50 protein-coding genes and 1 tRNA gene (2 of these 51 cut by a window edge) are annotated in these 57,215 nt (G+C 61.8%); 14 read left to right on the top strand and 37 right to left on the bottom strand.

Annotated elements, in window-relative coordinates; genetic code table 11:
* Together QD228_RS06865 and QD228_RS06870 are read right to left on the bottom strand one after the other, a co-directional pair.
* Positions 1-594 carry the 5' portion of a GGDEF domain-containing protein gene (locus tag QD228_RS06865; protein ID WP_127735216.1) on the bottom strand. 510 nt of this gene lie to the left of the window's left edge, so the window shows 594 of its 1,104 coding nt (coding positions 1-594); its start codon is at positions 592-594; the stop codon falls past the left edge of the window.
* A 320-nt stretch (positions 595-914) separates the two neighbouring features.
* Positions 915-1,190 carry a hypothetical protein gene (locus tag QD228_RS06870; protein ID WP_084208554.1) on the bottom strand — a complete coding sequence of 92 codons (276 nt, stop codon included), beginning with the start codon at positions 1,188-1,190 and terminating at the stop codon, positions 915-917.
* A gap of 211 nt (positions 1,191-1,401) precedes the next feature.
* Between QD228_RS06870 and QD228_RS06875 the strand changes: the two genes are divergently transcribed.
* Positions 1,402-1,478: transfer RNA gene (locus QD228_RS06875), tRNA-Pro, on the top strand.
* A 13-nt stretch (positions 1,479-1,491) separates the two neighbouring features.
* On the opposite strand, the gene QD228_RS06880 is transcribed toward QD228_RS06875, so the two are convergent.
* Positions 1,492-1,635 carry a hypothetical protein gene (locus QD228_RS06880; RefSeq protein WP_279874876.1) on the bottom strand — a complete coding sequence of 48 codons (144 nt, stop codon included), beginning with the start codon at positions 1,633-1,635 and terminating at the stop codon, positions 1,492-1,494.
* 264 nt (positions 1,636-1,899) lie between these two features.
* Here QD228_RS06880 and QD228_RS06885 point away from each other — a divergent pair, with 264 nt between their 5' ends.
* Both QD228_RS06885 and QD228_RS06890 read left to right on the top strand, forming a co-directional pair.
* Complete coding sequence (locus QD228_RS06885) at positions 1,900-2,421, top strand: DUF1090 family protein (protein ID WP_279874877.1); 522 nt, start codon at positions 1,900-1,902, stop codon at positions 2,419-2,421.
* A 348-nt stretch (positions 2,422-2,769) separates the two neighbouring features.
* The gene (locus tag QD228_RS06890; RefSeq protein WP_084208556.1) at positions 2,770-3,105 is read left to right on the top strand and encodes a hypothetical protein; all 336 of its coding nucleotides are present in this window, start codon (positions 2,770-2,772) and stop codon (positions 3,103-3,105) included.
* A 101-nt stretch (positions 3,106-3,206) separates the two neighbouring features.
* Here the strand turns inward: QD228_RS06890 and QD228_RS06895 are convergent, their stop codons facing one another.
* From QD228_RS06895 to arfB, 4 genes are all read right to left on the bottom strand, one after another.
* Positions 3,207-3,515 carry a hypothetical protein gene (locus QD228_RS06895; RefSeq protein WP_077375940.1) on the bottom strand — a complete coding sequence of 103 codons (309 nt, stop codon included), beginning with the start codon at positions 3,513-3,515 and terminating at the stop codon, positions 3,207-3,209.
* An 83-nt stretch (positions 3,516-3,598) separates the two neighbouring features.
* Positions 3,599-3,901, bottom strand: a complete 303-nt coding sequence (locus tag QD228_RS06900) for a winged helix-turn-helix domain-containing protein (RefSeq protein ID WP_077375943.1) — start codon at positions 3,899-3,901, stop codon at positions 3,599-3,601.
* Between the two features lie 73 nt (positions 3,902-3,974).
* Entirely contained in the window at positions 3,975-4,682 is a 708-nt protein-coding gene (locus QD228_RS06905; protein WP_279874878.1) for an SIMPL domain-containing protein, read from the bottom strand.
* Between the two features lie 105 nt (positions 4,683-4,787).
* Positions 4,788-5,201 (bottom strand): alternative ribosome rescue aminoacyl-tRNA hydrolase ArfB, encoded by a 414-nt coding sequence (gene arfB / locus QD228_RS06910; protein ID WP_077375950.1) that lies wholly within the window; start codon positions 5,199-5,201, stop codon positions 4,788-4,790.
* A 426-nt stretch (positions 5,202-5,627) separates the two neighbouring features.
* Here arfB and QD228_RS06915 point away from each other — a divergent pair, with 426 nt between their 5' ends.
* A complete protein-coding gene (locus QD228_RS06915) occupies positions 5,628-6,548 on the top strand; it encodes a LysR family transcriptional regulator (protein ID WP_084208561.1) in 921 nt (306 codons plus the stop codon).
* Positions 6,549-6,597: 49 nt separating this feature from the next.
* Here the strand turns inward: QD228_RS06915 and QD228_RS06920 are convergent, their stop codons facing one another.
* From QD228_RS06920 to QD228_RS06970, 11 genes are all read right to left on the bottom strand, one after another.
* On the bottom strand, positions 6,598-7,665 hold the full coding sequence (locus QD228_RS06920; RefSeq protein WP_279874880.1) for an NAD-binding protein: 1,068 nt from the start codon (positions 7,663-7,665) through the stop codon (positions 6,598-6,600).
* A gap of 119 nt (positions 7,666-7,784) precedes the next feature.
* Complete coding sequence (locus tag QD228_RS06925; RefSeq protein ID WP_279874881.1) at positions 7,785-8,945, bottom strand: M20 family metallopeptidase; 1,161 nt, start codon at positions 8,943-8,945, stop codon at positions 7,785-7,787.
* 84 nt (positions 8,946-9,029) lie between these two features.
* On the bottom strand, positions 9,030-10,325 hold the full coding sequence (locus QD228_RS06930; protein ID WP_279874882.1) for a DUF3100 domain-containing protein: 1,296 nt from the start codon (positions 10,323-10,325) through the stop codon (positions 9,030-9,032).
* Positions 10,326-10,673: 348 nt separating this feature from the next.
* Entirely contained in the window at positions 10,674-11,864 is a 1,191-nt protein-coding gene (locus QD228_RS06935) for an AGE family epimerase/isomerase (protein WP_084209693.1), read from the bottom strand.
* Positions 11,865-11,971: 107 nt separating this feature from the next.
* The gene (locus tag QD228_RS06940) at positions 11,972-13,315 is read right to left on the bottom strand and encodes a trehalase family glycosidase (RefSeq protein ID WP_176494009.1); all 1,344 of its coding nucleotides are present in this window, start codon (positions 13,313-13,315) and stop codon (positions 11,972-11,974) included.
* Positions 13,316-13,425: 110 nt separating this feature from the next.
* Positions 13,426-14,451 (bottom strand): ABC transporter ATP-binding protein, encoded by a 1,026-nt coding sequence (locus QD228_RS06945; protein ID WP_279874883.1) that lies wholly within the window; start codon positions 14,449-14,451, stop codon positions 13,426-13,428.
* A gap of 87 nt (positions 14,452-14,538) precedes the next feature.
* On the bottom strand, positions 14,539-15,438 hold the full coding sequence (locus QD228_RS06950; protein ID WP_279874884.1) for a carbohydrate ABC transporter permease: 900 nt from the start codon (positions 15,436-15,438) through the stop codon (positions 14,539-14,541).
* Positions 15,438-16,286: a sugar ABC transporter permease gene (locus tag QD228_RS06955; RefSeq protein WP_077375970.1), complete on the bottom strand. Its 849-nt coding sequence runs from the start codon at positions 16,284-16,286 to the stop codon at positions 15,438-15,440. The genes QD228_RS06950 and QD228_RS06955 overlap by 1 nt, the downstream gene beginning before the upstream one ends.
* Positions 16,287-16,482: 196 nt before the next feature.
* Positions 16,483-17,751: an ABC transporter substrate-binding protein gene (locus tag QD228_RS06960; RefSeq protein ID WP_279874885.1), complete on the bottom strand. Its 1,269-nt coding sequence runs from the start codon at positions 17,749-17,751 to the stop codon at positions 16,483-16,485.
* A gap of 55 nt (positions 17,752-17,806) precedes the next feature.
* The gene (locus QD228_RS06965) at positions 17,807-18,808 is read right to left on the bottom strand and encodes a substrate-binding domain-containing protein (protein ID WP_279874886.1); all 1,002 of its coding nucleotides are present in this window, start codon (positions 18,806-18,808) and stop codon (positions 17,807-17,809) included.
* A gap of 388 nt (positions 18,809-19,196) precedes the next feature.
* The gene (locus QD228_RS06970; RefSeq protein ID WP_279874887.1) at positions 19,197-20,669 is read right to left on the bottom strand and encodes a sugar porter family MFS transporter; all 1,473 of its coding nucleotides are present in this window, start codon (positions 20,667-20,669) and stop codon (positions 19,197-19,199) included.
* 233 nt (positions 20,670-20,902) lie between these two features.
* Between QD228_RS06970 and QD228_RS06975 the strand changes: the two genes are divergently transcribed.
* From QD228_RS06975 to sulP, 3 genes are all read left to right on the top strand, one after another.
* Complete coding sequence (locus QD228_RS06975; RefSeq protein WP_279874888.1) at positions 20,903-21,781, top strand: MBL fold metallo-hydrolase; 879 nt, start codon at positions 20,903-20,905, stop codon at positions 21,779-21,781.
* A gap of 79 nt (positions 21,782-21,860) precedes the next feature.
* Positions 21,861-23,174: an FAD/NAD(P)-binding oxidoreductase gene (locus QD228_RS06980; RefSeq protein ID WP_279874889.1), complete on the top strand. Its 1,314-nt coding sequence runs from the start codon at positions 21,861-21,863 to the stop codon at positions 23,172-23,174.
* On the top strand, positions 23,167-24,996 hold the full coding sequence (gene sulP / locus QD228_RS06985; protein WP_279874890.1) for a sulfate permease: 1,830 nt from the start codon (positions 23,167-23,169) through the stop codon (positions 24,994-24,996). The genes QD228_RS06980 and sulP overlap by 8 nt, the downstream gene beginning before the upstream one ends.
* 154 nt (positions 24,997-25,150) lie before the next feature.
* Here the strand turns inward: sulP and QD228_RS06990 are convergent, their stop codons facing one another.
* From QD228_RS06990 to speB, 4 genes are all read right to left on the bottom strand, one after another.
* The gene (locus QD228_RS06990; protein ID WP_279874891.1) at positions 25,151-26,617 is read right to left on the bottom strand and encodes an aldehyde dehydrogenase family protein; all 1,467 of its coding nucleotides are present in this window, start codon (positions 26,615-26,617) and stop codon (positions 25,151-25,153) included.
* An 84-nt stretch (positions 26,618-26,701) separates the two neighbouring features.
* Positions 26,702-28,354 carry a 5-guanidino-2-oxopentanoate decarboxylase gene (locus QD228_RS06995; RefSeq protein WP_279874892.1) on the bottom strand — a complete coding sequence of 551 codons (1,653 nt, stop codon included), beginning with the start codon at positions 28,352-28,354 and terminating at the stop codon, positions 26,702-26,704.
* A gap of 131 nt (positions 28,355-28,485) precedes the next feature.
* Positions 28,486-29,802: a YjiH family protein gene (locus QD228_RS07000; RefSeq protein ID WP_084209696.1), complete on the bottom strand. Its 1,317-nt coding sequence runs from the start codon at positions 29,800-29,802 to the stop codon at positions 28,486-28,488.
* Positions 29,803-30,110: 308 nt separating this feature from the next.
* Positions 30,111-31,061 carry an agmatinase gene (gene speB, locus QD228_RS07005; protein WP_077376000.1) on the bottom strand — a complete coding sequence of 317 codons (951 nt, stop codon included), beginning with the start codon at positions 31,059-31,061 and terminating at the stop codon, positions 30,111-30,113.
* A gap of 448 nt (positions 31,062-31,509) precedes the next feature.
* On the opposite strand from speB, the gene QD228_RS07010 reads away from it, so the two are divergent.
* The 4 genes from QD228_RS07010 to QD228_RS07025 are packed head-to-tail and all read left to right on the top strand — an operon-like array spanning position 31,510 to position 36,388.
* On the top strand, positions 31,510-33,159 hold the full coding sequence (locus QD228_RS07010; RefSeq protein WP_279874893.1) for a sigma 54-interacting transcriptional regulator: 1,650 nt from the start codon (positions 31,510-31,512) through the stop codon (positions 33,157-33,159).
* Between the two features lie 37 nt (positions 33,160-33,196).
* Entirely contained in the window at positions 33,197-34,045 is an 849-nt protein-coding gene (locus tag QD228_RS07015) for a hypothetical protein (RefSeq protein WP_279874894.1), read from the top strand.
* A gap of 37 nt (positions 34,046-34,082) precedes the next feature.
* On the top strand, positions 34,083-35,342 hold the full coding sequence (locus QD228_RS07020) for a hypothetical protein (protein WP_279874895.1): 1,260 nt from the start codon (positions 34,083-34,085) through the stop codon (positions 35,340-35,342).
* Positions 35,342-36,388, top strand: a complete 1,047-nt coding sequence (locus QD228_RS07025) for a hypothetical protein (RefSeq protein ID WP_279874896.1) — start codon at positions 35,342-35,344, stop codon at positions 36,386-36,388. Before QD228_RS07020 ends, QD228_RS07025 begins: the two co-directional genes overlap by 1 nt.
* A 21-nt stretch (positions 36,389-36,409) precedes the next feature.
* Here QD228_RS07025 and QD228_RS07030 read toward each other — a convergent pair whose 3' ends face one another.
* Positions 36,410-37,501 carry a hypothetical protein gene (locus QD228_RS07030; RefSeq protein ID WP_279874897.1) on the bottom strand — a complete coding sequence of 364 codons (1,092 nt, stop codon included), beginning with the start codon at positions 37,499-37,501 and terminating at the stop codon, positions 36,410-36,412.
* A gap of 157 nt (positions 37,502-37,658) precedes the next feature.
* Here QD228_RS07030 and QD228_RS07035 point away from each other — a divergent pair, with 157 nt between their 5' ends.
* The gene (locus QD228_RS07035; protein WP_279874898.1) at positions 37,659-38,156 is read left to right on the top strand and encodes an OsmC family protein; all 498 of its coding nucleotides are present in this window, start codon (positions 37,659-37,661) and stop codon (positions 38,154-38,156) included.
* A 192-nt stretch (positions 38,157-38,348) separates the two neighbouring features.
* Here QD228_RS07035 and QD228_RS07040 read toward each other — a convergent pair whose 3' ends face one another.
* The 5 genes from QD228_RS07040 to QD228_RS07060 all read right to left on the bottom strand — a co-directional run bounded on the left by QD228_RS07040 (position 38,349) and on the right by QD228_RS07060 (position 44,002).
* Positions 38,349-39,017 (bottom strand): RraA family protein, encoded by a 669-nt coding sequence (locus tag QD228_RS07040; protein ID WP_279874899.1) that lies wholly within the window; start codon positions 39,015-39,017, stop codon positions 38,349-38,351.
* A 22-nt stretch (positions 39,018-39,039) separates the two neighbouring features.
* Positions 39,040-40,344 (bottom strand): TRAP transporter large permease subunit, encoded by a 1,305-nt coding sequence (locus QD228_RS07045; RefSeq protein WP_077376018.1) that lies wholly within the window; start codon positions 40,342-40,344, stop codon positions 39,040-39,042.
* Between the two features lie 3 nt (positions 40,345-40,347).
* Complete coding sequence (locus QD228_RS07050) at positions 40,348-40,899, bottom strand: TRAP transporter small permease (RefSeq protein ID WP_279874900.1); 552 nt, start codon at positions 40,897-40,899, stop codon at positions 40,348-40,350.
* 10 nt (positions 40,900-40,909) lie between these two features.
* Positions 40,910-41,899: a TRAP transporter substrate-binding protein DctP gene (gene dctP / locus QD228_RS07055; protein ID WP_279874901.1), complete on the bottom strand. Its 990-nt coding sequence runs from the start codon at positions 41,897-41,899 to the stop codon at positions 40,910-40,912.
* A gap of 675 nt (positions 41,900-42,574) precedes the next feature.
* Positions 42,575-44,002: a sodium:solute symporter family protein gene (locus tag QD228_RS07060; RefSeq protein WP_279874902.1), complete on the bottom strand. Its 1,428-nt coding sequence runs from the start codon at positions 44,000-44,002 to the stop codon at positions 42,575-42,577.
* 187 nt (positions 44,003-44,189) lie between these two features.
* Here QD228_RS07060 and QD228_RS07065 point away from each other — a divergent pair, with 187 nt between their 5' ends.
* Entirely contained in the window at positions 44,190-45,194 is a 1,005-nt protein-coding gene (locus QD228_RS07065) for a LysR family transcriptional regulator (RefSeq protein WP_279874903.1), read from the top strand.
* Between the two features lie 149 nt (positions 45,195-45,343).
* Here QD228_RS07065 and QD228_RS07070 read toward each other — a convergent pair whose 3' ends face one another.
* The 9 genes from QD228_RS07070 to QD228_RS07110 form a co-directional block, all read right to left on the bottom strand.
* Positions 45,344-46,876, bottom strand: a complete 1,533-nt coding sequence (locus tag QD228_RS07070; RefSeq protein WP_279874905.1) for an aldehyde dehydrogenase — start codon at positions 46,874-46,876, stop codon at positions 45,344-45,346.
* Complete coding sequence (locus tag QD228_RS07075) at positions 46,873-48,216, bottom strand: Zn-dependent hydrolase (protein ID WP_279874907.1); 1,344 nt, start codon at positions 48,214-48,216, stop codon at positions 46,873-46,875. Before QD228_RS07075 ends, QD228_RS07070 begins: the two co-directional genes overlap by 4 nt.
* 1 nt (position 48,217) lies before the next feature.
* Positions 48,218-49,954, bottom strand: a complete 1,737-nt coding sequence (locus QD228_RS07080; protein ID WP_279874909.1) for a thiamine pyrophosphate-binding protein — start codon at positions 49,952-49,954, stop codon at positions 48,218-48,220.
* A gap of 108 nt (positions 49,955-50,062) precedes the next feature.
* Positions 50,063-50,842: an aldolase/citrate lyase family protein gene (locus QD228_RS07085; RefSeq protein ID WP_279874911.1), complete on the bottom strand. Its 780-nt coding sequence runs from the start codon at positions 50,840-50,842 to the stop codon at positions 50,063-50,065.
* 3 nt (positions 50,843-50,845) lie between these two features.
* The gene (locus tag QD228_RS07090; RefSeq protein ID WP_279874913.1) at positions 50,846-52,135 is read right to left on the bottom strand and encodes a TRAP transporter large permease; all 1,290 of its coding nucleotides are present in this window, start codon (positions 52,133-52,135) and stop codon (positions 50,846-50,848) included.
* On the bottom strand, positions 52,132-52,725 hold the full coding sequence (locus tag QD228_RS07095; RefSeq protein WP_279874915.1) for a TRAP transporter small permease: 594 nt from the start codon (positions 52,723-52,725) through the stop codon (positions 52,132-52,134). Before QD228_RS07095 ends, QD228_RS07090 begins: the two co-directional genes overlap by 4 nt.
* Before the next feature lie 2 nt (positions 52,726-52,727).
* Entirely contained in the window at positions 52,728-53,720 is a 993-nt protein-coding gene (locus QD228_RS07100) for a DctP family TRAP transporter solute-binding subunit (protein WP_191237075.1), read from the bottom strand.
* A 364-nt stretch (positions 53,721-54,084) separates the two neighbouring features.
* Positions 54,085-55,392, bottom strand: a complete 1,308-nt coding sequence (locus QD228_RS07105) for an aminotransferase class I/II-fold pyridoxal phosphate-dependent enzyme (RefSeq protein ID WP_279875074.1) — start codon at positions 55,390-55,392, stop codon at positions 54,085-54,087.
* A 190-nt stretch (positions 55,393-55,582) separates the two neighbouring features.
* Positions 55,583-56,587: a helix-turn-helix transcriptional regulator gene (locus QD228_RS07110; protein ID WP_279874916.1), complete on the bottom strand. Its 1,005-nt coding sequence runs from the start codon at positions 56,585-56,587 to the stop codon at positions 55,583-55,585.
* A 135-nt stretch (positions 56,588-56,722) separates the two neighbouring features.
* On the opposite strand from QD228_RS07110, the gene QD228_RS07115 reads away from it, so the two are divergent.
* Positions 56,723-57,215, top strand: partial view of a TonB-dependent siderophore receptor gene (locus tag QD228_RS07115; RefSeq protein WP_279874917.1) — the 5' portion only. Its footprint extends 1,679 nt past the window's final position; 493 of the gene's 2,172 nt are visible here — the first part of the coding sequence; its start codon is at positions 56,723-56,725; the stop codon falls past the right edge of the window.

Raw genomic sequence — 57,215 nt, forward strand, 5'->3', positions numbered from 1 at the left:
AGCCAGATCACGCTCCTCTCGAATGCGCTTGGCGTAACCGGCGATCACGAGGCTCAGCAGTCCGAACGCCAGGGTATAGCTGACCCCCATGTCCAGGCTGCGCATCGCGGTACTCGCGTAGGAGGAGACCAGTTGCGGGTTGGCCATCTCCCCCCACAGCAGAATCCAGGGCATCAGCATCAGGCCGCTGATGATGACGCCACGACGCAGACGGTCCGGCGGGAGAACCCCCAGCACGTAAGCGGCGGCCATGAGATAGAACAGCAGCGTCGGGCCCGAGGCGCCGTGATTGAAGACCCAGTTGCCCGGCAGCATCACGAAGGTCACCAGGGTGCAGAACAGCCAGGACATGCGGCTGAACTCCCCGTGGAAACGTGAGCGATACCACATCACCATGACCATCAGACTGATGACGGCAAGCGCCACGCTGTACGCGGGGACCGTCAGCTCCATCAGATAGTTGAAGACAGCGGAAAACAGGCCGATCAGGACGGCGGATACCAGAAACCCGTGGTGCAGAATCTGTCGTGCGGAGCCATTCTCGCCAACCAACCAGCGCCAGCTGGTGCCTACCATTTTTGCAAGACGAGTCATGGTACCTCGACGGTCATTGGGCCAGTCGGATGCTTCAGGCATCGGCTGATGATGAAGGCTCATGTGACGTTGGTCGTTGTTCAGTGTCAGCCTACTCGAGGAAAGCCGTTTCCGGTTTCACTGTGCCCCAACGTTTCTCGCCTGTGCGGGCGGGCGTGACTCACCATCGCCTCAGGGACCGCCTGTCCTCGATGACAGGCGGCAGGGCAGCAGTGGTCCGGCGACAGGCTCGGATTTCATGAGATAGTCCTCATGCTGTTTGGACGATACTGCCAATGGCTGGCCGATGCATCTTTTCTCGTGTGGCTGCCTGTCCGAGGCTATTTCCACGGCGTGTAGCGATAGCTGTCCGGGTCCGAGGGGTCAGGCTTGTCCGACTCGGTGAGTGCCACGAGGGTGTTGCCGTCATCATCTTCTTCCACTTTCGTGACGGTGACGGGGAAGTTGGGTGACAGGGCGTCCAGTGCAGGCCAGTCCCCTTTCTGTATCGTGTTGCCCGTTTGCGGCGTGCTACTGGCACTGACCTTGATCGGGTCGCCGCTGACGGTTTGCCCGTTCTTCAGGTGCGTCGTGAGAGTGAAATGAACGTTCGCCATGTCATCCTTCCTATCAAGTGGTACTGATGGGGTCATGACTAGAACATGGTTCGTCCCATGGGAGAATTCAATCTTTTCCGGAGCGCCACGGGTCGCGAGTCACGCACTTGCGCGACGAATGACAAGAAATGTTCATATCGGGCTTTTCTTTTTGAGATCAATGCGGTACATTACGTCTCGTCTTGAGGGGGAAGCCTTTCAAGGACGAAGTCGGGACGTGGCGCAGCTTGGTAGCGCGCTGCAATGGGGTTGCAGAGGTCGCAGGTTCGAATCCTGTCGTCCCGACCAGAATTGAAGGGGTTCAGAAGACTTTCAATCGCTTGAAAGCCTCTGAATTCCGAACGATGATCCCTATATGATCCCAGTTCATTCGGTCATCGTTGCAAAGAAGCCAGCTCATTGAGCTGGCTTCTTTGCGTTCTTTCAGAGCGCTGGCAGCGCTCATGGTCTGTTGTCCTTTCTCGAGCGCTATCCTTCTGCTCTCGTCCTCTCGTCCTCTCGTCCTCTCGTCCTCTCGTCCTGCCGTTCTACTTTATTGTCATGATTTCGTCCTTGCTCACTTGCTGACGATCTTTCGCTCGACCCTCTGGTGGTTCAAGGGGCTATCGGTTCGCGGGCATGGATGCCGGTCTCCAGGTTCTTTGGTCTCCAGGTTCTTTGGTTTCCAGGTTCTGTGGTTTCCAGGTTCTGTGGTTTCCAGGTGCAATGGATGGCTGTCAGTGAACTCGTGACAGTGCTTCTCGCTTGTCTTCTATTAGCGATTACGGTACTGGTGGGTCGAGACCCCCCCACCCAGGAAAAGATCATGTCCAGAGACGCTACCCTCGGCCGAGCTATCGCATTGCCATTGATTGCCATGGGGCTGAGTGCCTTGGCATCTTCCGTGTCCGCGGCCTCTCCAGAACTCGTGAGTGGTTGTCAGGACAAGGCAGATTCGATCAAGCAGGAGCTCGAGGATGCCAATGCGCAGGGAAATGCCCATAAGGTGGAAGGCTTGAAGAAAGCGCTCGCGGCTGTGGAAAATGGCTGTGATGAATCCACCTTGCACAAGGAAAGAGAGCAGAAGATCCGCGAAAGGGAGGAGGAGGTCGGGGAGCGTCGACAGGAGCTGGAAGACGCCTTGTCGGATGGTGACAAGGACAAGATAGAGAAGAAAGAGAAGAAATTGACGGAAGCCCAGAAAGCGCTGAGCGAGGCGAGAGGTGAATTGGCTGGCGATGGAAGTCTTTGATCGTTTTCGTAAGAGAGACATGAGAGAGACATGAGCCGGTTTGACGTCCTCGTCCGCCAGTGTCCCGACCAGAGTCCAGATAGAGGCCAGCCGAGAGTTCGGTTGGCCTCTTCTCTTGTCGCGGGATGAAAGGACATGAGCATCTGATACGGTGAGCGAGAGTGGTCAGGGCTTGCATCCGGTCGTGTTATATCATTTCAACATATTGATATTGCTGAGTTATTGCGCTTATTGATCAAGATCAAGAAAGGCTCGATCTGCGAGGCCGGGTCATGTTCGCATGGCTTTCTTGATGCTGTGAGTATTAGATTTCTAGTATATACTGGCTTGCCTTCAAGGGAGGTGAGAATGAAAACGGTTAACATTTACATGGAGAGTCGGTTCAACCCGGAGCGTTCCATCCTCAAGGAAAGTCTGGGGGATGGCTACGTGGCAAGGACCTGTGCGGCGCAAGCCCCCAACTTCCTGTTCGAGGTGCATCAGGGACAGGACTTCGTGCTGGGGATAGAGGTCGCGGGGGCACGCAGTGCCGAATTCCTGTCGATCATCACGGAGGATTACGTCTATCAGCATCCCAGCATCGAGCCGAAGACGCTGGCGGAGTATCTCAAGAGTCGTGCGCAGCACCCGATCCGACGCAGGAAGCGTCAGGTCGAGGTATCCCCAGTGGCGTACTCTGGCTGAGAGTGCGTGCCTCAGACGTGCACATGGGAATTGCGGTACAGGCAGGATGACTCGATGCCGGGGCAGCGGTATCGAGGCGGGGCTGACACAGCCGTTCCGGCTCAGGCAGAGCGCCTGCGCCAATGTCTTGCAGCCTGCACCAGTGACGCGCAGATCACGCATGACACCAGCGGCAGGGCCACGTCCAGGCTGGAGTCCCAGTTCCAGTGGTACAGCAGGCCATGATCCCAGGCGACTGCCTTGGGGCCGCCCCCCTTGTACTCGTGCTGGGCGATTTCCCGGCCCAGAAAGATGGCGACCGCAATGGCGCCAGACGACCACAGCGTGAAGACTGGCCAGAGCATCAGCTGGATGATCACGGCGATGACCGCGTGCTCGAGCGCGCTTGTCCAGATGTCCGCCGTCAACATGTCTCAACTCCCTCCAGAATGACTCTGCCATATCGTGCAGACGCCCAGCGTCAGCAGTGCATCGAATCGCGCGTGGCGATCAATCACGCGTAGCCCAGCACTCGTTGCAGTCGTGCGGCGTTGTCGGCGACCCATTGGGCATTGATTGGCCCCCAGTCCCGAATCACGTAATGACCGATGTTGTGACGTTGACCTTCCGCATGCTGGAATTCACAGACAATCTCGAGTTCGGCAAGTGCCGAGATGGTGTCCTGGGCGGTGCGCCTCGGCATGCCGGTGGCCTCGATGATGTCCGGCACGCTGGCGATCTCGTGGGCGATGAGATGCGCCACGAACAGGCGACGATAGAAGCTGGTCTGGGTCTTGCTGAGAACGGTGTCGGACATGCAGGCTCCGCTGTCGAGGAAATCATGAAAGGCGATAAGGAGCGGCGGGGGCGATTGCCCGCCCGCCGGGAGGTCAGTGACTGAGCGTGTAGTCGATGGTGGTGACGACCCTGACCTGCTTGATATCGGGGGTATAGCTGTCGAGGTCCGAGATCGAGAAGTAGCCCTGGCTTGCATGCTTGATATGCCCCACCTGGCTGCCGGAATCCTCGGCGAACTGTTGCGCGGCACGTCGTGCATCCGCGGTGGCAGCCGCGATCATCTCCGGCTTGAGAGCGGCAAGCCCCGTGAACAGGAATTCGGTGCGATAGGCATAGTCCGCCGACTGCAGAATGCCGTCACGCACCAGCTCGCCGGTACGGGAGGCGCTCTGCTTGACGAGGTCCACCTCGGGCGAGCGCACCAGTACCGTGGCCTCGGCGCGGTAGCGCTCGTCAGGGCGCTGGGCGTTGTAGCTATTGGCATGCAGGTCGGTTACCTGCGGTGACGTCACGCTGATCTGCTCGGACGGGAAGCCGCGAGCGGTGAGAAAGTCCCGAATCTTGCGTTCATCATCAGCCAGCGCCTCGTGCAGGTCGGACAGGTGGTTGGCATTGACGCTGAAATGCAGTGGCCAGAGAGCCAGGTCTGCCTTGACGTCGCGCTCCGCCAGGCCCTTGACCGTCACCACCCGGTTGGACGCCTCCCAGACCTGTGCCGCTTCCTTGAGATAGCTGCCACTCCAGACCATCCCCACGGCCAGCAGGCCGCCCAATACCAGTGAGCTTGCGAGAGTGCGCATGTCACATCTTCCTTGAGAGGTGAAAGGCCCGTTGCCGAGCCTGTCTGATCAAGCCTCGAGCCTGCCGATCAGCGCTGAATGTGTCGATCCGCCGTGGGCGCCGGATCAGTCCTGGACCTTGCCGCGCATCGCCTTGATCTTGCCCTTGCGAGTCTTGCTGTCGACCCGCCGCCGTTTGGCGCCCTTGCTGGGGCGAGTGGCGCGGCGTGCCTTCTGTACCTTGACGGCATCAAGGATCAGCGCCTTGAGGCGTGCCAGAGCATCTTCCTTGTTGAGTTCAAGGGTGCGATGGCTCTGGGCCTTGATGATGATGATGCCGTCCTTGCTGATGCGTTGATCCGACAACTGCATCAAGCGTTCCTTGTAGAACGAGGGCAGGGTGGAGCGTTGCACGTCAAATCGCAGGTGGACGGCTGACGCCACCTTGTTGACGTTCTGGCCGCCATTGCCCTGAGCACGAATCTGGGTGAGGTCGATTTCCCAATCCGCCAGTGTCACCGAACTGGAGATGGTCAACATGGCATATCTCCTTGTCGTGGGGAGCCGCATCGAATCTGTCGCGGTCGTGGGGTCATGTTACCGCAATCAACGTCGGGCTTCAGAATCGCCCGAGAGTCGACCGGCAGAGTCAGTCAAGAGGGGAATATCCTCGTCTGGCACAATCTGGTTGCGAAGATATCACGGCAGGCGACACTCACTCCGCCTTCTCGGGCATCTATCTGGTACGCTGTTGCGTAGTGAGGCAGGAGTCGCTGACCGCAGGGCGGCTGATAGCCGGCCTCTGCATCCACGTGAGTCCTTCTCGTGTCAAGCGCTCTTCTCGAACTTGCTTTCCAGTCCCCGCGACGCCAAGGCATCGGGTCGTGGCCCTCGGGACGTTCCTCCGTAGGTCATGGACATGCGGGATGTCTGGCCTCAGTTCAACCTCTTGCGCAGCGTTCACTCATGGATATTCCGCATCAACGCCTCGTCTATTTTCAGGTCACCATTGAAGCGGGGTCGATCCGGCAGGCCGCCGCTCGTCTGGATATCGCGCCGTCAGCGGTCAGTCGCCAGATCGGATTGCTGGAAGAGGCGATGGCCGCCACGCTCATCGAGCGAACCCGTGATGGCGTACAGCCGACACGAGTGGGCGAGATGCTGCTGGACTACATTCAGCAGCGCGAACAGCTGGATCAAAGCTTCGGTGAGCGTCTGGATGCCTACCAGCGGCTGGAAACCGGCGAGATTCGCCTGATCATCGGCGAAGGCTTCGTGGGCGATCTCGTCAACATCCCCCTGCGCGCCTTCCGGGCCCAGTACCCTGGGATCACCCTCAAGGTCAATACCGGCAGCATGCAGAGCATCATCGACCGTGTGGTCGAGGATGAGGCGGATATCGGCCTGATGTACCACGAACGCGTGCACCCTCAATTGCGCTTCTGGCATTCAAGCCCACAACCGCTGGTGGCGATGATGTCCCCGGAGCATCCGCTGGCGGCGGTGAACCATGCGCTGACCCTGGAAGAGGTGGCAGCGCATCCCATGGCGTTGTGGGGCCCCACCCATGGAGTGCGTCAGCTGATGGATGACGGTTTTCGTGACGCGGGCGTACGTCCCCACATGGTGATGCAGACCAATTCCATGGAAGTGCTCAAGCAGGCCGCACGCTCGGAGCTGTGCATCACGCTGCTGCCGGCCTTCGCGGCTGCGCGCGAGCTGGAGGAGGGCGTATTGATCGCTCGTGATGTGGAATGCAGTGCCTTTCGCCAGGCACGCGCCCACATCATCACGCGGATCGGACGGCGCATGCCACGGGCCAGTCTGCAACTTCTGCGCCACCTGGAGCGCTGGATCACGGCCTTCAGTGGCCCCCGTCAGGAGTAGGCCTGTCGGGGGTGAAGACAAGACGCGTCAGCCCGCGATGGGGGTGGGCTCAGGCTTTCTCGGCAGGCGGCCGGGAGCCATCCGTCACCCTGCCCGGCGCCGAGGCATCGCGTCCTGATGAGCGAGGCGCCCCGGCGTCGGTCGGCGCGCTCGGGGCATCGGCGGCAGGTGATGAGGTGTGTCGTAGTTGAGCGGGAATATCGCTGAGCCAGCGATCACACAGATGATGGATGTCATCCTCATCCGCCGGGCACAGTTCGGGGGGTTGCCAGCGATCGAAGACCGCCTTCATCAACCCGGAAGGCAGCTTGAGAGTGGTCACGTAGCTGCGCGCCAGGCGCAGGTCGCGGCGCAGGGCACCGGTGGAGATACCGGAATCATAATCTCCCGGCAGCACCCAGCGCGGGAAATTCACCTCGCTGACGGCGCTGCGGCCGGCCCCCAGATTGATGGCATCGATGCAGGCGTGAGGCCGCACCCCGGCGCGATAGGCCATCGCGATCGCCTCTGCCGTGGTGATGAGATGGGCGGCGTGGAGATAGTCATTGGCCAGCACGGCCGCATGCCCACAGCCGGCATCCCCGACGTGCAGGTGCCGGGTAGCGATGGCCTCGAGCAGGGGCGTCATGCGTTGTACGGTGGCGTCATCACCGCCGACCAGCAGCGTGAGATGGCCTTCGCTCTCATCGCGAGGGTCGCGACTGGAAGCCGCTTCCAGCCAGTGATGGCCAGCCAGCCGGGTCTGCACGGCCAGCTCACGGCTGATGTTTACATCGCCCTGGCAGAGATCGACGATGACACTGCCCGGCGGTGCCAGTCGCAGCAGGCCTTCCTTGCCGGTCAGTACCTTCTGCACCTGTTGGGAGGTTGCCAGCGCCAGCAGGTAGACCTCGCTGGTGAATCGCTCACGCGGCCGTGAATGCGTATCGAACCACCGCTCGGCCTCGCTCTGCTCATGAGGCGCGTGGCAGCGTTGCTCCACCGTGGCGGTCGCAGCGGCCGCCGTCTCGGCCGTCACCTGGTCTGCCACTTCGCCCGCCACCTCAAACCCTGCCCTTGAGAGCGCCGTCCGGCTCCGTGCGCCAATGGCTTCCCTGCCGATCACGCTGATTTTCATGTCGCTCCTTCCTCACCAGAGTCATGACACTGTGTAGATTGCGATGGTCCTTGATCAAGTTCAACGCCGCGCCTGGCGACGTCATCCGCATCGCGCTTGCCGCCAAGGGCATGTGGCCATCAATCGCGCGTCAGCAACTCGCGCACCAGTGACGTCCAATAGCTGACCCCGATGGGGGTGGCAGCGTCGTTGAAGTCGTAGTTGGGGTTGTGCAGTGAGGCGCTGTCCTCGCCGTTGCCCAGCCAGATATAGGCGCCGGGGCACTCCTGCAGCAGATAGGCGAAGTCTTCCGAGGCCATGGAGGGTGGCAGATCGCGATGGACCTTCTGGATGCCGGGCAGATGCGCCAGGACATTGGCACAGCGTTCGGCGTGTCCCGGAGTATTGAGGGTCGCCGGGTAGCGTGGCTGATAATCGAACTCGACCTTGAGGCCATGGAAGGTCGCCATGGCATCGACGGCATCATGGAAGCGCTGCTGCAGGTGCGCCCGCAGTTCCGGGTCGAAACAGCGCAGCGTGCCACGCAGCTCGACCACTTCCGGCATCACGTTGAAGGCATCGCCGGCATGGAACTGGGTGATGCTGAGAATCGCGGTCTTGTGGGCCGGCGTCTCGCGGCTGATCAGCCCCTGAAGCTGGGTCACCAGCTGGCAGGCCGCCAGGATGGTGTCCTTGCCCAGATGCGGCATGGCCGCATGACAGCCATGACCGCTCAAGGTCAGGGTGAAGACATCGAAGGCCGCCATCACCGCCTCGTCATGCACGGCGGCTTCGCCCAGCGCCAGTCCCGGCCAGTTGTGCAGGCCGTAGATGGCCTCCATCGGGAACTGCTCGAACAGGCCATCCTCGACCATGCGGCGTCCGCCGCCTTCGTTTTCCTCGGCGGGCTGGAACACGAACACCACGCGCCCGGCGAAGTCAGGATCACGCGCGAGCATGCAGGCCGCGCCCAGTAGCATGGTGGTATGGCCATCGTGGCCACAGGCATGCATCTTGCCGGGTGTGTGCGAGCAATGTGAGACGGCGTTGGCCTCGGTGACATCCAGCGCGTCCATGTCGGCACGCAGACCGATGGTACGTCCCGGCCCCAGATTGCCATCCAGCACCGCCACCACGCCGGTCTCGGCAAGTCCGGTGGTGACCTCGAGACCCGCCGCACGCAGGATCTCGGCGACACGCGCCGAGGTGCGGTGCTCCTCGAAGGCCGTCTCGGGATGTTGATGAAACTCATGGCGCCAGCTGCGCAGCAGTGCCTCGTCGATGTTCTCGGGTAGTTGCATGCTGAATTCCTGTGGAAACCGGCACCCTGGAGTGCCGGCTTGAATGTGTTGAGAAGGGTTGAGCAACGTGCGAAGCCCGTGTGATCAGAGCAGTGCCTGCGCCACGACCGCCGAGCCGATATAGGTGCCTGTGAAGACCAGCAGCGAGATGATCACCAGCTTCCAGCCTGCCTGGCGGAACATGCTGAACTCGCGCTTGCTCAGCGCCAGACCCGCGTAGCCGAGTACCGGCGTGACGATGGCGAGGAAGTTGACGAAGCTCAGCTGCTCGGTGATCCAGCCGCTGCCCGGGAACCATGGCAGTGTCATCAGGATGCTGACCAGCGACACCCAGGCGATGGCCGGCAGATAGAAGGGCATCAGGCGAGCGACGCCAAGGCCGAGCATGGTCATCACGTAGAGGATCAGCATGCCGGGGGCGGCGTCGATCAGGCTGGCACCGTTGATGGTGTTGACCACCCAGCCGACCACACAGACCGCCGCGACCACCAGCGCCGTCTTGCCCAGCTGGTTCTCCGGGCGATCTTCGGCCAGCGCCTCGGAGGCAAGCGTGGCTTCCTCGTCATTCATGACGCCATTGTCGCCGGCTCGCTTGCGGCTGAAGAAGGTGAACAGGCGCTCGGCGACCGGCAGGGCGATGAACAGGGAGACGTAGAGGCCGGTGGCATAGGTCAGCAGGTTGCTGGCGCCGGCAAAGGCCAGCAGCTCCTCGCCCATCTCCGGCAGGGCACCGGCGATGGCGCCGGAACATGCCGCCACCATGCTGCCGCTGCCGACACCACACGCCATGGCCAGCGCACGCGGGTCGAAGATGTCCAGCGAGGTCAGGTAGCCCGCCATCAACGCGAACCACAGGGTGCCGAACATGGTACCCACGACATAGACGCCCATCACGCCGACACCTTCCGGGCCCTTGAGGCCGTATTTGTCGGAGATGATCGCGATATTGGGTTCCCGCGCGATGGAGTAGGTCGCGCCGATCGCCTCACGGCCCATCTTGAGCACCACGACCGCGATCGGCATCGCGATCAGCATGGTGCCCAGATTGCCCAGCTCCTGCAGGATCAGCGCCGGACCTGCCGAGATCAGTTGCTCGATGGCCGGGCCGATGGTGGAGCCGAAGCGGGCGATGAACGGCATGATCGACAGCAGGATGACCGGTCCTGCCGCCGCGCTGATCACCGGCGGGATGACGCGTTTCGTGCCGCTGAACAGGTGCGGATTGCACAGCACGGCCGCAATGAAGGCATAGAACAGGGGCAACAGCAGCAGGGTGCCGGGGCCGAGGGGGAACTTGAGGATACCGATCAGTTCGGCGCCGAGAGATAGCACCACGACCAGCAGATGCAACCGCCAGTCCAGGAGTTGAGCGAGGGGCATGTGGGACTCCGCTTGTTATTGTAGTGACTGCTTGTGTAGTAACTTCTTTTGTAAGAACTGCTTGAATAGCAACGACTTGTGAGGCGCCTTCCTGTCCAGTGCGCGCTTGTGTCGTGACGACGTCTCAGACACGGGCACCGCCTCGGGGAGACCCCGAGCCTGTCGCCCTCTGGTGGAGCGATCAGCGGGTTTCAGTATTGTCACGAGCGGCGCGCTAAAGAAACATGATAGGTGTACGAATAAATAGAGCATGCTGGCGGACGGCGATGGGCAGAGAAGGCTCTCCTCATACGAGGACACCCCGCACAGGGCGGGGTGTCGGGTGGTGCAGTCGCAGTGCGACAGGGCTCAGTCGTCCGTGATCACGCGCAACAGCTCATGGCAGGCACCGAGGCTGTGATAGTCACACTTGGCGCCGGGCGAGCTCTTGAGGTCATCGAAACGCTGGTTGTCGGCATTCAGCAGGCGATACCAGGCGCCGTAGCGATGGTCGATGAAGTGCTGCCAGGCGTAGCCCCACAGGCGTTCATACCACTCGGCGTAGTGCGACTCGCCGGTGGCCTCGTTCAGCAGCGCTGCGGCCACCAGGCTCTCGGCCTGCACCCAGAAGTACTTCTCGTCGTCGCAGATGGTGCCATCCGGCGCGAAGCCGTAGTAGAGCCCACCACGTTCGCCGTCCCAGGCCAGATCCATCGCCGTATCGAACAGACGCTTCGCGGTCGGCAGCAGCCAGTCGTCATCGCGGTGACGCTTGAGCATCAGCAGCAGCTTGGCCCATTCGGTCAGGTGGCCCGGCTGGAAGCCCCAAGGACGATAGAGGTTCTTGGGGTCGTCGCGGTTGTAGTCCCAGTCGACGTTCCAGTCGCGATCGTAATGCTCCCAGATCAGGCCATCGGCCTTGGCGGCCTGACGCTGGCAGATGTTGCGGGCCAGGGTCATGGCCCGCTCCAGATAGCGTTCGTCATCCGTGGCTTCAAAGGCGGCCAGCATGGCTTCACAGGCGTGCATGTTGGCGTTCTGGCCACGGTAGTCGGATAGCGTCTGCCAATCGGCGCTGGCTTCATCGGCGTACAGACCGTGATGCTCCGACCAGAAATGCTGCTCCATCAGGGCGTGGGTCTCGTCCAGCCAGCCGCGGGCCTCCTCGATACCGGCGCGCCAGGCCGTCGCGTAGGCCAGCATCACGAACGCCAGTCCGTAGCACTGGTTGGTATGATCCGCCTCGCCTTGCTCGCTCAGCGACCACAGGTAACCACCGGTCTGCGGATCGAGATGCACCTCGCGCAGATAATCGATGCCATGACGGGTCGCGGCCAGACACGCCTGGTCACCGGTGCGCAGATATTCCATCGCGAAGTTGAAGATCATCCGCGTGCTGCTGACCAGATGACGCGCTGCGGGTGCATACACGCTGCCGTCATCACGATACGCCTGGAAGTAGCCGCCGCGTTCCTGATCCACCGCGCGCGGCAGATAGAAGTCCATGATCGAGCGGATATGCGTGTCCAGAAAGCCGCGGCTGGCGAACGTTGCCGGCATGGGCGGCACTGCCTGCCGTGTCAGCGGTGCCTTTTGCGGCGCCTGCGCCAGTGGAGAGGCTTGTTGAGGCTGTTGCTGAGAAGTTTGTGGAGAGGCGTGCTGAGTCATCAGGAAACCTCCACGACGCCGGACGCCGCCTTGCTGGCAGTGAAGCTCTCCAGCGGGTTGAGCCAGTAGAGGTCCATCGCTGCCGTCCAGGAGAAGTCGCGACCGCCACAGCCTTCGCCGGTCACCGAATTGAAGTATTCATAGTAGCCTGCCGCCGCGATGCACTGCTGGCTGGCCTGCTTGATCCGGTCGGCCTCGCGGGACATGCCATATTCCTCACAGCCGATGGCCAGCATCCAGTTGATGTGCAGCCAGCTCGGCCCGCGCCAGTAGCGCTTGGGTTCGAAGCGGGTGCTGGCCGGGTGGGTGGAGGCGACACCGAAGGGCGCCTGTTCCAGCCAGTCCTCGAGCAGGCCGCCCATGCGCTGCGCCTGGGCACCGCTGGCGACCCCGGCGAACAGCGGCAGGATACCGGCGGTGGTGACGTGCTCCAGCAGCACGTTGGCGCGCGCATCGCGGCTCAGGAAGCAGCCCAGCTCATCGCTCCACAGCGCCTGCACGCCTTCCTCGGTGCGCGCCAGCGACTGCTTGAGGCTGTAAAGCGCCTCGCCGTGGGTGTTGACCAGGCCTAGCCCGCCGGCATCCTCTTCGCACAGCGCGATCAGGTCGCGCGTGCCACGGTGCAGGATGGAGATCAGGCTGATGTCCTCGACGCGGTACGGGCAGTCGCGATACAGCACCTCGGCGTCGTGCTCGTTCTGCTGGAAGAACTTCACCAGATAGATGTAACGGTCATATTCGTACTTGTGCGGGCGCTCGGACGGATCGACCAGCCCCGTATCGCGACGCACGTATTCGGCATCGACCGGCGGCACGCCAGCCAGCGGGCCATCCCACTGGGGGCTGTTGTCCATGCCGGACTCCCAGGGGTGATAGCTGCACACGCGGCCGGTATGTTCCGGATCACGGTCGCGGTAGAACCACAGGTGATAGCGGATGACGCCGGGCAGGGTGGCGGCCAGTTTCTCCTCGGCAAGCCGGCGGTCACGGCCTTCCTCGAACAGCAGCTTCATGACGCTGGCCAGCACCGGCGGCTGGGAGATGGCGCTGGTCGCCGGGCTGCGCTTGACGCCCCAGACTTCCGGCCCCGGGAAGTAGGTTTCCGCGTCACCGTGGAAGACGATGTGCGGCACCATGCCGTTGTCCCACTGGCCTTCCAGCAGACGCTCGATCTCACGCCAGGCACGTGCCTCGTCACCGGCCGCCAGCCAGCCCAGCGCGGTGATGGCGGCGTCCCAGTTCCACTGGAAGGGGTAGAGGCCACGCGTGGGGACGGTGTAGCCGCCCAGGTCGTTGAGCTTGAGAACGTCGTGAGCGCTGAGCGCGTCGAGCTTGGCATTCATGTAAGTCGGCTCCGTTCGGGATGACAGGTTCGAAATCAAAGGTTCTGGATCAAAGGTTCTGGATCAAAGGTTCGCAATCAAAGGCTCGGGTCGAAAGGGATCAACACGCCTCACGCCGACATCAGCTGGCCGCTGTGGTCATAGAAGCGCATCTTCTCGGCCAGCGGCCGGATGTGGATGTCACTGCCATTGGCGATCTCCAGGTCACTCGGTACGTTGACGCGCAGCATCTCGTCCCCGAAGCGAGCAGTCAGCTGCTTGTGGGAGCCCAGCAGCTCCGTGACCAGCACACGGACCGGGGCGAAGTCCTCGGTGGGCTCGAAACGCACCTCGAAGTCCTCGGGGCGGATACCGCACCTGTGGATCTGGCTGGCGGCCGGAGCGGTTTGGTGCCAGCGCGCATCCGGGGCGATGAAGTTCATCGGTGGATTGCCGATGAAACTGCCGACGAATTCGGTCGCCGGATAGTGGTAGATCTCGGAGGGCGGCGCGTACTGCTCGATCTGGCCCCCCTTCATGACCGCGATGCGGTCGGCCAGGCTCATGGCCTCGACCTGATCATGGGTCACGTAGATGGTGGTGGTGTCGGAGGCGGCGAGGATGGTCTTGAGCTCGGCGCGCATCTCCAGGCGCAGCAGCGCATCCAGATTCGAGAGCGGCTCATCCATCAGCAGCACTTCCGGTTCCATCGCCAGGGCACGCGCGACCGCGACCCGCTGACGCTGACCGCCGGAGAGCTGGCCGGAGTAGTGATCCAGACGGTCCTCGATGTGCATCAGCTCGGCGGTTTCCTTCACCTTGCGCTGGATGTGCGCCTCGCTGTCCTTGCGCACGCGCAGGCCGAAGGCGATGTTCTCCGCCACCGTCATGTGCGGGAAGACGGCGTAGTTCTGGAACACCATCGCGATGCGGCGATCCCGCGGTGCCAGGGAGGTGATCTCACGCTCGCCGATGCGGATCGAGCCGCTGCTCTCGTACTCCAGCCCCGCGATGATGCGCAGCAGGGTGGACTTGCCGCAGCCGGACGGGCCGAGCAGCACGGTGAATTCCTTGTCACGGATCTCGAGATCGATGGACTTGAGGATTTCCTGCTTGCCGAACTGCTTGCGTACGGCACTGATCTGGATGGCTGACATGGTCGGACTCCTTGTAATCGTGAGCGACGGCGCTGGATGGACAGGTGACCACCGTCGTCATGCATTGGCCGGTTGAAGGGCCGTACGCTAGCGGTTGGAAATGCCCCACATGCTGAACAGGTACTTGCGGATCGCGAACAGGAACAGCAGCGCCGGGACGACCAGGATCAGGCCGCCGGCGTATTTGATCTCGGCGGGCGACTCGGAAAGGCTCTGGACCAGAAAGGCCGTCAGGGTGCGGTTCTCGACGGTGAGAATCGCCGAGGCGAACACCTCGTTCCACGAGATCACGAAGGCGAATACCGCAGAGGCGGTGATGCCCGGCGCGGCCAGCGGCAGCACCACGCGGCGGAAGGCCTGCCAGCGGTTGCACCCCATCAGCCAGGCGGCTTCCTCGAGTTCCACCGGAATGCCCATGAACAGGCTCGAGGTGATCAGCACCGCGAAGGGCAGTGCCAGGGTGGCGTGGACCATCGCCAGCCCCAGGATGGAGTCATCGATGCCCACCTGGATGAAGATGACGGCCAGCGGCAGCGCCAGCAGCGGCATCGGGAAGGCCCGCGACAGGATGATGATCAGACGAAAGGCGTTCATGCCCGGGAACACGAAGCGGGCCAGCGCATACCCGGCGGGAGCGCCGAGCACGATGGCGATCACCATCGTGAAGGCGGCGGCCAGCAGCGAGTTGCCCAGCGCACTGATCACGCCCTGGTAGTGCCAGAAGAAGTCGAGGGTCTCGAAGCTCAACGCCGGGGTCAGGGTCTTGGGCCAGCCGCTGATCTGTTCCGGGGTGCTGACACTGTTGAGCATCAGCAGGGCGATGGGCACCAGCACCCACAGCACCAGAATCGCGACACCGGCACGGAACAGCCATTTCCAGGCCATGTCATGACGGCGTGGCTTGTGTGCGCTCTGCGCCTGCGCCTGGGAATCGGAACGAGAAGACACGGGAGCCGGCATGATGGCCTCGGATGTCGTGGATTTCATCAGCGTGCCTCCTTCGGAACGTTCAGGAACTTGAGGTAACAGCCGGTGATGACCACCGAGATCAGCATGATCAACACCGCGTAGGCGGAGGCGGCGCCGGTCTGCTGATAGAGGAACTGCCAGTCGAAGGTCTCGCTCATCAGTACCGGCATGTCGCTGCCGCCCAGCATCATCACCACCGCGAAGACTTCCAGTGCCAGCAGGGTGCGCAGGATCAGTGCCGACTGGATGCTCGGGCGCAGCATCGGCAGGGTGATCTTCCACAGGCGCTGCCAGTAGCTGGCGCCGAACACCTGACCAGCCTCGTCATATTCCTTGGGGATCAGCCCCATGCCCGACACCAGGATCACCAGCACGATGGCGGTGCCGCGCCAGATTTCCGCGACCACCACCGCCAGGAACAGCGCGAAGGCGTTCTGATAGTTGAGCCACGAGGTTGGCGCATCGATCACGCTGACCGCGCTCAAGAAGCTGTTGAGAAACCCGAACTGTTCCAGAATCGCCAGCCAGATGATGCCGGCGGCCAGATCGGAGATGCCCAGCGGAATGGTCCAGATGTAGAGGATGCTGTCACGCCCCTTGTTCATCTTTGTGACCATCAACGCCATGCCGATGGCCAGCACCAGCTGGACCGGCACCACGACACCGGTGAGCAGCAGGGTGTTCTTGAGCGAGGGCCAGAAATTGAAGTCCTGATAGATGCGCGTGAAGTTGGCGAGGCTCACGCCGCCGTCAGGCTGGGTGAAGGCCTGGGCGAAGATCTCCAGAAAGGGGTAGAGGAAGAAGGCGCCCATGAACAGCAGGCTGGGGGCGATCAGGTAATAAGGTAGCCAGCGATCGTGCTTCATCTTTGCTCACCTTTGACGTTGTTGTGATGGCGTGTCGGAAGGGTTTCGTGGCACCGGGTCGGCATGACAGGGGTTGGCGTACCGTCATGGCGACCCGTCGAGGGGTGCCGTTGCTGCTGCTTGTGTTGCGAGTGATGCAAGTGATGCGAGTGATGCGTTCTGTCGGTGCTGTCGAGCGACGGCACGAGTGAGCGAATTACTTGACCGGGCAGGGGCCGTCGCTGGGCGTGTCCGGCAGCCAGCAGCTGGCCCCTGCGGTGTCGATCAGCGTCTGCAGGCGCGGCGCGAGAATATCCAGCGTCTCCTCGATGTCGGCGTCGCGCAGCACGATCTGCACGAAGGCATCGCGGTAGATCTTGTTGAACAGGCCCGCCTGTTGCCCCAGGCCGCTGGGCAGCAGGGACAGCACGGCATCCTCGGCGGAAGACTGTGTCGCCACCGCCTTGCCGGACATGCGAATGCTGGCGGGCAGATCATCGGGCAACTCAGCGGTGACCACGGGGAAGAAGTTGGTGGCGCGCAGGGTGCGAATCTGGGCCTCGGGCGTCATCAGATAGCGGATCAGCTTGCGACTGGCTGCGGGGTCGGAGGCATTGGCCGGCATCGCCAGCCCTGCCACCACCGGCATGTAGCCGCGACCGCTGGGGCCTGCCGGCGCCGGGAAGGCCACGAAGTCATCGGGACGCTTGTTGAAGGCATCCTTGAGGCGCGCGGTGTGATCGAACGCCACCCATACCTCACCATTGAGCAGCGGTTCCTGCATGAAGCCGTAGGCGGTGGAGCGCGGATTGGTCACCGCCCAGATCTCGCGGAACTTCTGCCACATGGCCACGGCATCGGCGCTACGGAACTCGCGCACCACCGAGTGGGTGAAGGACGGGTAGAGATAGCCTTCCAGGAAGCGGTGGATCAGTCCCTTGCGACCGGCCGGGAAGCCCAGCTTGGGGCTGCCGGTGGCCTCCTGCATGTTGCGGCCCCAGGCCAGCAGCTCGTCATAGCTCAGCGCGTTCAGGTCGGCGCCTTCGGGCAGGTAGGGCAGCGCCTTGCGATTGGCCGCCATGATGTAGGTGGCCTGCATCCAGGGGATGTAGCGCTGCTGGTCGCCGCCCAGCTTGCCCAGCGTCAGGTATTGCTCGCTGATGCCCTTGTCCTTGAGCGTGCTTGCCAGCGTATCCAGTGGCGCGAGAATGCCGGGCGTCAGCGAGCCCAGCTCGCCATGCAGGCCGCCGAGCAGGTCCAGCGCGCCTTCGGGACTCGACTTCTCCGCCTCCAGTCGTGACAGGAAGGTACCGGTTTCCTGCGGCATGTAATCGATGGACTCGGCGTAGGGGGCCAGGGCGATCTCGCGCATCTGCTGGGCTTCTTCCAGCGGCCTTGCCTGGGTGCTGAAGAAGGTGAGGTCAGCGAGGGCGGAGGTGCTGCCCAACAGTGCCATCACGGCGAGGGCGGTCGGCATCTTGCGCATGGGTGTCTCCCGGGGCGGGTAGTGGGATGAAGAGGCAGCGTTCACGGGCGGCGCGTCAGCCAGTGGTATCGCGCAGCAGAAGCTCGTAATCGAAACAGCGGTGGCGTGGCACACCCTCTCGCGGGGCCAGTACCAGCTCGATCAGCGCTTGGCTGACGGTCTCGAAGGAGATGTCCAGCGTGCTCAGGCTGGGCTGCTGGTACATCAGCGGTGGCAGGTTGTCCGCCCCGATGATGGCGATATCCCGGCCGGGCGTACGCCCGCTCTCGCTGACGGCTTCCATCACCCCGTAGGCGAAGATGTCGCTGGCACACACGAAGGCGGTGGGGGCATCGGCACTCGCCAGCACCTCTCTGGCGACCTGATAGGCGCTGGCGTAACCGTGGGGGCAATGGCGCGAGCTGGGGGCGAGGCTGGCCTCGCGCATGGCCTGCAGATAGCCGGTCTCACGCTCCACCGCGGTATAGAGATCGCTGAAGAAGTTGAGGAACAGGATGTTGCGATGTCCCTGCTGGATCAGATGGCGAGTGGCGCGCAGGAAACCATCAGCGGCATTGATGTCGACCCAGTCGTGCTCGTCGGCGCGGCCGGTGCGACCGTGGGTGACGAAGGGGACACCGCTGTCGAGCAGGAAATCGACGCGCGGGTCCTGGATGCAGGTACGCGCCACCACGAAGGAGTCAACCTTGCCGCCATCGATGAAACGCTTGTAGGTCTCCAGCTCGTCGCGGTCTTCCGGCACCGTGGTGACGATGAGGTCGTGCTCCGGTGCGGCATCGTGCAGTGCCTGCCCCAGCGCCACCAGCAGGCGGGTGTTGAACTGGTCACGAAAGTCGCCCTGGGCGCCGTTCATGATGTAGCCCACCGAGGAGGTGCGGCCGGTCTTCAGGCGGCGTGCGCTCTGGTTGGGTTGATAGCCCACGTCGTTGGCGAAGGCCTGGACTCGTTCACGCGTCGCTACGCTGACATCCTCGAACCCCCCCAGGGCGCGAGAGACGGTGGTCACCGAGAGCCCCAGTTCAGTGGCGAGATATTTCAGCGTGATCTTCGGTGGCATGGTGCAGGTCTCTGGCAAGGTGTCTGGCAAGGCGTCAGGTCGTGAAATCGCTGGAAAGCATCTTCCGAAACGTTTCGGATGGATCATTTCACTAAATTTGGCGCCCCCGCAATGCTTTCGATACCAAAGGATATGTCAGTAATGATTCGTAATTTTCAGACGTTGCGCCTGCCTGTTGCGTTGGCGCTGATGACACGCTGATTGAACGTTTCACGACATCGTGAACCGGGCAGTGAAGAGGGCACTCAAGGGGGCTGAAGAGGGTACTGAAGAAGGTACTGAAGAGGGAGCTGAAGAGCGCAATCAAGACGGCAGCAACGAGAACGCCCCGCAGAGCGGGGCGTCGTGGGGATGGCATGTGTCAGCCGAAAGGCGGGCCGTCGCGGGGTCAGCGTCTCTGGGGTTCGAGCGCTGCGGCCTGTTCGCGTCGGGTGGGACGAACCAGGCGGCCCTGTAGTTCCTCAAGCGAGACACCCTTGGTCTCGGGCATGAAGAACAGCACGAAGATCAGCTGCAGCAGCATCATGAAGGCGAAGAAGGCGAACACCGGCCCACCGCTGAACTGGCTGAGGATGGTGGGCATCAGCAACGCGATCAGCGCCGCGAAGATCCAGTGTACGGAGCTGCCGAAGGACTGCCCCATGGCACGGACCTTGTTGGGGAAGATCTCGGAGATGAACACCCAGATCACCGTGCCCTGACTCATGGCATGCGCCGCGATGAACACGCCCAGCAGGATCGGCACGCCATAGCCGCCCATGGCGGAGAAGTCCTCGAGATGGAAGGCCCAGGCGATCAGGCACAGCGACAGCAGATAGCCGGCCGAGCCGATCAGGATCAGGGTACGGCGGCCCAGCTTGTCGATCAGTGACATCCCCAGCATGGTGAAGACCAGATTGATGACCCCGATTCCGGCCGTCGAGAGCAGGGCGGCGCTCGATTCCAGCTGCGCCTCGGCCAGAATGCGCGGCGCGTAGTAGATGATGAAGTTGATGCCGGAGAGCTGATTGAAGGCCGCGATCAGGAAGGCGAACAGGATCGGCAGGCGGTAGCGCCAGGCGAACAGACGGGTGTGCTGCTTGGCACTTTCCTCGCTCTCGGTGCCACGGATGATGGCGATTTCCTCGGCGATGTCGGCCTTGGGGTTGATCAGTCGGATGATCTCGGCGGCGGCCGCCTCGTCATTGCGCTTGAGGATCAACCAGCGCGGGCTGCGCGGTACCTTGCAGATCATCAGCAGGTAGAGCGCGGCCGGCACGGCTTCCACCCCCAGCATCCAGCGCCAGTTCTCGCCGTCCATGAAGCCGATGAAGTAGTTGGAGACGAAGGCGATCACGATCCCGAATACCACGTTGAACTGGTAGAGCCCGACCAGCGCGCCCCGGCGCTCGCGGGGGGCGATCTCGGAGATATAGATGGGTGCTGCCACGGAGGACGCGCCAACACCGAGCCCCCCCAGCAGGCGGAAGAACGAGAACACATAAGGGTCGGTGGCCAGCGCCGAACCCAGCGCCGAGACCAGATAGAGGATCCCGATCCCGATCAGGGTCGCGCGGCGGCCGAAGTGATCTGTCGGCCAGTTGCCGAAGATGGCACCGATGACCGTGCCCCACAGTGCCATCGACATGATGACCAGGCCGTGCATGAGGTCGCTGAGACCCCACTGGCTCTGCAGAGAGGTGTCCGCACCTGAGATGACAGCGGTATCGAAGCCGAACAGGAAGCCGGCGAGAGCGACCGTGATCGACCATTGAAGAATGCGTGGCATGGCGTAGCTCATCCAATGAGGCGTGAAGGAAAGACAGCGATTCGCGGAGGTTAATCGTTCAAGAGTGTATAGGTGAATCGTGTCACCTGACAATAATAGCCTAACGTGAGCGATATCGTTTATCCGCTATACCTTAGGGTGAGAGGCGCGCCTGGCGATATCCGAGGCACCGTCACGTGCCTTTTTTGATGGCTGATATCAATAGGTTAACAATTAGGTGCTACCGTTATTCCAAATGGTTGTATCGTTATTCTATTTTTGCGTTCGCGCTCGGACAGGCGTAGGCTGAGGTCCATTCACCCTTGATTGACTCAGGAGGCCGAAGGATGACAACCCCGACACTGCAGCCCCATGTCGAGAGCTTCTTCGACGAAGACAGCAATACCTTCACGCATCTGGTGCGTGACCCGCACTCCCGGCGTTGCGCGATCATCGATCCGGTACTGGATTTCGATTACCCCGCAGCCCGCACCACCACGCAGTCGGCGGATGCCCTGCTGGCTCACATCGCGGACGAGTCGCTGGAGGTGGAATGGATTCTCGAGACCCACGTCCATGCCGACCACCTGTCGGCCGCCGCCTATCTGAAAGACACGCTGGGCTGTCAGTTGGCGATCGGGGCACGCATCCGTGAGGTGCAGGACATCTTTGCGGACATCTTCGCGGCCGAGGCGGGTTTTGCGCGTGACGGACGCCAGTTCGACCGCTTGCTGGAAGAGGGCGACAGCCTGGCGATCGGCGGGCTTGAATGCCGCGTGCTGCATACGCCGGGCCATACGCCTGCCTGCGTGAGCTATGTGATCGGTGACGCCGTCTTCGTTGGCGATACGCTGTTCATGCCCGATTACGGCACCGCGCGCTGTGACTTCCCCGGCGGTGATGCGCGCACCCTGTACCGCTCGATCCACAAGGTACTGGCGCTGCCTGACAGCACCCGCCTGTATCTGTGTCACGACTATTCCGCCGAAGGGCGCGAGGGCTTCTGCTGTGAGACCACGGTCGGGGAGCAGCGCCTGCACAATATCCACGTGCACACCGGGGTCGATGAAGCGGCCTTCGTCGACATGCGCACAAAGCGTGATGCCGGGCTTGGCATGCCGCGCCTGATGCTGCCGGCGGTGCAGGTCAACATGCGGGCCGGCCAGCTGCCGCCTGAGGACGCCAATGATCAGGCCTATCTCAAGATTCCGCTCAATCGTTTCTGACCCTCGTCGTCTGCACAGGTAAATAAATGACGTAGACTTCTTACGTGTCTATGCCCATTTTCTTTTCAAGGAGTCACGGATGAACAATCCCGCCAGCGATTCAGCCTCATCACCGTCACCAGCAACCAGGGGCGAGACGACCGTCACGGTGCCCCCCAATGCCCACAAGGTGGTGGTTCTGGGAGGAGGGGCCGGCGGGATTGCCGTGGCAGCCAGCCTGCTCAAGCGTCAGGCCGGCATGGATATCGCCATCGTCGAGCCATCGGAGCAGCACAGCTATCAGCCGGGCTGGACGATGGTCGGCGGCGGGATCTTCACCCCGGAGTCCACTCGCCGGCCGATGTCCACGGTGATGCCCAGGGGCGTGCACTGGTATCGCGAGTCCGTGGTGGGCATCGACGCGGATGCGCATGAGGTCACGCTGGGGGATGGGCGCAAGCTTCGCTATGAGCGTCTGGTGGTGGCCATCGGGCTTGAGCTGGACTGGGCGGCCATCGAAGGCCTCGAAGAGACCCTGGGCAAGAATGGCGTCACCTCCAATTACCGCTATGATCTCGCGCCTTACACCTGGCAGCTGGTGCAGTCCCTGCGCAGCGGTCGTGCGCTGTTCACCCAGCCACCGATGCCGATCAAGTGTGCCGGCGCCCCCCAGAAGGCGATGTATCTGTCCTGCGATCACTGGCAGCGTGAAGATGTGCTCGGTCAGCTGGAGGTCACCTTCCACAACGCCGGGGGCGTGATGTTCGGCGTGCCGGCCTATGTGCCTGCGCTGGAAGAGGCCGTGAAGGGCTATGGCATCGAGGTGCAGTTCCATCAGCGTCTGATCGCCGTGGATGGGGAAGCGCAGACGGCGCGCTTCGAGGTGGCGGCGGCCGAGGAAGGCGGCGAGCCGCAGATCGTCGAGCAGTCCTTCGACATGCTGCATGTGGTACCGCCCCAGAAGGCGCCGGCCTTGATCAAGGACTCGGGGCTTGCCAACGCCGCTGGCTGGCTGGAGCTTGAACCCGAGACCCTGCAGCACATCACCCATCCCGACATCTTCGGTCTGGGAGATATCAGCGGCACCTCTAACGCCAAGACCGCCGCGGCCGTGCGCAAGCAGGCGCCGGTGGTGGTGGAGAATCTGCTCGCGACCCTGGCCGGCGACTCGCTGGCGGCGGGCTATCGTGGCTATGGCTCCTGCCCGCTGACGGTGGAGAACGGACGCATCGTGCTGGCGGAATTCGGCTACGGCGGTGAGCTGCAGCCGACCTTCCCCAAGTGGCTCAATGACGGTACCCGTCCGACGCGCCTGGCCTGGCAGCTCAAGGCACGTGGCCTGCCGTTCATCTATTGGAACCTGATGCTCAAGGGCCATGAGTGGCTGGCGCGTCCGGCGTCACGCGATGTCTGAGCCGCCCGAGCTGACCCACGCCCGCTCGCGCGGTGCGCTGGCCCGCTGGCTGCCGCTGGCGGGTTGGCTTGCCCAGTATGATCGCCAGAGTCTCGGGCGAGATCTGCTGGCGGCGGTGATCGTCAGTGTCATGCTGGTGCCGCAGGCACTCGCCTATGCGCTGCTGGCGGGGCTGCCGGCGCAGGTCGGCCTGTATGCCAGCATGTTGCCGCTGGTGCTGTATGCGCTGTTCGGCACCAGCAGCACGCTGGCCGTCGGGCCGGTGGCGATCATCTCGTTGATGACGGCGTCTGCCATCGCAGGCATGAGCGGTGCCGATGGTGCCGCGCTCTCGACGCCCGAGATGCTCGCCGCTGGGCTGCTGCTGGCGCTCATCTCCGGTGCCATGCTGGTGGCGATGGGGCTGTTGCGGTTGGGGGCGCTGGTGAATTTCATCAGCCACCCGGTGATCTCCGGCTTCATGACGGCCTCCGGTGTCCTGATCATCGCCAGCCAGCTCGGGCCCATGAGCGGCCTGCGCCTGAGTGGCGGCAATCTGCTCGAGATGGGGGAGTCGTGGCTGTCATTGCCGCAAGGGGCCGGCGTGCATTGGCCGACACTGGCCCTCGGGCTGGGCTGCTGGGCCGCACTGACGCTGGCGCGTCGTCATCTCAAGCAGGGCCTGATGGCCCTCGGGATGAGTGAGAGCGCGGCGGGCATGCTGTGCAAGACCACGCCGATCCTCGCCGTCATCCTGTCCAGTCTGCTGGCCTGGGGCCTGCAGCTTGGCGAGCAGGGCATGGCACTGGTCGGCAGCGTGCCCGGCGGCTTGCCCACCCTGAGCCTGCCAAGCCTTGTCAGCAATGACTGGTCGGGACTGCTGGTGTCGGCACTGTTGATCAGCGTGGTCGGCTTTGTCGAGTCGCTGGCATTGGCCCAGACCCTCGCCGCGCGTCGGCGTCAGCGCATCGACCCCGACAAGGAGCTGATCGCGCTGGGGCTCTCCAACATGGGCGCAGGCGTCAGCGGCGGCATGCCCATCTCGGGCGGGCTGTCGCGCTCGGTGGTCAACTTCGATGCCGGGGCCGCCACGCCACTGGCGGGGGCCTTCACGGCCATCGGCATTCTGCTCGCCAGTCTGTGGTTGACGGACTGGCTGGCGTGGCTGCCACGCGCGACGCTGGCGGCCATCATCATCGTCGCCACCAGCAGTCTGATCGACCTCGCGGCGATCAGGCGCACCTTCCGCTACTCGAAGGGCGATGGGGCGGCCCTGATGATCACGCTGATCATCACCCTCGTGCAGGGGGTGGAGAGCGGCATCATCGTCGGCATCCTCGTGTCACTGGGGCTCTATCTCAAGCGCACCAGCCAGCCGCACAGTGCGCTGGTCGGACGCGTGCCGGGCAGTGAGCACTTTCGCAATGTCGAGCGACATGAGGTCGAGACCGACCCGGAGCTGGCGATACTGCGCATCGATGAGAGCCTGTATTTCGCCAATGCGCGCTATCTGGAAGACACCGTGCTGGCGCTGGTGGCACAGCAGCCGTCGCTCAGGCATCTGGTGCTGGCCTGCCAGGCGGTCAACCTGATCGATGCCTCTGCGCTGGAAAGCCTGGAGGTCATCAATGAACGCCTGACGGCAGCCGGGGTGTCGCTGCATCTGAGCGAAGTGAAGGGCCCGGTGATGGACCGCCTCAAGCGCTCTGAACTGCCGACCAATCTCGGCGGCGAGATCTATCTGAGCACCTTCGATGCCTGGCAGGCGCTGAGCATCCACGGCAGCCATTGTGGCCAGTGCTGCGCACGGGATGGGGTCAGCCAGACGGCGGCGGCCGGCTGATAGGAGAAGGCGCTGGTTTCATGGGAAAGCCGTGAAGGGAAGCCGCAAAGGAAAAGTGGTGAAGTAAAAAGGTGAATGAAAACGCCCCGCCTCGGGGATTGCCGAGGCGGGGCGTTTTCGTCATCTGATCAGGCAAGACGCTCAGTCAATACTTTCAATCAAGTACCGGCCCGATGATGTGCTTGACCTCCAGATAGCCCGCCAGGCCCCAAGGGCCCAGCTCGCGGCCGATGCCGCTGCGCTTGAATCCACCCCAGCTGGCCTGTACCAGCGGCAGCTGCTCGCTGTTGTACCACACCACGCCTGCACGCAGACGGCGGCCGAGCTGCTGGGCGCGCCTGGCATCACCACTGACCACCGTGGCCACCAGCCCGAAATCGCTGTCATTGGCGAGGCGAATCGCCTCGGCCTCATCCGCCACGCGACGGGAGCACAGCACCGGCCCGAAGATCTCCTCACGCCACAGACGGCTCTCCACCGGGACATCGGTGTAAAGCGTCGGCGCCACGAAATAGCCCTTGGTCGGCAGGCTGCGATGGGTGTCATCGCGCAGCGCCGTCAGGCCTTCCTCGCGTGCCACATTGAGATAGCCCAGCACGGTGTCACGTTGGCGGGCGCTGGTCATCGGTCCCATCTGGGTCGCGGCGTCCAGCGGGTCACCCAGCACCAGTGCATCGATACGACTGGCCAGGGCGGTGTGCAGGTCATCGGCGATGGCCTCATGCACCAGCAGCCGCGAGGTGGCGGAGCAGATCTGCCCGGCATTGAAGTAGATGCCGGCCATCACCCAGTCAGCGGCGTCGTCGATGTCGGCATCTTCCAGCACGATGATCGCTGACTTGCCGCCCAGTTCCAGTGACACCCCACGCGTACCGCAGGCCGCCGCCTGCATGACCTTCTCGCCGACCACATTGCTGCCGGTGAAGGAGATCTTGTCGATGCGCGGATGACGCGTCAGCGGCGCGCCGATGCCCTCGCCATCGCCGTGCAGCAGGTTGAACACGCCTGCCGGCAGTCCGGCTTCCAGCGCGATCTCGGCCATCACCTGTTCCGGCAGCGGCGTCACTTCAGACGGCTTGATCACCAGGGTGCAGCCCGCGGCGAGCGCCGGCGCGACCTTCCAGGCACTGGTGACCAGCGGGAAGTTCCACGGCGTGATCAACCCCACCACGCCGGCCGGCTCCTGATAGCTGTGCGCCGCATAGCCTTCGACATCATGCGCGACCACCTCGCCCTGACGGGAATCCAGCGCGCGTGCCTGCTCGGCGTAATAGCGGTAGCAGCCGATGGCGTCATCGAGATCGATCTCGGCCTCGGCGCGAATCTTGCCGTTGTTGCGGCACGACATTTCCACCAGCGCTTCCCGGCGAGATGTCAGCCCCTCGGCGAAGGCCTCCAGATAGACGGCACGCTCGGCGCCACTCAGTGCCTGCCAGCCCTCGAAGGCATTGGCAGCCGCCGTGACAGCGGCCTGTACATCACGCGCATCCCCCGCCGTCACCTCGGCGATGACGGTTTCCTCGAAAGGATTGGTGACCGCCAGACGGCGCTCGCCGTGGGACTTGACCCACGCGTTGTTGATGAACTGCTGATCGAGCTTGTGCATTGAAGTAGCTGACATGGGAGTTCCTTGCCGCCAGTGACATACGGGTGACTGGCGGTCATTGTTCAATGTTGTGAAGAGATGCGATGCGCCAAATCGGACTCAGCCGGCGATCGAGCGCTGCCACCCGGCCGCGTCGATTTCCACCAGCAGCGGGGCGCTAGCGTCGCGCTCGTCCAAGGCGACCTGCAGTGCCTGGGGGGAATCGATGGCGACGGCGGCGCAGCCGAAGCCGCGGGCCAGCAGCTGGAAGTCGGGGGCCTGGATGTCGACGCCCAGACGCGTGACGCCGGCGTTGTCCATGAAGCGGCGAATCTCCTCATAGCCCTGGTTGTGCCACAGCACGATGACGACCGGCAGCTGTTCTTCTACCGCGCAGGCGAGTTCCGACAGCGTGAACATGATGCCGCCATCGCCGACCAGCGCGATCACCGGCAGGTCCGGGCGGCCCAGGGTCGCGCCCATTGCGGCGGGCAGGCCGTAGCCGAGCGTGCCGTAGCCGGTGGAGGCATTGAAGTAGCGGCGCGGTGCCGGCTGGCTGAGCAGGTGGTTGGCCGCGTAGACCGTGGCGCAGGAATCGCCGACCCAGATGGCCTCCGGCAGCGCTTGCTGGAGGGTGTCGAACAGCGGCACGTAGGGCGCGAAGGCCGGGTCGGTCGGCAGGGCGAGGGCTTCCAGCGTGGCGGCGGTGATCTGCGCGCCGCGACCTGTGCCTTTCGGGTTGCCCTTGAGGTCAGCCAGACGATCGGCGAGCGTCTCCAGCGCCAGGCTGGCATCGGCGACGATACCCAGCGTGGCGGCATGATTGCGCGCCAGCTGCTCGGGGTCGATATCGATGCGGATCAACTCTCCGCCGATCACGAAGCCATCGTCGAACACCACGTCGTAATCGGTCTCGCCAAGCTCGGTGCCGATCGCCAGCACCACATCGGCGTCGCGCGCCAGCTCGCGTACCGCAGGCAGTGCGGCATTGGCGCCGAGATCCAGCGGGTGGGCGCCGCCGAGCAGGCCCTTGGCATTGATGGTGGTGACGGTGGGGGCATCCAGCGCCTCCACCAGTTGACGCGCGGCCTCAGGCGCGGCGACACAGCCACCGCCCAGCAGTACCAGCGGGCGCTCGGCGCCTGTCAGAAGGGCCACGGCCTCGTCGATCAGCGTCGGGTCCGGCGCGAGACGCCCGATGCGTGAGCGCGTGACGTCATGGGTGCTACGACCGGCAGGCAGTGGAATCTCGGCATTGAACAGGTCAATGGGAATCTCGAGATGCACCGGGCCGGGGCGGGCACCCTCGAACAGCGCAAAGGCACGGGCCAGCACTTCCGGCAGCGCGGACGGGTCGAGCAGGGTGTGGCTGAAGCGCGCCACGCCAGAGATCAGCTGCTGCTGGCTGGGCAGCTCATGCAGACGCCCCTGGCCCCGCCCGAGGGTGTCGGAGCGATTGACGCTGGAGATCACCAGCATCGGGATGGAGTCGGCCAGCGCCTGGCCCATCGCGGTGGTGATGTTGGTCATCCCCGGGCCGGTGATGATGAAGCACACTCCGGGCTTGCCGGTGCTGCGGGCATAGCCATCGGCCATGAAGCCGGCGCCCTGTTCATGGCGCGGGGTGACGTGGCGAATGGTGCGCGCAGTGGGATCAGCATCCGGCTCCAGGCCCCGGTAGAGTTCGACGGTATGTACGCCGGGAATACCGAAGACGGTATCGACGCCGTAGGTGTCACGCAGCAGTCGGATCAGGAGTTCAGCACAGGTCATGGCAGGCTATCCGGCAGACGGGAGCGCCGTGGCGCCCCCGGAAGTCATGAGGAAAAGGAGTCCTAGGAACAGGAGCCCAGGCACAGGAGGCTGGTGGTGGCACAGCGCTCTTGCGGCGGGCTGGCCTCGGCTCAGAACACGAAGACGTGGGCGATACCAGCGATGATCGGCAGGGTGATCAGCGTGCGCAGCACGAAGATGGCCACCAGTTCCCAGATCTTGAGCGGAATCTTCGACTTGAGCAGCAGGGCACCGATCTCGGACATGTAGATCAACTGGGTCAGGGACAGGCAGGCGATCACGAAGCGGGTCAGTTCGCTGTCGATGTCCTTGGCCAGCACCGCCGGCAGGAACATGTCGGCAAAGCCGACTAGCGTCGCCGGGGCTGCCTCTGCCGCGTGGGGAATCTGCAGCAGTTCCAGCAGAGGAATCATCGGGTAGGAGAGCCAGGTGAAGACCGGCGTGAACTCGGCCAGCATCAGCGCCACGGTCCCGATGGCGATCACCACCGGCAGCAGACCGAGGAAGATGTCCGCCACGTTGAAGCCGGCCGATTTCACCAGCTTGAGCGGGCCCGGCGCATGCTCGGCGCGCGCGACCGCCATGCCGAGTGAGTAACGCAGCACGCCACAGTCACTCTGGTTCTCTTCACTGATCTGGCAGCCGACCGGCTCGTGGTAGTCATCTCGCTTGCGCGACAGCGGCGGCAGACGCGGCACGATGACGGCGGCGATCAGCCCTGCGATGACGACGGTCAGATAGAAGGGCACGAACAGGTGATTGATGTTCATGAAGCTGGTGACCAGCAACGCGAAGGCAATCGAGACCACCGAGAAGTTGGTGGCGATCACCGCCGCTTCGCGCTTGCTGTAGAAGCCCTGCTCGTACTGCTGGGTGGTGATCAGCACGCCGACGGTGCCGGAGCCCATCCATGAGGCGGTGGCATCGATGGCACTGCGACCGGGTAGATTGAAGATGGCGCGGAACGGACGGCGAACCAGGCTGCCGATGAATTCCATGAAGCCGAAGTCCACCAGCAGCGGCAGCAGAATGGCCGCGAAGAAGAAGAAGGTCAGCAGGACAGGGGCGAGATCATTGAGCATCACGCCGCCGGTGAAGGCCGCCGTGACGGCGGCTGGCCCCCACTGGAAGTAGGTCATCAGCGCGAAGATGGCGCCCAGGGCGCGCATGGCAAACCACACCGGTGCGACATCGAACAGCTCATGCGCTGCACCCTGACGTGCCCAGTTCGGCTTGGCGAGCTTGACGAAGCCGGTGAGGATCACCGACAGACACAGCACCGCGACGGCGATGGCGGGCAAGGCGCTGCCGAGCGTGGCCTTGAGCCAATCGGCCATCAGGCCCATGCCGATGTTGATGGTGTCGCCAACGCTGAACGGCACCAGGAAGAAGCTGACGCCGAGCAGTGACGGCACCAGGAATTTCATCAGCCCCCTGGCCGTCAGCGGCACCGGGCGGGTGGCGATCAGGTCCTTCTTCGGGCGGGCCGCTGGGGTCGCGGCGGAGTCAGACGCGGAGTCATGCTGGGACGGTGCGTGCTCCGCCGTCGGGTCGATGCTGGTTGTCATTCGGGTCACCTTGATCTTGTTGTAATGGTCAGGCTCTGATCGGTCATTCGGCATGCGACATGCCGTCTTCGCGGGGGATTCTTCACGTGCCAGAGACGGGACAGGCCCCTGGCACGCGACCCGCCCTCCGGCGGGGTCTTTCACTGGCAATGGAGGTGCGGTGCGACTCAGTCGCGCTGTTGCACGCCCGGCAATACGCAGAGCATCTCGTAGAGCAGGGTCGCGCCCATCAGCGCGGTGTTGCCGCTGGTGTCGTAGGGCGGAGAGACTTCCATCAGGTCACCGCCGACGATATTGAGGCCACGTGCGCCGCGCACGATTTCCATGCCCTGGGGCATGGTCAGGCCGCCGGCTTCCACGGTGCCGGTACCGGGGGCGACGGAGGGGTCCAGTCCGTCGATGTCGAAGGTGATGTACACCGGGCGATCGCCCATCATGTCTCGCACTTCGGCCATCAGCGGGGCGAGTGACTTGAACCAGCACATCTCGGCGGTTTCCACGCGGAAGCCCTGCTGCCGGCACCAGTCGAAGTCATCGGCGGAGTAGCCGGTGCCACGCAGGCCGATCTGCACCACGCGGTGGCTGTCGAGCAGGCCTTCTTCCTGGGCGCGACGAATCGGCGTGCCGTGGGCGATGGGCTCGCCGAACATGTGGTCATTCACGTCGGCGTGGGCATCGATGTGGATCAGGCCGACCGGGCCGTGCTTCTTGGCGATGGCGCGCAGCACCGGCAGGGTGACGGTGTGGTCACCGCCCAGGGTGAGCGGCACGCAATCGTGGCTGAGCACTTCATCGTAGAATTTCTCGATGATGTCCATGCTCTTGGGCAGGTGGAAGGTGTTGATCGGCACATCGCCGATGTCCGCCACCTGCAGGCTGTCGAAGGGCGCGGCGCGGGTGGCCATGTTGTAGGGGCGCAGCATGCGCGATTCATCACGGATCTGACGCGGGCCGAGACGCGCGCCCGGGCGGTTGGAGGTACCGATGTCCAGCGGAATGCCGATGAAGGCGGCATCCAGGCCTTCCGCGGTTTCCTGAGCCGGCAGGCGCATCATGGTGGCCGGCCCGCCGAAACGTGGCATGTCGTTGCCGCCCAGTGGCTGATTGAATTCGCTCATCTGTCTCTCCAGGGTCTTGAGTCGCTCGCGATACGCTGACGGCGAGCGGGGTATTGTGATGGTTCGCCTGATCGCCTGGCCGGACGGTGTCATGAAAGCCGGCGATTCTCCTTGGCGCATACCCCAGCATTGCAGTAACCATGCCAACTTTCAGTCGATTGATTTTATTGGATTTTTTAAAGAGGTGGTTGTCGAGTGATTCATTTGTGGATCACTCGTGCGCCAATACTGATTCAAAAATGGATCACTGATTCATTTGTGGATCACATTCAGGCATCATCGAGAGTGTCTTTTAGCGCTGTACTTGCAGCGCAGTACTTGCAGCGCACTGTCAGGAAGTGCGCTGTCGTCAAAAGCACCTCTTGAAAAGACGTGCAAGACAGACCTGCGAGAAAGACCCGCAGAAAGCCCCGTCCCGATTCACAGGCTCGACCATGAGGTGCCCGCCATGTCAGAGCTCGACCACCAGATTCTCAAGACCATCATCGACACCGCTCACGATCACTACTTCGTGGTGAGCGCGGACGGCCAGGTGCTGGATGTCAGCCCCGGCGCCGCGGCGGTCTATGGCATGACGCGTGAGGCGCTGTGTGCCGCCAACGTGCATGACCTGGAAGCCAGCGGGGTGCTCAAACCCTCCATCAGCCTGGAGGTGCTGCGCACGGGGCGAACGCTGCAGATGATGCAGCTCACCGCCACTGGACGGCGAGTGGTGGCGCAGGCGCATCCGGTATTCGTCGCGGGCAAGCTCGAGTGCGTGGTCAGCCGCTCGATGGATCTCACCGATATCCAACTGTTGCAGCAGGAATATGCCGTGCTCCAGCAGCGCTTCACGGATCACCTGCGGCGCAACTCGCGGGGCAGTGAGCTGGGCGGGGGGAGTGCGGGGGAAAGTGATTGGGGGGCGGTGGGGAGTGCGCGCTCCGGTGCCGAGCAGACCACCCATGACGCGCAGCAGCAGGGGCGTGCCCTGTGTGAGCAGGCCGCGCGCGAGCAGGCAGAGTGTGAAGACGCCGCGCTGGAACTGGGCGAGCTACAGGTCAAAAGCCCCGTGATGCGTGAGATAGCGCTGCTGCTCAAGCGGGTCGCGCCCACCAACGCCACGGTACTGATGCTGGGCGAATCCGGGGTCGGCAAGACGGCCTTCGCCCATCAACTGCATCGCTGGAGCCAACGCGCCGACGGCCCCTTCATCGAGGTGAACTGTGGCGCCATCCCCGAAAGCCTGTTCGAGTCCGAGATGTTCGGCTATCAAGCCGGTGCCTTCACCGGCGCGGGCAATCGCGGCAAGGCGGGCCTGATGGAGCAGGCCGAAGGCGGCACCCTGTTTCTGGATGAAATCGGTGAGCTGCCGCTCGCCACCCAGACCAAGCTGCTCAAGGTGATTCAGGACGGAATGATCACCCGCCTGGGCGACACCACCACCCGCCGCGCCGACTTCCGACTGGTCGTCGCCACCAATCAAGACCTCGCCGCCCGCGTGGAGCAGGGACAATTCCGCCTCGACCTCTACTACCGCATCAATGTGCTCCCCGTCAGCCTGCCGCCGCTGCGCGAACGCCGCGAAGACATTCCCGCCCTGATAGAGCAACACCTCTCACGCCTCAATCAACGTCACGGTCGTCGCAAACTCCTCGACGCTACCCTATGGCCCGTTCTCATGCGCCAGGACTGGCTCGGTAATATCCGCGAACTGGAAAACTGGCTGGAACGCGCCTGGCTCAGCGCCCCCAGTGATGTCATCGACAGCGACTCAGTAAAATCACTGCTCAACACTTGTTCCACGAATAACGCTAATGGACTAGGCAATTCATTTGGCTTCAGTAATGACAAATCTAATGGAATAGGCGTTACTGAAAGTTTTCCCACTGCCGATACCTTACATAGTGACAATTCCCTCTCAGTGCATGCCGCTGAGGGGGCGGTAGCCATGCCAATACCCAAACTCGGCCCCAACGAAACGCTCAAGGAAGGCTTGGCACGCATCGAAGCACAGTGGCTACGCGAGATGGCAGCCGAGCTGCCCAGTACCTATGCGATAGCCAAGAGGGCAGGGATCAGCCAGCCTTCGGTGGTGAGGAAACTTAAAAATGTATAATCAAATTAATATTGTACTTTCTTGTTAGGGAGGAAGTATGGATATAGTTATAATTTCAGCTTTTGTTTCGGCTACGATTACGATGCTAATTAATTATTTCAAAATAACTTATTCAGCCTCTGTAATTTATAGATATGAAGAAAAAAGAGAAATAAGAAAATTTGTAGTCAGACATCATGGTTATTTGGTCCGTTATACAAGCAATATGAGTTACAGGTTGTTTAACATGTATTCAAATAAAAATAGATGTTGGTTAGATGTTGGTAAGAAATATTCTTCCAACAATTACTATTACAATAGCACCCTTTATAGGTTTATGTGTGTGATTGCTTGTATTTACCAAGTAGATCAAGAATCACTGATTATGAATACCAAAGTGGCTGAGAAAAAAGATTTGTTGTTTTTAAATTACTCCGAAGCAATACATTGGGTTATGACAGATACAGCCCTTTTTGAAGGGTTGGATTATAATAACTATGAGCAATCATGTCATTTTTTTTCGGATAAGCTAAGAGAATATGGCGCATTATGTGTTAATGAAGATAAGGTGGTTAGTATGGATATCTTTTTGAAGCATATTAACCATGAGTCTGGTATAGGGCCCGTATTAGATTATTTTGATGGCATCGAATTAGATGAGAATAATTTTAAGTGGGATAGGTTGGTTGTTCTTCATCTTATATTGCTTGCTTTCCTAAATGAATATGGCTATCGGAGACATAGAAGTGACGATAAGGTTTTCCTTGAAGTCGCAGGGAAGATCAATAACATACAGGTCTTAACTAACTTTGTCGAGTGGATCCCTAAGCTAGATTTAAATAATAACAAAGAGATTAGAAAGATAATGTGTGCATATGAAAAGCTGCCACGAGTTAAGCGCATATAATATTCATTATTGAGTATTCATACAAGGAGATGGCGATATGGATAAAAGAATTGAGGGTTCATGGTTAATACATCATACTCAGAAGTTGGGCCTAGTTACTTCTAATAATGAATATAGTTGCACTGAGATGGCGGGAAAAGCAGGTATGCTGCTTTCTGCCATTTCAGCTGATGATCAAGCTGATATTGATATGATAAGGGTAGAGGCTCTAGCCGGATCTGCTAACATCTCAAGGCTTGAACTTCCCACTTTACTGGGGCTGCTTGAAGAGAAAGGTGTTATTGATAAAAGCAAAAATTCCATATCTGTATTAGGTACTACCACCCATAGTTCTTTGATTCATACCTCCAATTTTTTTAGAGACTTCAACCCTAGACCTATAGAATTAGCAGCGATTGAACTTTCTGAATTAGCTTCTGACAAGCCAATCGATAAAAAAGAAGCTTTTCAATATTTCTCAGATACCTATCGACTTGATACCCCTTCTACTAAGAGGTTTTTCGAGACTTCAGAAATTATAGGTTTTATTGATAGTGAGAAATATGGTCGTGATAAGGAGATATATTTTAACGGTAATGTGTTTAGAAGCGGTAGCCCGAAAAAGATAAAATCAGTTCTTGACACTCTATCTCCAATAGATAATCAAAATCTGTTAAGTATTAATGGAGAACTAAAAAAAACTGCATGTATGAGTGTAATCGAAGTAAGAAAAGTATTGGGTGTACCTCTTTTTGATAAACTATGTGCTGTGGGTTATTTTGATATAAACGTAGTAAGTAACAGTCAGACTGATTATGGATACGTTACGCTACCATCGACGTTTTCTAAATATAGTTCTTCGATGGTCGATGATGCTTTTGATTTGGCTAAAGCTTTTGTGAGTTCTCTCACGTATGGGATGACGCGAAGTGAATATCCACGAGGTAAAATAAGTATGATTAATAGGCTTCTTCAAGTTTTAATTTCTGGAGAGCCAGTTGGGCCTGTTAATGCTATAGGTGAAGACTATAAGGTTTTAGAAGCTAAAGGAGTAATAAGAGTATTTAGCGGTAGCAAGAAAGGTAGAAGGGGGTATATGATGAAATTATTAAAAAGAGAGGTAGGTGAACTGGCCTTGCAGGCTATTAATCAAGGGGATATTAGTGAAAATTCATTAGAATGCATGCCAGGTATGGCTCTGACTAGATATAAGGGGCCAAGCGCGAATAGGGTAGAAATTCGGAAGCAGCAACTGAGTCGTGATCCTAAAGCCACTAACGATGTTATCCAAGCTTTGCGTACTGGAGCAATTTTCTAATGATTAATTTAAAAAAAGGGTTTAGAGCTGAAGAGAATTTAAGAGATTACTTTAATAGAGCCGGTTATTTTGTTGTGCGCGGGGTCCCTTTTAAATATGCCAATTTCGATATTACAGATATAGACTTATGGTTGTATGGTAGAGCTTCATCTGTTTCTAGAGAAATCACAATAGTTGATATTAAAAATAAAAAAACTCCTCAGGCAATTGAAAGAATATTTTGGATTAAAGGTCTTCAAGCAGCTGTAGGTGCGGATCAAGCTATTGTGGCTACTACTGAAGGCCGTAAAGAAGTTAAAGATTTCGGTAAAAAACTTGATGTTTTAGTGTTGGATAGAAATTTTATATCTAGATTGAATAAGAATAGTGAAGAAAATCTAACTAGGTACTCAGATGAAGAATTTTTTGAAGAGATTTCTAATTATACATACTCTAAATTAAATGGTGATTGGAAAGGGAGAATAAATCGTGCCAAAAGCCTATTAACCACTGGGCTAACTTTCGATAATGCAAATAAATGGTTGTCTGATTCTCAGTTCTTTGCTGAGCAAGGGTTAGTTTCACATATGCATAGTGAAATAGCTCTACGTTCATTTTATTTGATGCTCTCATACTTCGCGCTTTCAGTTGATTACCTCTTAAGAGATATACTTTTTCTAGAGCCAGAAGAAAGACGTAAGGCAATAGTTGAAGGGTTTCAATATGGTAGTAGCGGTAAAGAAGGAATAGAAAATAAAATTAGTATGTCATTATCACTTGTAGAACGGTTTTATGAAGGTGGAGCTAGCATATCCAAGCAAATAAAACATAAGGTCGATCATGAGTTTGAATCTTTAGAGGCGAATTTACTCGGGGATTATTTTTCCAAAAGCGAAGTATTTAGGACTCTTTTTTATGTGGCAAAAGAACTGGAGGAAATGTCGATGAGTCGTGAGTTTGTACATTTCTCTAATTCATCAGTCGGTGTGAAATCATTGATAGGATGCTTGTTTGATTATTGGGGGATGTCTAGGAATAGTTTGGTGCAAAGAAGCTTTGATGTATAGTTAGTTAATAAAAATTATAATTTAATTTGTTTCCATCACCATCAGACTCCCCATCACCCCTTCACATAACGGCTTGATCTCGCTGAAGCCTTCTTCGACGGTGAGATCTGTCTTGGCCTTGGCGTAGGTGGTGCCGTCGGCGGCGGGGTGGTAGCTGGTGCAGTGCAGGCGGATCAGCTTGTCATCGAGGAAGAGGCCGTATTCGCGGGTCTGTGAGGTGATGGGCATGCCCTGGTGTCGTTGTGTCATGGCGATATCGAACCAGTAGGCCTGACGGTGATCCACCCGGGTCAGGCCGGAGTCGAGCATCTGACTGTTGATGGGCGCCCACTGGGCCAGCGTATTGGTGGAGGCCATCACCTTGAGCTGCGCGTCACTGACGGTGTCGCCATGCAGGTCATAGATCTCGAGGATGATCATGTCGGTGCCGGTACCGGCCTGACTCTGCCACTTCTGCACGATATGCGGCAGGCGACCCTCGGCGGCAGACCATGAGGCGGGCAGGTGTAGCGCAAGGTTGATGCCCAGCGACTTGGCATGGCCCTTGGTGTGGAACTGCTGGAAATAGCCGTCGTACAGTTCGTACACCGGCTCTATCTGGTACTTGGTCGCCAGCAGGAATTCCTTGAAGGGTGAGGGCAGGTATTCGCCCTCGGCACGCAGGCGGATGGCCTCGATGAAGCGGGCGGCGAAGTCGGTGGTCAGCTTGTCGGCGGTCAGTTGCGGGGCCAGTTCCTTCTGCATCTGCCGGCGAATCCCGTCGAGCACTTCGCGTGCGTGCTCGCGCCCCATCAGGCTTTCGAGGTTGTCCGCGAGGCGTGTGGTGATATCGGGGAAGGCATTCGCGAAGTAGGCGGAGGCAAGGTCAGCGTCATGCGCGAGTTCAGGATAGGTCTCGGCGATGCGCGCCAGCGTGATGTCCTGAGCGATGACGAAGCCGTAGGTGCTGCTCAGGGTATTGATGACCCGAGGCGTGGGGCGGAACTGTGCGGCGTCGGCGCGTGCCGAGGCACCGACAGTCATGAAACATAAGCCCAGGCCGAGCCCGACTGTCAGGGCGGCGATTGCCAGCCCGGGAATCCCGGTAAACCGTCGTCCAGCTGCAAACGCCATGCGTGACATCCTGTCAGAGTGCGAATGTGCCAATCCTATCATCGGGGTGTGGGGACTTCTTGCTTCCCCACCTTGATTGGAAGACTAATCATGCGGAAGTATCAGGCGGCACGTCATGCCGGCGTCCGCGCTCCCCTTGTGAAGAGACCCCCAGACAATGACGTCCAGACAACACCTTTATTCGGTTGATCTCGAGTGGACCGGCAATCGCGGCGAGGGCACCACCCATTACACCGCCTATGAGCGCGATTTCGTGGCCAGTGTCAGTGGCAAGCCGAGCCTCGAAGGCTCCGCGGACCCCGCCTTTCGGGGTAACGGCGCGCGCTGGAATCCTGAAGACCTGCTGGTGGCCTCCGTCTCGGCCTGCCACAAGCTGTGGTATCTGCACCTGTGTGCCGACGCCGGCATTCGTGTCATGACCTATCTCGATCACGCCGAGGGCACGATGCGGGAAGGCACCAGTGGCGGCAAAGGCGATCCAGCTGACGAGGCGGGCCGCTTCACCGCCATCGTGCTGCGACCTGAGATCACCCTGGCCGCTGGCGACGATATCGCGCTCGCCCATGAGCTGCACCACCGGGCGCATGCGCTGTGCTTCATCGCCAATTCGCTGAATTTCCCGGTCAGCTGCGAGGCGGTGATCACCCATCAGTGATGGGCAGCCCTCAGCCCGCGTCAGACTGACCGTGTCGGACTGACCGTGTCGGACTGACCGTGTCAGACTGACTGTGACACAACCCGAAAGGCCACCAGAGCAATCTGGTGGCCTTTTTTGCTTTCAGCATCTCTCTAAAGAATCAGCATCTCTCTCAAAAACAGCATCTCGCGACCTGATCATGCGGGGTGATCAGCTGCGTGCGTTCACTTCCTCGATCAGTTGGCTTGCGCCAGTGAGGTCGGGCAGGCAGGCACCATCGGCGATCTTCGCCAGCAGTACGTCTTCCGCTTCTTGGACCTCGATGGCGTGGGTGGCGATGGCGGAGACTTCTGAGGGGGCCATGGCGATGACACCGCTTTCGTCTGCGAGGATGGCATCGCCCGGATTGACGACCACGCCGCCAATGCTGACCGGCACGTTGAGCGCGCCGCCGATTCCGGCGAAGCGGGTGGTGAGCGAGGCGACCCCGCGACTCCACACCGGGAAATGCTTGTCGCGAATGGTCAAGGCGTCGGTGGCCATGCCGTCGATCACCACACCGGCCACGCCCAGGCGTGAGGCGACCGTGGTCATCACGCCGCCCCAGCAGGCGCGGTGACGATCGCCCTGACGATGCACGATGAGCACATCGCCCGGGCGCACCAGACGCATCAGGTGGTTGAGCAGGGTGCCATCTTCCGGTGGCAGCGAGACGGTGACGGCGGTGCCGGCAATCCGTACCTGGGGCAGCATGCAGGCAATCGCCGGTTCGACGAAGCCGTGGGTGTGGAAGTGGCCGATGGTGGCCGTCTCACACTGGGTGAGCCGTGCCAGCAGCTCCGGCGCGACCTGGTCTGGCATGTCATTGAGTTGGTACATGGAAGTCTCTCGGCGTGGTCGGTCAGATCAGGCTGGGCAGGAAGGTGGTGAGTGCCGGTACCCAGTAGAGCATCAGCATCGCGAACAGGAAGCAGATGACGATGGGCCAGGCGGCGGCGTAGATGGTCTGCATCGGGGTCGCGGGGGCGGCACCTTTCACCGCGAACAGGTTGTAGCCGAAGGGCGGGGTCAGACTGCCCACTGAGATGTTGATCAGGAATAGCGTCCAGAACCATACCGGGTCAAAGCCATACAGCTTGACCAGCGGCGCGTAGATGGGAATCACCACCATCATGAAGGCGATCTGGTCGATGAACATGCAGGCGATCAGCGGAATCAGCATCAGGATCAGCAGCATCCATACCGGATCGAGATCCAGCCCGGTCACGCTGCTCACCAGGCCGCTGGTGGCGCCGGTGAAGCTCAACAACTGCGAGAACAGTTTCGAGCACGCCAGGATCAGGATGATCATGGTGCTGACCTTCAGCGACGACATCACCGCTTCGCCCGCCATCTTGAAGGAGAACTTGCGGTAGTAGGCGGCGACCAGCAGCGACCCCAGCACGCCGGTGGCAGCGGACTCGGACGGTGTGGCGATACCGAGCAGGATCAACCCGAGCACGGCGAAGATGATGATGCTGAACGGCAGCATGTTGATCAGGGCACGACGCTTCTCCTTTGCCGTACCGCCACCGCTTTCATCGACCGGCGGCGCACGGCGCGGGTCCAGCGTGATGCGCACCTTCACGTAGAGGATGAACAGCGCAGCCAGCAGGATACCCGGCAGAATACCGGCGATCAGCAGCCGCGCGATGGAGACATCCACCATCGAGCCGATGATGATCACCAACAGGCTCGGCGGGATGATCGGCGCGAGACTCGCCCCACCCAGAATCAGGCCGATGGAGAGCTTGTCGTCATAGCCGCGCTCCTGCATGGTCGGCAGCGCCGAGCGGCTGAGCATGGCGGTCACGGCCAGTGCCGAGCCGGACAGGGCACCGAACAGGGTCGAGAGGGCGACGACGAAGAAGTAGAGGCGGCCTTTCATGCGGCCCATCAGGGCATCCAGCGAGTCGAAGATCACATCGATGGAGCCGGAGCGGAACAGCAGCTCCCCCATCAGCACGAACAGCGCGATGGTGGTCAGCGTCTCCGAGGTCATGCTGTCGTAGACACTGTTGGCGAACATGCCGAAACCGGCGGTGCCCATCAACCACAGCGTGCCCAGCACGTTGATGGTCAGGAAGGCGGCGAAGACGGGGATGCCGAGGGCGAACAGGCCCATCAGCAAGGCGATGGCCAGGCCCAGAGAGAAATACCATTCCATGACTCAGGGTCCTTTTCTGGCGTCGGTGGTCGCCGAGGAGGCGGCGGAGTCGGAGTCGTCCGATGGGGTCGTCTCGGGCGCGGCGCGCGTGAAGGCGTGGCGCAGGAAGTAGAGGGCCGCATTGATCAACGCGTAGGCGATGAAGGAGGACACCCAGACCTTGGGGATATCGAGCCCCATGGCGGTGGTGGTGTGGTACTGGAACTGACGCAGGCTTTCCTGCAGGCAGATCCAGCCGGCCACGGCGCAGACGCCACCGGTGATCAGCGCCAGCAGGCGGTCATAGAGGGCGCGGGTGGCAGGGCTGAGGCGTTCCGGCAGCACGGTGATGGCGATATGGCCATGGGTACGTGCCAGTTCCGGCGCGGCCAGCGAGATGGAGAGGCACAGCAGGTAGGCCACCATCGCGCCAGACCACAGGGTGGGCGAATTGAAGAAATAGCGCGCGATGACTTCCAGCCAGAAGCACAGGACGATGCCACACAGGGTGACACCGCCCAGAAGGAAGCCTGCTCGCGTCACGCCGTCATGCACACGTGCAAGCAGGGTTGGCATGGTGGATTCCTTACTCGCTGACGGTGGTCAGGTTCTTCTCGATCGCCAGCTCGCGCATGGCGGTCACGGCTTCCGGCGACTTGTCGATGCCCAGCTGCCAGATACCGTCGGTGACCAGGGCATCCAGACGCTCGGCGTCTTCCGGGGCGAATTCGGTGGCCTGCATGCCAGCCTCGTTCAGTGCCTTCCATTCCTCGATCGCCAGTTCATCCAGCACCGGGACGATCTCGGTCTCCAGCTGACGGCCCTCGTCAAGCAGCACCTTCTGCTGCTCTGGGGTCAGGCTGTTGAAGGCGTTCAAGTTCATCAGCACGAAGTTGTAGGTCTGACCGAAGGTCGGCTTGGAGTAGTAGCCGGCGACTTCCTGCCAGCCCATGTCCTTGACGCCGTTCAGGCCCCAGGCCGCGCCGTCGATCACGCCACGGTCCATCGCGGAATAGACATCGCCACTGGACATCAGCACCGGCGTACCGCCCAGCCCCTTGGTGACATTGGTATAGGTGGGGCTGCCGCGCAGACGACGACCGTCCAGACCCGGCGTGCCGGTGATCGGCTCCTTCAGCACGTACTGGAAACCGTGGCTGCCCAGCGGCGGAATGGCGATCAGCTTGAGGCCCAGGCCGTTGTAGTGCTCATCGACCATGTCCCACAGGCCGGATTCACGCGTCTGTTCCGGATTCACCGCCACGCCATCCATCGCCGCGCCAACGCCAGTGGTGTTGGTGTGATAGGCGGCGTGGGTGTAGAGCAGCTGGAAGACACCGGCCGCGACGGGCTGCAGCTGCTCGAAGGGCGGCACGACGTCCGGGCCGGTCAGCTGGATGGTGAGGTCGGCGGCGTCATTGGCTTCGACTTCCTTGATGAAGCGCTGGGCGATTTCACGGGAATAGGCGGTGGTCTGGTCGTAACTGGACAGCATGCGCAGTTCGGTGGCCATTGACTGGGTGGCCGGGAGCAGTGCGAGCAGCGGGAGCAACAGAGCGGGCTTGAGGGTTTTCATAGCAGTTTCCACTTTATCGTTATTGTGTCGGGCGATGCTGTTTGCACGTACCTGGTGGGATCAGATAGCCAGGAGGTGCAGCGGCGTCCCTTGCGACTTGTCGTTGATGGTACGTCTTCAATCTATGAGCCGCCTTGGCTGCGGTCAACGAATCATCAGCCTTTTGGGCTTTCAAATTTCAATATGCAGTATTTGCGAGATTTATGTAAGAAAACCTGTGTGTTTGGTCCAGTGACTTCCAGCGTCAATTCGAGGGGAATAGTTCGGCAATTCAAGGCAAAGTCCCGATGCGAACCACAAGGCAATACGAGATGATCCTGGTAGAGAATCCAGAGTGATACTGGCAGATAACCCAGAATACTTATGGGCCATAAAGGGGGATGAATCTGGTGGAGAACGATGAAATAAAAGGTGAGAACGTAAGGGAAGGGGGAGAAGAAGAGGAAAGAACAGACACCACTGCAAGAAAGACAAGAACCGCAGGGCTTCGAGCGAAGATCGCCACAAGGCCCCGGTTCTCGATGTCGTGATGACAGCATCGGGAACCGGGGCTTCATGTTGCATGCATCAGGTCCTATGCATCAGGTCTCATGCATCGTGCATGTTGCATCATGTGTCATGCATGACGAGGCGTGCCCCAGCGTCTGACAGCGGCGCGAGCCCCGCTCATCAGGCTCAGCGCGTGGCGGTGTCGGTCGCGAGGCTGAGGCTCGGCTTGCGCAGCGCCAACGGCATCAGTGCCAGCGAGACCGGCAGGCCGATCATCACCGGATGCAGCCCGAAGGGATGACCCAGCAGCTGCCAGAGAATGGCGGTGGCAAGCCCGCCCCACATCATGATCACCCCGCCGCGCGGGTCCGGCGTGCGGCGACACAGGGCCACCACCGTCGGCACCAGTACCCCGCAGACCAGCATCGCGCTGCCGAGAATCCAGATATCGAGCAGGCGCGGGGCGTAGAGTGCCAGACCCAGCGAAATCAAGGACATGGCGATCACCGAGTGACGGCTCATGCGCAGCATGAAGGCATCATCACGGCCCTTCATGCGCGGCTTGATCACGTCATTGGCAATCGACGAGGCGCCGGCGATGAAGAACGAATCCGCACACGAGATGATGGTCGCCAGCAGCACCACGACCATGCTGACCATCAGCGGCAGTGGCAGGGTGGCCTTGATGATGGCGTAGAAGGACAGGTCCGGATTGGCCACCGCGATGTCCAGCCCCAGCCTGGCGAAGGCACCGATCAACACCACGGCACCACCGACCAGCAGCGTGAAGACGATGGCCACGGCGTAGCCGGTGCGTGCCGCCTTGAGGCTGCGCGCGGCCCAGAAGCGCTGCCACAGGTCCTGGCGCACGAACTGATAGGCGCCGATGGTCAGCATGTAGACCGCCAGTTCATGGCCGGAGATGCCGGTCAGGCTCAGGAAGTCAGGGCTGCCCTGTGGTGTGGGCGATGCACTGATGATCTCCCAGCTGCCGCTGGCGTAGTAGACGGTGACCAGCAGGAAGAAGATGCCCAGTGTCTGCAGGGTACCGAGAATCGCATCCGACCAGATGACCGCCATCAGGCCGCCCAGCCATGTCTTGGCGGTCAGCAGCGCCCAGGTCAGCAGGATACCCACCGGCAGCGCCAGGCCGAACACCAGCTTGAGCACCGTGGCCACCGCCACGAACTGCATGCCGGTGATGGCCGCGTAGGCGCACAGGATGCTCAGCAGAGTGGGGAGTCTGACCCCCTCGCCGAAGCGGCTGACCAGAAAGTCGGCCAGTGTCACCATCTCCAGGCGCCGGCCTTCGGCGTGAATCTTGCCGATGAAGAAGTACAGCGCGATGCCGGCGACGGTCATGCCCACCGGCAGCCACAGCTGCCCCATGCCGAAGGTGTAGCCCTTGGAGACGAAGCCCAGCAGGGTGGAGCCGCCGACGGCAGTGCCGACAAGCGTGCAGATCAGCGGAAAGGTCGCGGTGGAACGGCCGGCGACATTGTAGTCATCATAGGTCTTGATGCGGCGAAAGAAATACAGCGAAAGCCCCATCAGAAATAGGCCACATGCTATGATCATGATCGAGAGAATCTCGGTTTCTCGGCTATCGAACATTGTCATTTTTCCGCATTGTTGATGTTGTATTGATCGTCATTGACAGCTTGAGAGAAAGGCAATATATCACTCAAGTGGATGGCAATGGCGAGGCAGTGCTGACTTTCATGCTACCTGGCTCGTCACGAAGACGTTGCGTGGCCATTGCCACGCCGGGTGCGTCATTTTCTGGACAGGAATCCTCGCCATGCGACCCATCCATGACACTCTGGACTGGAACCTGCTGAGAACCTTCATCGTCATCGTTCAGGAGGAAAGTGTCAGTCGAGCGGCAGCCCGTCTCTATCTGTCCCAGCCGGCGGTGAGTCTGTCACTCAAGCGTCTGGAAGAGCGTCTCGGGCAACGGTTGATCGAACGAGACAGTCACAGCTTTCGCGTGACGGGGGCGGGGCAGGTGGTCTATCGCGAGGCCGTGGAGATCTACGCCAACGTGGCGCGTCTCGCCTCTGAGGTGGGCAACAGTCATACGGAGATTTCCGGGCATGTCTCGCTCCTTTTCATTACCGGCATCGAATGCCGATTCCTTGATAGCGTGTTCGCGCGCTTTCATCGCTGTTTCCCCCAGGTCACCTTCTCGATCCAGGAGATGTCCAGTCACGAGGTGCAGCAGGGGCTGTTGCAGCGCCAGGGCGCGCTGGGCATCTGCCTGGCGCAGCAGACACCGGAGCCACTGATGTCCCAGGTGCTGGCGCGCCAGAATTACCGCTACTTCTGTGGTCGCATGCATCCGCTCTTCGGTCAGCAGAATCTGCCGCTGGAGGCGCTGCGCAATGAGCGTTACGTCTCCTTCGGCAGCGAGCAGCTCGATGGCGTGCTGTCTCCGCTGGCGATGTTCCGCGCCCGCGAGGGCTTGCAGGGCCCGGTGATCGGTCAATCCAGCAGCCTGCAGGAAATCCGCCGCATGGTGTTGGCCGGCTGGGGCATCGGCTGTATGCCGGAGCACATCGTGCGGCGTGAGGTCGAGGAGCAGCAGCTGTGGCCCTTGCCACCCTACGGTGGCGTGGCCGATATCGACCTGCTCCTGATGTGGCACCGTGAGGCGCGTTTCAGCGCCGCCGAATCCACCTTCGTCGACTTCCTGCACAACGCGCTGGCCAAGGTGCCGCTGGAAGAACGTCTGCATCGCGGTCTGGAAATGCAGCTGCCGGACCCTAATGCCGTGCTGGCCAGTGACGGCGCGCCCGCTACTTGAGCCACCCCTGGCGCTCGATCAAGACCTTGTCGTGAAGACCGTCCTGAAGCCCGTCCTGAAGCGCGTTCTGAATGGCCCGCGCCGCTGTCACCAGTCAGTCCGGGTGGCAGCGGCGCTTCGGGGGCGCCCCTCGAGGGCCGACCGCCGGCTCAATAGGCCAGATTGATCCAGGTGGTCTTCAGGTCGGAGTACTTGTCCAGCGCGTGCAGTGACTTGTCACGCCCGAATCCGGACTGCTTGACGCCACCGAAGGGCACGCTGATATCGCCATCGGCGTAGCAGTTGACCCACACCAGCCCCGCCTTCAAACGCCGCGAGACACGATGGGCACGCGCCAGATCCCGCGTCCACAGCCCAGCGCCCAGGCCATAGATGGAATCATTGGCCAGTTCGATGGCCTCTTCCTCGCCGCTGAAGCGGGTCACGCCCAGCACCGGGCCGAAGATTTCCTCGCGCATCACGGTGCTGTTCTGGCCGCCTTCCACGATGGTCGGCTCCAGATACCAGCCGCCGGCAGTGGCGTCGCTGGGGGCGATGGCGCGGCCGCCCTGATGCAGTGTCATGCCTTCCGAGAGCGCTGTCTCGACGAAGCCGAGCACCTTCTCGTGGTGGTCCGCGCTGACCAGTGCGCCCATGCGCGTGGCCGGATCGAGCGGATCACCGGCCGGCATGGCGCGGGCGCAGGCGATCAGACGCGGCATGAAGTCATCGAAGATGGCCTCATCGACATACAGGCGGGAGCCAGCGATGCAGACTTCGCCCTGATTGATGAAGATGGCGTCTGCCGCGGCGCGTGCGGCCATGTCGAGATCCGGGCAATCGGCGAACACGATATGCGGCGACTTGCCGCCGCATTCCAGCCACACCCGCTTCAAGTTGGAGTCGCTGGCGTAGCGCATGAAGCGCTTGCCGGTGGCGGTGGAGCCGGTGAAGGCAAGCGCATCGACTTCCATGTGCAGGCCAAGCGCCTGGCCCGCCACCGCGCCCAGCCCCGGCGTGACGTTGAAGACGCCCGCCGGAAGGCCGGCTTCATCGGCGAGTGCCGCCAGACGCAGCGCGCTCAGGCTAGAGGATTCGGCAGGCTTGAGTACCACGCTGTTGCCCAGCGCCAGCGCCGGGGCGAACTTCCACGAGGCGATCATCAGCGGGAAGTTCCACGGCACCACCGCCGCGACCACACCCAGCGCTTCACGGGTAATGGTGGCGTGCACGTTCTCGCCGGTGGGCGCGATCTCGTCGTAATGCTTGTCGATGGCCTCGGCATACCAGGCCACCGCGCGCGCGGTTTCCGCCAGATCAAAGCCCAGGCTGTCGCCGATCGGCTTGCCCATCTCCAGTGTCTGCAGCAGCGCCAGTTCTTCGGCATTGTCGCGGATCAGCTGGGCAAAGCACTGCAGAACGGCCTTGCGCGCCTGGGGTGACTGGCGCGACCACACGCCGGAGTCAAAGGCACGCCGCGCCGCCATCACGGCGCGGTCGATGTCCTGCTCGGTGCAGGCGGTGACATGTGCCAGCACGTCTCCGGTGGCCGGATTCCAGGCCGGGAAGGTGTCGCAGCCGGTGCTTTCCACATAGGCACCGTCAATGAAGGCACGGGTCTCGAAGGTCAGCGCTGCCGCGCGCTGCTGCCAGTCGGCATGGGTCAGTGGGGCGGCAGTGGTCGAAGCAGTGGCAGTGCTCATTGGACGTTCTCCGCGGTGTTGTGGGTCGCATCGGCGTCGTCATTGTCGGAGCTGGCGCTGACGACACCGGCGCGCTTGAGCATCGCCAGCAGCAGCACGTTGGCACCGGCTTCGAGATCGGCAGGCTCGGCGTTCTCGCTCTCGTTGTGGCTGATGCCGTCCTCGCAGGGCACGAAGATCATCGCCACCGGATTGATGCCGGCGATCTGCACGGCGTCGTGACCGGCACCGGTTTCCATGTCGCGGAAGCTGAGGTTCAGTTCTTGACTTGCGCTGCGCACCATCTCGATCAGTTCCGGCGCGAAGGGCGTCGGCGGAATGTGCTGCACTTCGATCAGTTCGACATCGACGCGCTGCTTGTCAGCCTGATTGGCCGCGTGATGCTTGAGGCACAGCGCCTTGAGCTGGTCGTGCATCTCGGCCAGTACCGCCGGTTCCAGATGACGCAGGTCGACGCTGAAGCGCACCTGGCCCGGAATCACGTTGCGCGAGTTGGGGTGCACATTGAATTCGCCACAGGTGACGCGGCCGTTGGGCTGGTAGTCATCGGCCAGCGTGAGGATGTCGCTGACCAGCGCGCAGGCGGTCTTTAGCGCATCGCGACGGTAAGGCATCGGCGTCGGGCCGGCGTGGGCTTCCTGACCGCTGACCACCACGTCGAACCAGTGCAGGCCCAGCGAGCCGGTGACGGCACCGATGGTGATCTCCTCCTGCTCCAGCACCGGGCCCTGCTCGATGTGCGCCTCGAAATAGGCGCCGAAATCATGGCTGCCCACCGCCACGTCGCCGGCATAGCCAGTGCGCTCAAGCGACGCGGCAACGCTGTCGCCGTCGCGGTCGGTGGCGGCCAGCGCCTTCTCCAGCGGAATCAGGCCCGCATGCACGCCGGACCCCATCATCACCGGCACGAAGCGGCTGCCTTCCTCGTTGGTCCAGATCACCACTTCCAGCGGCGCTTCGGTCTCGATGCCGTGCTCATCCAGCACGCGCATGACTTCCAGGCCGGCCAGCACGCCGAAGCAGCCGTCGAACTTGCCGCCGGTGGGCTGGGTGTCGATGTGGCTGCCGGTGGCGATCGGCGGCAGGCTGTCATCTCGGCCCGGACGACGGGCGAAGATGTTGCCGATCTCGTCGACGCGCAGCGTCAGGCCAGCGGCCTCGAGCCAGCCAGTGACCAGCTCGCGGCCGGCGCGGTCTTCTTCGGTCAGGGCCAGACGGCAGTTGCCGCCCTTGGGCGTCGCGCCGATCTCGGCCAATGTCATCAGCGCGTCCCACAGGCGCTTGCCATCGACGCGCAGGGCGAGGGTGTCCAGCACGTCTTGAGTTGAGGATGTGCTCATGTCAGATACCTGCCTTGTCGTTGCGTGTCAGGGCGTCTTCGCGGATGCCGCTCAGCAGCTTGCCCGGGGCGATGCCGTCCGGGTCATAACGCAGCTCGATCAGGGCCGGCAGATGCTCGCGGTCGGCGAATTCCAGCGCGCGCGTGAAGCTTTCCTCGAAGTCCTCGTCCTTCTCCACCACCTGACCGAGGCCGCCGTAGGCGGTGACCAGCGCGGCGAAGTCCGGGTTGGTGAAGGTCAGGGCGATCTCGCGGCCCGGGAAGTCGTTTTCCTGGTGGGCGCGGATGGTGCCCCACATGCCGTTGTTGAACACCAGCACCACGATGCCGAGGCGGTACTGCAGTGCCACGCCCAGTTCCTGCAGATTCATCTGGAAGCAGCCATCACCGGCGTAGCAGACGGCGGGGCGTTCCGGGAATTCGAGCTTGCTGGAAATGGCGGCGGGCAGACCGTAGCCCATGGAACCGACGGTCGGGGCCAGCGAGCTGCCCAGGCCACGGAAGCGCACGTAGCGGTGGGCGTAGAGCGCGTAGTTGCCGGCGCCGACGCTGATGCAGCCCTTGCCATCGAGAATGCGGTCGACGGTCAGGCTGACCTTGTCCAGGCTCAGCGGGCCCGGCGACGGCTGTTCCTCAAGCGTGGCCAGATAGGCGGCGCGCGCCTCGCGGGTGATGCCGGACCAGCGCGGCGTGCTGTCCGGTGACAGGGTGGAGAGCGCCAGCGCGAAGCCGTTGACGTCGGTATTGATGGCCAGCGTCGGCTGATAGACACGCCCCAGCTCTTCCGGGTCGGCGTAGACGTGCACCAGCTTCTGTGTCGGCACCGGTGACTGAATCCAGCTGTAGCCTTCGCTGGTGGCTTCGCCGATGCGCGTGCCGACTGCGATGACCAGGTCACTCTCGACCAGCTGCTGGCGCAGTGCGTCATGCATGCCCATGCCGACGTGACCGGCGAATTGCGGCAGTTCGGCATCGACGCATTCCAGACGGCGCCAGGCGACCCCGGTGGGGATGTCGAAGCGCTGGGCGAAGCCTTCCAGCGCGACCTGGGCGTCGCGGGTCCAGCCGCTGCCGCCGACCAGCAGGAAGGGGCGCTCGGCGCTGGCGAGCAGGCCCTTGAGCTCATCCAGCTGCGGCTGCCCCGGGTAGGTCATCAGGCGCGGGTGCGGCTTGACGTCCGCGACCTGCGCCTCGCCCCACAGGGTGTCTTCGGGCAATGCCAGCACCACCGGCCCCGGACGACCGCTGCGCGCCACCTGATAGGCGCGGGCGATGTATTCCGGAATGCGCGAGGTGTCGTCGATCTGCGCGACCCACTTGGTCATCTCGCCGAACATGCGGCGGTAATCGATTTCCTGGAAGGCTTCACGCTCGATGAAGTCGCCACCGACCTGACCGATGAACAGGATCATCGGCGTGGAATCCTGATAGGCGGTGTGCACGGCGATGGAGGCGTTGGTGGCGCCCGGGCCACGCGTGACGAAGCACACGCCCGGCTCGTTGGTCAGCTTGCCGTAGGCTTCGGCCATGTAGCCCGCGCCACTTTCCTGGCGGCAGACGATGGGGTCGATGGCGCCCTTGTGCTCATTGAGCGCATCGATGCACGGCAGGTAGCTTTCGCCGGGCACCAGGAAGACACGCTTGGTGCCGTGCAGACGGATCTGGTCGACGAGGATCTGCCCGCCATTGCGCAGCGGCAGAGTGGATTCGTGAGTGTAGGTGTCAGCGGCCTGAGTCATGGGAAGGTTCTCGTTGTGGTTGCGTAAGGTGAATAGGCTGTCGGTGCAATAAAGGCTGTCCGAGCGAAAGAGGCTGTCAGAGCGAACGAGGGAGCCGGAGCGATGTCGTCAGCGTCGCAGTCGGTGGCTGTCTGCGGGCATCAGGTCGTAGAGCGCTTCGAGCTGATCGGGGTGGATGACACACCGCGCATGCAGTCCCTGCTGGTTGGCCCAGTGCTGGTCGGTGCCCAGCCCGTGCTGCCAGCGCCACGGACCATCGATGGCCAGTCGCTGATGTGTCCTGCAGGCAACGGCCAGTCGCTGGCGCCACGGTTTCAGGGTTTCGGTGATGATGGCGGCGGGCTGGTCCGGCATCAGGCCCAGGTCAGTGGCCAGGTCCCCGGTGCCGATCAGCGCGCCCAGCAGGCGTGACGTGTCACTTCCCGGTGCGAGCAAGGCCTCGGCGTTCAACAGGCCGGCCTCGCTTTCCAGGGTCGCGATGCTCTTCAGACAGCCCGCGGGCAGGGCATGCAGGCGTTCCTGCTCGGCGAGCGCCTCATCCAGTGCGGCCAGTTGGCTGCGCTGCTCGACGGCGGGCAGAAAGACCGCAGCAGGTGTGCCGGCCAGTTCGCCCAGTGCGGTCTGCAGCAGGGCGGTCAGTTCGTCGCGACCGCCGTGCTCCAGCAGGTTGAGGCGTACCGCCGGCCACAGATGCAGGCGACGGGCACGTCTGGCGAACTCGGCGAAGCGACTGATCGCCAGTGCACGGCCTTCGGGGGCGGTGAATTCCTCGAGATCGACCACGATGGCATCGGCACCACTGGTGAGCGCGGCTTCCAGTCGTGCGGCGTCATCCCCGGGCACGAACAGCCAGCGCTGCGGGAGGGGCTGAGTGGCAAGAGAGGTCATCGCTCAGCCCTCCATCAGGTTGGGCAGGAACAGCACGAGTTCCGGAATGAAGGTGATCAGCATCAGCACGATCAGCATCGCGCCCAGCATCAGGCCCAGCGGACGCAGCGAGTCGCTGACGTTGATCCCGGCGATGCGACACGCGGCCATCAGGTCGATCCCCAGCGGCGGCGTGTTGGCGCCGATGGCCAGATTGACGGTCAGCAGCACCCCGAAGTGCACCGGGCTGATGCCGTATTGCGCCAGCAGCGGCATCACGATGGGCGTCACGATGATGATGATCGCCACGCTTTCCATGAAGGATCCCAGCACCAGCAGCACGGCGGTCAGCAGCAGCAGGACGCTGATGCGGCTGTCGGTGAATTCGCCGATCAACTGGGCGATGGCCTGCGGCACCTGCTCGTAGGTCAGACCCCAGGCGAACATGCCGGCCGCGCCGATGATCAGCAGGATGGCGCCGGTGGTCTCGGCGGTCGCGCGGACGCTGTCCAGAAAGCCCTGCCAGGTCAGGCTGCGATAGACACAGGTACCGATGATGATGGCGTAGAGAATCGCGGAGGCGGCGGCCTCGGTGGGCGTGAACACCCCGAAGCGGATACCGCCGATGATCATCACCGGCACCATCAGCGCCGGCATGGCACTGAGCAGCGCGCGGCGGCGCTCGCCCGGCACACGGGCCGCGACACCGCCGGACCAGCCATGCTTGCGTGACAGGTAGAGGGCGACGCCGACCAGCGCGACGGTCAGCATCAGGCCGGGGATGATGCCGCCCATGAACAGCTGGCCCACCGAGGTGTTGGAGGTGGTGCCGTAGACGATCATCACGATGCTGGGCGGAATCACGGTGCCGATGGAGCTGGCGGTGCCGACCAGTGCACTGCTGAAGCCCTTGTCATAGCCGTTGCGGGCCATGGTGGGCAGCAGCATGCTGCCGATGGCGATCACGTCCGCCACGCCGGAACCCGACAGCGCGCCGAACATCATGCAGGCCAGCACCGCGACCACCGCCAGGCCGCCGCGGATGTCACCGACCATCGCCATGCACAGGCGCACCAGGCGCTCAGTGAGGCCAGCGCGGTTCATCAACTGGGCGGCGAGTACGAACAGCGGAATCGCCAGCAGGGTGAAGCTTTCCATCCCGGCCACGAATTGCTGCGCCGAGACCATCATCGGCGCGGCACCGAAGGCCAGCAGGTAGAAGAGGGCCGACATCAGCAGCGCGAAGGCGATGGGAATGTCGATGAGGATGCCGAGCGCGAATACGCCGAGCAGAGCCAGGGCGCCGAGAGTCATGGGGCATCTCCTTGGCGAGAGGAAGCGTTGTCAGGCACAGTGGTATCCGTCTCGTGAACCTCGGCTCCGATGGCCGAAGGGCTCAACAGATGCTCAAGCTGGATCAGAGCCATCGCGGTGCAGCACAGCGGCACGGACAGGTAGACGATGCCGGCGGGAATCTGCAGCGCGGTGGTGGTCTGGCGCATCGTGATGGCGCTCAGGTCCATGCCTGCCTTGGCCAGCAACAGCAGCATGATCAGGATCATCGCGTCGGTAATACGGCCGGTGATGCGCTGGACACGCAGCGAGCGCACCAGCAGCGGCAGCAGACCCGCACTCAGGTGAGTGCGGTTGCGGGTACAGGACACCGCGGCCAACAATGTCGTCCAGACCAGCACCAGCTGCGGCAATTCCTCTGCCCAGTGCGGCGGCTGACCCATCACCCAGCGCATGAAGACGGTCCAGATCACCAATGCCGACAGCGCGGCCACGCCACTGGCTGCCAGGGCCAGACAGCCCCGGCAGCACCAACGTGAGAAAGTGATCATCAAGGTGCGCACGGCACACAACGCGGCCAGCGGCTTGACGGAGGGAGAGGCGGAAGACATCGTCACTCGCCCTTGCGGTATTGCTCGACCAGGCCCATCAGCTCAGGCCCGAAGACGTCGGCGTAATCAGCCCACACACCCTGCACCTTGGCATTGAAAGGCGCGGTGTCGACCTCGTTGACCTGCATGCCTGCCTCTTCCAGCTTGGCGACCAGCTCGGCGTCATCCTTCTGGGTCATCGCGCGCTGCTTGTCACGCCATTCGTCGGCGCTCTTCTGTACCGCGGCCTGATCCTGCTCGGAGAGCTGATTCCAGCTGAAGTTGGACATGGTCAGACACGCGGGTGCCCAGACGTGACCGGTAAGGGAGACGTAGTCCTGCACTTCGCTGAACGAGGAGGAATAGATGATGGCCAGCGGGTTTTCCTGGGCATCGAACACGCCCTGCTGCAATGCGGAGTAGAGCTCACCGAAGGACAGCGGTGCCGGGCTTGAACCCAGCGCGGTGAAGGTGTCCAGACGCATCTTGTCCGGCGTGACGCGAATCTTGAGACCCGCGAGGTCTTCCGGGCTGGTGATGGGGCCGCGATTGTTGGTGACGTGACGGAAGCCGTTCTCCCACCACGACAGGATCTTCATGTTGTGCTCGTCGGCGATGTCCTCGAGCGCATCGCCCAGCTTGCCGTCATAGGCGGCGTAGGCGTGTTCGCGGTCCGGCCAGGAGTAGGGCAGTTCGACGATGCCGAAGCGCGCATCCAGCGGCTGGAAGGAACCACAGCCGATCACGCCGGCCGGCACGCTGCCGATCTGCATGCCTTCGACGACGGTCTTCTCATTGCCGAGCTGACCACTGGGGAAGACCTGGAAATTGACGCGGCCCTCGGTGGCCTCGGCGACATCCTTGGCGAAGCCTTCCGCCGCGATGTTCCAGCTATGGGTCGGCGCCAGCACGTGGCCGAGCTTGATATCCTGGGCTTGAGCGGCGCTCAGCGGCAGGGCACAGGCCGCCGTGATGGCAGCAGTCAGCAGGGCAGGCTTCAGCGGGACGGATTTCATCGGGACACCTCTTGGAGTTGTTATGGTCGTGACAGGCGTCTCTGTGTACGCCTTGACCCAAGAGTGTGTTCTGCTCGTGTATTTCGGTAGTTGCGAATTCTTATTCTTGGTATTAATCAGATTTATGCTGGGTCTGGATGCCCCACCCATCTGACCGCCCAGTTCTTTTATATACCGTTATCTTCTTTGGTACCCATTTCAGTTCTGGCAAGCCTGAGAGAAGCAGTAGTCATCGGGACACGCAACGCAAGGCGCCCGCGAAGAGGCGTGTCTTCGCGGGCGCTGATATGTCACTGATGTTCGTTGAGGCGGCCTGGTCGGCGTCTGAATGTCGCCTGACTGTCGTTTAAGAGCCGCCCTCGCGTCAGGCCACCGCCCTGTCCAGCGCCTGGCTGACATCGGCGATGATGTCGTCGATATGTTCGATCCCCACCGAGATGCGAATCAGGTCCGCCGAGACCCCGGCCATGGCGAGTTCTTCCTCGTTGAGCTGGCGGTGGGTGGTGGAGGCCGGGTGGCAGGCCAGCGACTTGGCGTCACCGATATTCACCAGGCGCAGAATCATCTGCAGCGCATCGATGAATTTGCCGCCGGCGATACGCCCGGCTTCGGCCTGATCGGCCCCTGTCGCGTCCGTCTTGATGCCGAAACTGATGATGCCGGAGGCCTTGCCGCCGGTGATCTTCTGGCAGGTGGCGTGATAGGGGCTGTCCGGCAGGGCGCCGTAGTTGACCCAGCTGACGCTCGGATGCTGCTGGAGGTATTCGGCCAGCGCGAGCGCATTGCTGCAGTGGCGTTCCATGCGCAGGGCGAGTGTCTCCAGCCCCTGCAGCAGCAGGAAGGCACTGTGCGGGGCGAGCGCGGCGCCGGTATTGCGCAGCGGTACCACGCGACAGCGACCGATATAGGCGGCCGGGCCGAAGGCTTCGGTGTAGACGACGCCGTGATAGGAGGGGTCTGGCTCGTTGAGGATCGGGAAGCGCTCCTTGTGGGCGACCCAGTCGAACTTGCCGGAATCGATGATGATGCCGCCCACGGTGGTGCCGTGGCCGCCGATGTACTTGGTCAGCGAGTGGATCACGATGTCGGCGCCGTGATCGAAGGCACGACACAGCACTGGCGTGGCGACGGTGTTGTCGACGATCAGCGGCACGCCATGCCTGTGGGCAATCTCGGCCAGACGCTCGAGATCGACGATGTTGCCGGCAGGATTGCCGATGGACTCGCAGAACACCGCTTTGGTCTTGTCATCGATCAGTGCTTCGAGTGCGGCGAAGTCATCAAAGGCCGCCATGCGCACCTCGACCCCCTGACGCGGCAGGCTGTGGGCGAACAGGTTGTAGGTGCCGCCATACAGCTGACTGGTGCTGACGATGTTGTCACCGACTTCCACCAGCGCCTGGATGGCATAGGTGATCGCTGCCATGCCGGAGGACACCGCCAGCGCCGCGATCCCGCCTTCGACGGCGGCCATGCGCTGCTCCAGCACGTCATTGGTCGGGTTCATGATGCGGGTATAGATGTTGCCCGGCACCTTGAGATCGAACAGGTCCGCGCCGTGCTGGGTGTCGTCGAAGGTGTAGGAGGTGGTCTGGTAGATCGGCACCGCCGCCGCCTTGGTAGTGGCTTCCGAGGTGTAGCCGTGATGCAGGGCGAGAGATTCCAGCTTCATGTTGTCGACTGACATGGCAGTGTCCTTGTGCGAGAGCGTGGCGAAGATCTTGTTGTGGGGTGCGGTTTTGGTGCGTGCCGTTTTCATGCGAGCCGTGTGCCGTTCAGGTGCTGCCGCAATCGGCAGGCATGGCGCGGGCCGCGATGCCGCTCAACATTAGCAACGGGGCATCTCCAGGTCCATGCGTCGTTCACGCCGTCACGACAGGCCGCTGGCTGGGCGGCACGCCGAACTGGCGACGAAAGGCGGTGGCGAAATTGGCCGCGCTGCGATACCCCGCCATCTCGGCGGCGGCCTCCACCGTGACATTGCGGTCCTGCAACAGGTGCGCCGCGCGGAGCAACTGCCGCCGTCTCAGGTCCCGCGACATGGTCTGGCCGTAGGCGTCGCGATAGCGGCGCTGCAACTGGCGCACGCTCATGCCCAGCCGGGCGGCGATCTCTGCCTGACTCAGATAGGCCACTTCCCCGCTGGAGATCCAGTCCTCGAGCCTCGCCTGCCACTCTGACGTGCCCTGCAGGCGGCGCTGTGTGCTGTCATCCGCCAGGGACGGTCTGGCCGCCAGGCACTCGCTGATCACCTCAAGCGCCACTGACTCGATGCCGAGTCTAAGCGCCAGCGTTCCCGGCCGTTGGCGACTGAATTCCTCCAGGCGCTCGACCAGACGCGCAGACGGCTGCCAATGGTAATGCGCCAGATGCCGCGCCTCGGGCATCACCTCGCTGGCGCTTGAGACCCCCAGATGCCACGTCAGCCACGCCGGTGTCAGCGTCAGGATGGCGCTGTGCTCATAAGCCCCCTTGGGGCTTTGCAGTCGGAATTCGGTGAGTTCATCGAGCGCGATGCACAGCGCTCGGCCCGGCTTCAGCGCATGGCGCTGTGGCCCGAAACTGACCTTTGGCTCCCCACGCCATACCACGGCGATCTTCAGCGATGGCTCGATGCGGGAGCGAATCATCAGATCCGCCCGCTTGCGGATGCGGTTGAGGCGCATGAACAGGCCCGGCTGCACTTCCTGCAGGTGCATGTTGCCGATCAGCGCGCCATCGGCTGACTGGCCCTCGGCGGGCTGGCATTGGTGGTCGCTGGTCAGTGCTCGCGCCATGCGGTGCACGTAATCGAGCTCGATGATCCGGTGGCGTGCGCCTGCCGAGGTGTGAGAGCTGGCGAGGCCGGGAGGGGGAGTAAGGCTCATCTTGTCGCACCTGCAAACATCAGGGAGGGTTCCGCAAAGGTTTTTGTCGTCATGGAGTGCCAAAATGCCCCGTCAGTCACACAGATGCAAATAATTATCATTAGTGGCGATAGCCAGGTGAGCCAAGGGGACACGATGAAGAAGGTGACGGTACGGGGACGCGGTCTGTGCGGGGCAGGCACGCGTCGCTTGATGATCGGGGCGGGCGTGGTGCTGGTCAGTCTGCCGGCACAGGCGGAAGACGCGACGATGGTGCTGGATACCCAGCGGGTGACGGGGCTGCGCCTGTATGACATGGCGTCCAGTGAGCAGAGCGGTGGCTACAGCGTTGACGCTGCCACGGTGGGCTCGAAGGTGCCGGCCTCGCTGCGCGACATTCCGCAGTCGGTAAGCGTGGTGACCCATGACGCCATCGAGGACCAGAACTTCATCACCCTGGATCAGCTGGCAGCACGGACGCCCGGCGTGCGGGTGCTGAACAATGACAGCGGTCGCTCCTCGATCTTCGCGCGTGGCTATGAATACGATGCCTACAGCATCGATGGGCTCTCCGCGCCGATGTCGAGTCTGACGGGCTCGGTGCCATCCTTGACCGCCATCGACCGGGTCGAGGTCATGCGTGGGCCGT

Source organism: Cobetia sp. 3AK (assembly GCF_029846335.1).
Classification (GTDB): domain Bacteria; phylum Pseudomonadota; class Gammaproteobacteria; order Pseudomonadales; family Halomonadaceae; genus Cobetia; species Cobetia marina.

Excerpts from the sequence above, each read along its gene's own strand:
- QD228_RS06870 (WP_084208554.1), bottom strand. The coding sequence starts at position 1,190 with ATGGCGAACGTTCATTTCACTCTCACGACGCACCTGAAGAACGGGCAA.
- QD228_RS06880 (WP_279874876.1), bottom strand. The coding sequence starts at position 1,635 with ATGAGCGCTGCCAGCGCTCTGAAAGAACGCAAAGAAGCCAGCTCAATG.
- QD228_RS06885 (WP_279874877.1), top strand. The coding sequence starts at position 1,900 with ATGGCTGTCAGTGAACTCGTGACAGTGCTTCTCGCTTGTCTTCTATTA.
- QD228_RS06890 (WP_084208556.1), top strand. The coding sequence starts at position 2,770 with ATGAAAACGGTTAACATTTACATGGAGAGTCGGTTCAACCCGGAGCGT.
- QD228_RS06895 (WP_077375940.1), bottom strand. The coding sequence starts at position 3,515 with ATGTTGACGGCGGACATCTGGACAAGCGCGCTCGAGCACGCGGTCATC.
- QD228_RS06900 (WP_077375943.1), bottom strand. The coding sequence starts at position 3,901 with ATGTCCGACACCGTTCTCAGCAAGACCCAGACCAGCTTCTATCGTCGC.
- QD228_RS06905 (WP_279874878.1), bottom strand. The coding sequence starts at position 4,682 with ATGCGCACTCTCGCAAGCTCACTGGTATTGGGCGGCCTGCTGGCCGTG.
- arfB (WP_077375950.1), bottom strand. The coding sequence starts at position 5,201 with ATGTTGACCATCTCCAGTTCGGTGACACTGGCGGATTGGGAAATCGAC.
- QD228_RS06915 (WP_084208561.1), top strand. The coding sequence starts at position 5,628 with ATGGATATTCCGCATCAACGCCTCGTCTATTTTCAGGTCACCATTGAA.
- QD228_RS06920 (WP_279874880.1), bottom strand. The coding sequence starts at position 7,665 with ATGAAAATCAGCGTGATCGGCAGGGAAGCCATTGGCGCACGGAGCCGG.
- QD228_RS06925 (WP_279874881.1), bottom strand. The coding sequence starts at position 8,945 with ATGCAACTACCCGAGAACATCGACGAGGCACTGCTGCGCAGCTGGCGC.
- QD228_RS06930 (WP_279874882.1), bottom strand. The coding sequence starts at position 10,325 with ATGCCCCTCGCTCAACTCCTGGACTGGCGGTTGCATCTGCTGGTCGTG.
- QD228_RS06935 (WP_084209693.1), bottom strand. The coding sequence starts at position 11,864 with ATGCCGGCAACGTTCGCCAGCCGCGGCTTTCTGGACACGCATATCCGC.
- QD228_RS06940 (WP_176494009.1), bottom strand. The coding sequence starts at position 13,315 with ATGAATGCCAAGCTCGACGCGCTCAGCGCTCACGACGTTCTCAAGCTC.
- QD228_RS06945 (WP_279874883.1), bottom strand. The coding sequence starts at position 14,451 with ATGTCAGCCATCCAGATCAGTGCCGTACGCAAGCAGTTCGGCAAGCAG.
- QD228_RS06950 (WP_279874884.1), bottom strand. The coding sequence starts at position 15,438 with ATGAAATCCACGACATCCGAGGCCATCATGCCGGCTCCCGTGTCTTCT.
- QD228_RS06955 (WP_077375970.1), bottom strand. The coding sequence starts at position 16,286 with ATGAAGCACGATCGCTGGCTACCTTATTACCTGATCGCCCCCAGCCTG.
- QD228_RS06960 (WP_279874885.1), bottom strand. The coding sequence starts at position 17,751 with ATGCGCAAGATGCCGACCGCCCTCGCCGTGATGGCACTGTTGGGCAGC.
- QD228_RS06965 (WP_279874886.1), bottom strand. The coding sequence starts at position 18,808 with ATGCCACCGAAGATCACGCTGAAATATCTCGCCACTGAACTGGGGCTC.
- QD228_RS06975 (WP_279874888.1), top strand. The coding sequence starts at position 20,903 with ATGACAACCCCGACACTGCAGCCCCATGTCGAGAGCTTCTTCGACGAA.
- QD228_RS06980 (WP_279874889.1), top strand. The coding sequence starts at position 21,861 with ATGAACAATCCCGCCAGCGATTCAGCCTCATCACCGTCACCAGCAACC.
- sulP (WP_279874890.1), top strand. The coding sequence starts at position 23,167 with ATGTCTGAGCCGCCCGAGCTGACCCACGCCCGCTCGCGCGGTGCGCTG.
- QD228_RS06990 (WP_279874891.1), bottom strand. The coding sequence starts at position 26,617 with ATGTCAGCTACTTCAATGCACAAGCTCGATCAGCAGTTCATCAACAAC.
- QD228_RS06995 (WP_279874892.1), bottom strand. The coding sequence starts at position 28,354 with ATGACCTGTGCTGAACTCCTGATCCGACTGCTGCGTGACACCTACGGC.
- QD228_RS07000 (WP_084209696.1), bottom strand. The coding sequence starts at position 29,802 with ATGAAATTCCTGGTGCCGTCACTGCTCGGCGTCAGCTTCTTCCTGGTG.
- speB (WP_077376000.1), bottom strand. The coding sequence starts at position 31,061 with ATGAGCGAATTCAATCAGCCACTGGGCGGCAACGACATGCCACGTTTC.
- QD228_RS07010 (WP_279874893.1), top strand. The coding sequence starts at position 31,510 with ATGTCAGAGCTCGACCACCAGATTCTCAAGACCATCATCGACACCGCT.
- QD228_RS07015 (WP_279874894.1), top strand. The coding sequence starts at position 33,197 with ATGGATATAGTTATAATTTCAGCTTTTGTTTCGGCTACGATTACGATG.
- QD228_RS07020 (WP_279874895.1), top strand. The coding sequence starts at position 34,083 with ATGGATAAAAGAATTGAGGGTTCATGGTTAATACATCATACTCAGAAG.
- QD228_RS07025 (WP_279874896.1), top strand. The coding sequence starts at position 35,342 with ATGATTAATTTAAAAAAAGGGTTTAGAGCTGAAGAGAATTTAAGAGAT.
- QD228_RS07030 (WP_279874897.1), bottom strand. The coding sequence starts at position 37,501 with ATGGCGTTTGCAGCTGGACGACGGTTTACCGGGATTCCCGGGCTGGCA.
- QD228_RS07035 (WP_279874898.1), top strand. The coding sequence starts at position 37,659 with ATGACGTCCAGACAACACCTTTATTCGGTTGATCTCGAGTGGACCGGC.
- QD228_RS07040 (WP_279874899.1), bottom strand. The coding sequence starts at position 39,017 with ATGTACCAACTCAATGACATGCCAGACCAGGTCGCGCCGGAGCTGCTG.
- QD228_RS07045 (WP_077376018.1), bottom strand. The coding sequence starts at position 40,344 with ATGGAATGGTATTTCTCTCTGGGCCTGGCCATCGCCTTGCTGATGGGC.
- QD228_RS07050 (WP_279874900.1), bottom strand. The coding sequence starts at position 40,899 with ATGCCAACCCTGCTTGCACGTGTGCATGACGGCGTGACGCGAGCAGGC.
- dctP (WP_279874901.1), bottom strand. The coding sequence starts at position 41,899 with ATGAAAACCCTCAAGCCCGCTCTGTTGCTCCCGCTGCTCGCACTGCTC.
- QD228_RS07060 (WP_279874902.1), bottom strand. The coding sequence starts at position 44,002 with ATGTTCGATAGCCGAGAAACCGAGATTCTCTCGATCATGATCATAGCA.
- QD228_RS07065 (WP_279874903.1), top strand. The coding sequence starts at position 44,190 with ATGCGACCCATCCATGACACTCTGGACTGGAACCTGCTGAGAACCTTC.
- QD228_RS07070 (WP_279874905.1), bottom strand. The coding sequence starts at position 46,876 with ATGAGCACTGCCACTGCTTCGACCACTGCCGCCCCACTGACCCATGCC.
- QD228_RS07075 (WP_279874907.1), bottom strand. The coding sequence starts at position 48,216 with ATGAGCACATCCTCAACTCAAGACGTGCTGGACACCCTCGCCCTGCGC.
- QD228_RS07080 (WP_279874909.1), bottom strand. The coding sequence starts at position 49,954 with ATGACTCAGGCCGCTGACACCTACACTCACGAATCCACTCTGCCGCTG.
- QD228_RS07085 (WP_279874911.1), bottom strand. The coding sequence starts at position 50,842 with ATGACCTCTCTTGCCACTCAGCCCCTCCCGCAGCGCTGGCTGTTCGTG.
- QD228_RS07090 (WP_279874913.1), bottom strand. The coding sequence starts at position 52,135 with ATGACTCTCGGCGCCCTGGCTCTGCTCGGCGTATTCGCGCTCGGCATC.
- QD228_RS07095 (WP_279874915.1), bottom strand. The coding sequence starts at position 52,725 with ATGTCTTCCGCCTCTCCCTCCGTCAAGCCGCTGGCCGCGTTGTGTGCC.
- QD228_RS07100 (WP_191237075.1), bottom strand. The coding sequence starts at position 53,720 with ATGAAATCCGTCCCGCTGAAGCCTGCCCTGCTGACTGCTGCCATCACG.
- QD228_RS07105 (WP_279875074.1), bottom strand. The coding sequence starts at position 55,392 with ATGAAGCTGGAATCTCTCGCCCTGCATCACGGCTACACCTCGGAAGCC.
- QD228_RS07110 (WP_279874916.1), bottom strand. The coding sequence starts at position 56,587 with ATGAGCCTTACTCCCCCTCCCGGCCTCGCCAGCTCTCACACCTCGGCA.